The following is a 56,573-nucleotide window of genomic DNA, read 5'->3' as shown; positions in this document are numbered from 1 at the left end:
GCTAAAGTGTAAGCCAATTCAATATCAGCAGTGGCTCCCGCTTCCTGCATGTGATATCCCGAAATAGAAATCGAGTTGAATTTCGGCATTTTTTTGCTGGTAAATTCAAAAATATCAGCAATGATTTTCATCGAAGGAGTTGGCGGATAAATATACGTGTTACGCACCATAAATTCTTTCAAAATGTCATTTTGTATTGTTCCGGAAAGTAATTCGGGTTTTACGCCTTGTTCTTCGGCGGCAACAATGTAGAAAGCCATAATAGGTAAAACAGCGCCATTCATAGTCATGGAAACGGACATTTCGTCTAACGGAATTTGGTCGAATAAAACTTTCATGTCTTCCACGGAATCAATCGCAACTCCTGCTTTTCCTACGTCACCTACTACACGTTCATGATCCGAATCATAACCACGGTGCGTAGGTAAATCAAAAGCTATGGAAAGTCCTTTTTGACCCGCAGCCAGATTTCGTCTGTAAAAAGCATTGCTTTCTTCGGCGGTCGAAAATCCGGCGTATTGTCTCACTGTCCAAGGTCGGCGAACATACATTGTTGCATAAGGTCCGCGTAAATTTGGGGCAAATCCAGCTCCAAAATCAAGATGAGTAAGATTCTCAATATCTTGTTCCGAATACGTTTGTTTTAGTTCGATTCCCTCTGCGGTAAGAAATGCATCAGTCGAAGAATTTTCATTCTTCACGTTCAGCGTTGTACTTTCTAATTGTATATGTTGTAAATCTTTTCTTTTCATTTGTTTAGTACAAAGATTATAGTTTTTGAAATTTTAATTACTTTCAATCCATATTTCAGTATTTCTTGAAGTATGAAAAATAGCTTTAATGACAATTATGTTATCGTAGCAGTTGAAATGAATTAAGTATGGGAAATTTTCAATTAAAGCCACTCTGGTCTTGTCATATCTTATTTGAAAAAGTAGCGGATTTAATTTAATTATTTTTAAACTTTCCTTGAAAGAATTGGAGAACTTATCGCCCAATTTAGGTTGAATGCTTTTGTACCAATCTAAAGCTGTTTTGAAATCAAGTTTAGCTTCCTCTACAATTACAGTCTTATAACTCACCATCAATATCTTTTAGAAAATCATCAATATCTTGAGCTGAAGAAGGATTCTTAACATATTTCTCAGTTCTTTCTCTAACTTGGTCCATTTGCCATTGAGGGATTTCTACATTATTCGACTTTGGAAGAATAATCACTTCAACTTCATCAGCGTTAAAATTATCCGGAAGTGTGATGCTTATTTTGTGATTTTTTACCTTAACGATTTGTCTTATGGCTTCCATTATTTTGTTTTTTTAGTAAAGTAAATATACTCTTTTCCAATGGTATTAAATTAAATAACAGAGTCGGGCTTACTATTCAAGATCCAATCGCTCTTGCTCTATTCTTTCTGCCAAACGTTTTTCTATTATTGGAGTGATCAATGTTTTTCTTGGTTTAACTTTTACAAAAGGGAACAGTTCTAAATCATGTTTCATTTTATCCTGTTTGTTGGGATGTTTGTTTGCTCCTAATAAAATTTCGTTCCCAGAATCAAATAATTGCTGAGCCGTATCTGCACTTTCCTGAATTTTCCTTTTTATAATTCCATCGTTAAGTTGTTTCAAGAAACCGCCATTAGCCTCAATATCTTTGAATAAAGCTAATGATTTTTCAGCTAATTGATTGGTAAGATTTTCTATGTAATAACAGCCATCAGCTGGGTTATTAACTTTGTCAAAATAACTTTCTTTTTTAAGAATCAACAATTGATTTCTGGCGATTCGATCGCCAAATTCATTGTCTTTGTGGTACAATGCATCGTATGGTAAATTAGCAATAGCATTCGCTCCGCCAATAATTGCACTCATACATTCGGTTGTGGTTCGCAACATGTTTACATTATAATCGTATAATGTTTTGTTTCGTTTAGTAGGTGAAACAATGATATTGCAATCAAGTTTGTGATCGTATTCCTCCGCAATCAGCTTAAAAAGTAATCGTAACGCACGCAGTTTTGCAATTTCAAAAAAGTAATTTGTCCCAACGGCAACTTCAAAAACAATGGGTTTATTAATAGCTTCAATTTTATTGAAATATTCATTGGCTTGTCCTAAACTATAGGCAATTTGCTGCACCATGTTGGCTCCAGCATTTTGATATAAAGCGGAATTAATACTGATTAAAGATACAGATGTTGTTGATGCCGAAAGTATATTCAGCGTGTCAAAATTACTTTTTTCTTTGGTTGTAAACCAGTTTCCGTCTTTGGCTAATTGTCCAATTGGGTCCAGATTGCAGAAAATGGTGGTATTATTTTTCTTTGCAAAAGCATCTATTTTTTTAACGAAATCGATTGAAATAAATCCAAGATTAAAATAAACGGGAACTTTTTCTAATGGTAATTGCTCCAAAAAATTGGTAATATCAATTGATTCGTTTTCTATTGTAAACCTAAGGCTTTCTGCACCACGATTCAATGTGTCCAGCGCTCTTTCTATTGATTTTTGAATATCATAGACAAATATATTTTGACAAATTTTAAATTCAGTCGCTTTAGTGGAAACAGGAAAAGCTTTAGTAAATTCATCTTTGTGATAAAAAGGTTTTACCTGAATGTCTTCGGGAGAATTCCAAACTAAGGTTTCATTATAATCCGCTCCATTGAGTTCAAACTGAATTTTTTGTTTCCATTGTTTGGAGGAAATGGGATTGAAATCATCGAAAAGATTTGTTGTCATTTTTTGGTTGATTAAATTGTGGTTTTGAATAATTAATATTTTAATTATTTATTTTTTTTCAATCGTGTCACCTTCGAATTCAATGATATAAATATCTTCACTATCTTTTTTCATATAGTATTTTTCGCGGGCGTATTTTTCTATTTGTTCTGAATTTTTTAATTGCTTGATGTTCTGCTGATCTTTTTTTATTTCTTCTTTGTAATAGGTGGCATTATCCTCTAAATCTTCGATTTGTTGATCCAAAATACGATGACCGAAGTAGGAATAATTATCCAAAAAAATCATCCAAACGCAAAAAAACAATAAGACCCAAACGTATTTGTTACTCAAGAATTTAAACCAAGATTTGTCTTTATACGGATTTGTCATTTTATTTTTTTTAGCCCCGATTACAGTGGAAATCCTTTTAGTAGGTGATGATGACGAAGGAAGATTCATCTACTAAAAGATTGCAACGGAAAGCGGGAAATAGCTCCTAATAATTATTCCACTAAAATTATAACTAAATTACAGAATTTTTTGATTTATTACTGCGCGAACCACATCAATGGCTACGGTGTTGTATTTGTCGTTTGGTATAATGATGTCAGCAAATGCTTTGGTTGGTTCGATGAACTGTTCGTGCATTGGTTTCAAAGTGGTTTGGTACCTGTTGATTACTTCATTCATGTCTCGGCCACGTTCCGTAATATCACGTTTCATCCGTCGGATTAATCGCTCGTCAGAATCGGCGTGAACGTATATTTTTACATCAAATAGCTCTCTTAATTCTGGATTTGCTAAGATTAAAATCCCCTCTACAATCATAACTTTTCGAGGATGTGTAAAAACGGTATCGTCCGTTCTGTTATGTGTTACAAATGAATAAACAGGTTGGTGAATGTTATTTCCTTCTTTTAATTCCTTGAGATGAGCCACTAATAACTCGAAATCAATGGCACGCGGATGGTCAAAATTAATCAATGCTCTTTCATCAAATGAAAGTCCGTGGTTTTCTTTATAATAAGAGTCTTGAGAAATAATACCTACTTCAGTTTGCGGTAATTCGTTCATAATCTGATGTACAACGGTTGTTTTTCCGCTTCCAGTACCGCCTGCAATTCCTATAATGAGCATAATTTTTTTGTTATGTTTTTATCTGAACAAAAATAGGAATTTTATCGGGAGCAGTTTTTCTTTTTTTAAGAAATATTGCTAATTTAATATATATATTTAGTGGTTGTTATTTAACATTTTTTCTATCTTTATTTTCTAAATTTTAAAACATTGTATTCCCAAATTAATAAAAATATTAGCCGCTATGTCACTTTTGACGCAGATGAATTAGAAATTTTCGATTCATTATTGCAATACAAAGCCGTTCCAAAAAAAACGATAATGCTTCAGATTGACGAGATGTGCAGTTTTGAAGCTTTTGTTATCAAAGGTTGTGTGCGGAAATATTATATTGATGCCAATGGTTTTGAAGTTATACTACAATTCGCGATTGAAAATGCTTGGATTAGCGATATTTCTTTTAGTAATTACGAAGATAAACCAAGTCGGGTATATATCGAAACATTAGAAGATTGCAAATTTTTTATGTTTAGTCCGGAAACTAAAGAGGAATTATTCAGTAAAGCACCAAAGTTTGAACGCGCTTTCCGAATCCTGGTGCAACGGAGCTTGGCTGTTACACAAGACCGTTTATTTAATACTATTTCTAAAACTGCTACCGAGAAATATTTAGAGTTTCTCGAACATTATCCCACACTTTCACAGCGCGTTGCCCAGCATTATATTGCTTCTTATCTAGGTATTTCAGCCGAATTTTTAAGTAAAGTAAGGACAAAAATCGCTAAACTTTAAATTCTTGTTATTTTTCATTTCTTGTCCTAGTTCAATGCCAGCGCTTTTATTTTGACGCAACTTTGCATCATACTATTAAAGATCATGACAATGGAAAAAACAGATAAAATTACAGACGAGACAATTAAACAACATGTTTTACACAAGGCACATACGCGCGGTCATGCCAATCATGGTTGGTTAGAATCGTATCATACGTTTAGTTTTGCGAATTACCAAAACCGAGAGCGAATGAATTTTGGAGTATTGCGCGTTCTCAATGATGACAGGGTTAGTCAGGGAATGGGTTTTGGGAAACATCCGCATGACAATATGGAAATTATTTCCATTCCCCTTGAAGGTGATTTAGAACACCAAGACAGTATGGGAAATACTACCATAATTAAAGAAGGGGATATTCAAGCGATGAGCGCCGGTACCGGAATTTTTCACAGCGAATACAATAAGAACAAAGACCAGTTGGTTAAGTTTTTACAGATTTGGATTTACCCAAATAAAAAAAATGTAGCGCCCCGTTATGATCAAGTTACTTTGGACTTGAAGGATCGTCACAATAAATTACAGCAAATTTTATCGCCAAATCCAGAAGATGAAGGAGTTTGGATTCATCAGGATGCTTGGTTTCATATTGGGAAGTTTGATAACGATTTTTCTGCTTCGTATGAGTTGAAAAAACCGGGAAACGGAATATATGCTTTTATTTTAAAAGGGGATTTCACGATAGGAAACATCGAGTTAAATGAACGTGACGGATTAGGGATTAGGGATACTAATTTGATTGAAATCACTGCTAATTCAGCTAATGCCGAAATCTTATTAATGGAAATACCAATGCAATTGTAAATGAATAAATAAATAATAGAAATAACCAAATAAATAGTACTACTATGTCAACAACAAAATGGGTAACTGACCCAACACATTCAGAAATTGGGTTTAAAGTGAAACACATGATGTTCACTAATGTTTCAGGTAAATTTTCAAAATTTGATGCAACGATTGAATCAGAAAATAACGATTTTGAAAACTCAAAAATAGAATTTACTGGCGCAATCGATTCTATTACAACAGGAAATGCAGACAGAGATACGCATTTATTGAGTCCAGATTTTTTTGATGCTGCACAGTTTCCAGAAATTAAATTCAGTGCTACTTCTTTCACCAAAATTAATGAAGGTGAATATGAATTAGTTGGGGATTTAACCTTACACGGTGTTACTAAATCAATAAATTTAGCGGCAGAATATGGCGGATTAATGAAAGATCCATGGGGAAATACTAAAATGGCATTTTCATTAGAAGGAAAAATCAACAGAAAAGATTGGGGATTAAATTGGAATTCCGCTCTTGAAACTGGCGGTGTTTTAGTAAGCGAAGAAGTACGTTTGAATATCGAATTGCAGTTTTTGCAACAATAATTTAAAGTAAACAAACACAAATCTCAAAATACTATTCTTTTTGAGGTTTGTGTTTTTCAAAAATGGAATGATGAAAACCATAAATATTTTATACATAGGAGGACATTTTGAAATTCTAGAAACTGTAATTCGATTAATAAATGCAAATGAAAATTGGAATGGAGTAGGCGTTATGAAAGATGAAGAAGCGAAGGAAGTTTTTCGGAATAAAAATTTTTCAATTGTATTATTGGGTTCCGGAATTCAGGAAGAAAGCGAAGTTGAATTATGCGATTTTTTTAAAAAACAAAATCCAAATATAGTTATTGTTCAGCATTATGGCGGTGGAAGCGGCTTGCTGAAAAGTGAAATTTTACTAGCTTTGGAAAATAATAAAAATTAAACCATTAAGAAATAAAGGTTTATTAAGCGTCAATTCTTAATTTTTCTTTATTTCTTAATGGTTTATTTTATATCAACTATTATTTGTTTTTCTTTGCTTTGATCATCATTTCCAACTGATCCCAAAGTTCTTCGGGAATTGCTTCCAGAATATTAAATTGTCCGGCTCCTTTCAGCCATTCGCCTCCATCAATAACAACCACTTCACCGTTTACATAAGCTGAAAAATCAGAAACTAAATACGCCGCTAAATTTGCTAATTCCTGATGATCTCCTACGCGTTTTAATGGCACTTTTTTTGCCATATCAAATTTTTCTGCCAAATCACCTGGTAATAATCTGTCCCATGCGCCTTTAGTAGGGAATGGTCCCGGAGCAATTGCATTAGAACGAATTCCGTATTTTGCCCATTCTACCGCAAGACTTCGTGTCATGGCCAAAACTCCAGCTTTTGCAGTTGCGCTAGGCACTACATAAGCAGAACCTGTCCAAGCGTAAGTCGTAACGATATTTAAGATGGTAGATGATTTTTGTTTAGTGTCAATCCAATGTTTTCCAAAAGCAAGGGTGCAGTTTTTGGTCCCTTTTAAAACTATATCAATTACTGTATCAAAAGCATTCGCAGATAATCTTTCAGTTGGAGAAATGAAATTTCCGGCAGCATTATTCAGTAAAACATCTACTTTGCCAAAGGCTTTCAAAACTTCTTGTAACATATTTTCAACCTCTTCGTAATGACGCACATCACATTGAATTGGAAGACAAGTTCCGCCTGTTTCCGTTTCCAGTTCTGCAGCGGTATTTTTTAGTTTTTCTAAATCTCTGGAAGTGATGGCAACTTGCGCACCCAATTCCAGGAAATATTTAGTCATCGCTTTTCCTAAACCGCTTCCGCCTCCGGTTACAACAATTACTTTGCCTTTTAAAGCGTCGTCGCGTAACATTTTATCTGTGTAACTCATATTTTTGATATTTTTTTATTGTAAATATAATAAATTAAATAGTATGCATGCATAATAAAAATAAATTTCATAAACGATTTTAAATCGCACACAATCTTTTAGCGGCTTCTTCCAGCGTTGCATTGTCTTTGGCAAAACAGAAACGAATTAGTTTTAGGTCTTTTCCATCGGCATAAAAAGTAGAAATAGGAATAGCAGCAACTCCATGTTCTACAATAAGGCGCTTACAAAAATCAACATCGTTCTCATTTGAAATAGCTACATACGAAACCACCTGAAAATAAGTTCCCTCGCAAGGCATAAGTTTAAAGCTACTGTCTTTTAACAATTGTCTAAAGTAATCCCTTTTTTCCTGATATAATTTTCCGATTTCAACTATCGAAACAATATCTAAATACTCACTAATAGCAATTTGACAAATGCTATTTACACTAAAAACTAAAAACTGATGTACTTTTTTGATTTCTTTCATCAAATATTCCGGCGCTGCTAAATAACCAATTTTCCAACCTGTAACATGAAATGATTTTCCAAAAGAGGAAACCATTACACAACGATTTAATAGCTTCTTCCGCGTATGAGCTGAAATATGTTTTTCTTCAAAAGTGATATATTCATACACTTCATCAGAAAGAAGTATAATATCAGGATATTTTTCCAACAGGATTTCCAATGATTCAAAATCTGATTCCGTTAAAATTTTCCCCGTTGGATTGTGCGGATTATTAATGATAATCATTTTGGTTTTTGACGTACACGCTTTTTCGATGATTTCCCAATTTGGAGTATAATCATCGTTCAGCGCCACTCGAACCGGATTTGCGTTGCATAATAATACGGGCGCTTCATAGCAATCATAACTTGGATCTAAGATAATCACTTCGTCACTGTTTTTTACCAAAGCTGTTATGGTAGTGAAAATGGCTTGTGTCGCTCCGGCGGTAACTAGCAATTCCGTTTCAGGCTGAACAGTTCTTCCATAGGAAGTATTGATTAATGCTGCTATTTTTAATAATAACGATGGATAGCCTGACATTGGTGTATATTGATGCACGATTTCTTTTGCCAGTTTAGCAACAATATCAGTTAATCTTTCGTCAACGGGAAAGTTTGGAAAACCTTGCGAAAGATTGATCGCATTATATTGAGCTGCCATTTTAGACATAACCGTAAAAATACTCGTGCTGATATTTGGAAGTTTACTCATAAAAAATATTCATTAAATCTATTATAAAAATAGCTTTTTATAATTGGATTTAATGAATATTAGTGTAGTTTTTAGCCAGTTACTTGAGATTAGTAGCGCGTTTTTTATAAAAAAACTAATGATTAAGTTTTTTTATTCTTCAATTGAAATTACTTTTAATGGTAAACAGAATTGTAATTGTTCAGAATACTAAACTAACGTGTTAGTGGTATGCTATAATTTTTAATCGGATAAAAAAGTGTTTTTTTCTTCTTTTAGTTTAAAACAACTTTTTGAATGGAAATTATTATTCAGCGCGATAGCCTGCATTCCAGCCGCTAATTATATCTTTTTTAATTTGTTTCCAATCATAGATGGATTGGAATATAAAAAGGCTGAAAATTCCCAGTGCAAATATTTTAAGGTCTCTTTTATTTACTTTCATTTTAATTGGTTTAATTGCTTGGCTAATTTGATAAAGTAAATATATTAAATTAATTTAAATGTAGTTATAAAATTACATTTTATGGATAATAAAAATGGTTGGGCGTTTGTGTAAATCGATTGTCTCTTTTTTCCAAGCCGCAATTTTTTTTGTTTTGATATATTCTGTTGGCAAAGTGATATCCGTAGCAATGCATAAATGTGTTTCAGGATGCAGCGTTTGTACCAAATCTTCCAGTAATTTGTTATTGCGGTACGGCGTTTCAATAAAAATCTGAGACTGATTTTTTTCAAAAGAGACTCTTTCTAAGGTTTTAAAACTGGCTTTCTTTTCGTCTTTTTCGATAGGTAAATAACCGTGAAAGGTAAAACTTTGACCATTCATTCCTGATGCCATCATGGCCAAAAGGATGGAGGAAGGGCCTACCAAAGGAATAACCTGAATTCCTTTTTCGTGAGCTAATTTTACAATTACTGCTCCGGGATCCGCAACGCCGGGACATCCAGCTTCGCTCATTAAACCCATGTTGTGGCCTTCCAGTAAAGGTTTTATGAAGTCTAAATGTTCTTTAGTTTCAGTGTGCTTGTTCAAAACAAAAAGTTTTAACTCGGATTGTTTCTTCTCAGGATTTACTTCTTTGATGGATTTACGAGCTGTTTTGTCGTTTTCAACAATATAATAATCAATGAGATCAATACTTCTTTTTATTGTTTGCGGCAAAACATCCATAGGGTCGCAATCGCCCATTGTGGTAGGGATTAGATAGAGTTTTCCTAAAACAGAGTTTGATTCCATAAGTGTGATTTATGTTTCTAAAATGAAGTATTCGTATGGGTTTTTATTGTTAAGTAGGTGCGTAATTTATCAATGAGCTTACTGTATTTTTCACAGAAAAAATTACTGGTGTTTCTCTAGTAGCTTTTTAGCAATTTCATCACACACTTCATCGAGCATTTTGTAAACAATTTCGAATCCATTTGGTAAACCAAAATAAGGATCTGGAACATCTACATTTTCATTTGGAAACAATTCATTCAAAATTAGCTGGACTTTTTCTACTTGATTCTGGTTTTGGGCAAGTGCAGTTACATTTTTGTAATTGGAATTATCCATCACGTAGATGTAATCAAAGGCATCAAAATCAGTTGCGCTGAATTGTCGTCCTTTTTGATGAGAAATGTTTACTTTATTTTTTTTTGCAACAGCAATAGAGCGATCGTCTGGCGTATGGCCAATGTGCCAAGAGCCGGTTCCTGCAGAATCAACTGTAAATTTATCTTTAGGAAGCTTTGCAGCCAAAATCCCTTCGGCCAGTGGGGAACGGCAAATATTTCCTAAACAAACCATTAAAATTTTTACGGACATGATGCGTTTACAACGTTAATTTTTTATTGATATCTTCCACAAATTTTTTGAATTGTTTGTCGGTAGCCACTAAATTGTCAACGGTTTTACAAGCGTGTAACACAGTTGCGTGATCGCGATCTCCAATTTGGGAACCAATATTCGCTAAAGAAGCTTTCGTAAATTTCTTGGCGAAAAACATGGCTAATTGTCTGGCTTGAACCACGTGTCTTTTTCTTGTTTTGGATTGCAAGGTTTCTAAGTCTAATTGGAAATAATCCGAAACGATTTTTTGAATGTAATCAATCGAAATTTCTCTTTTTACATTTTTTACAAATTTTTCAACAACACTTTTCGCAAGCTCTAGCGTAACTTCTTTTTTATTGAAAGATGATTGTGCAATTAAGGAAATGATAGCTCCTTCTAATTCTCTAACATTCGATTTTATATTGCGGGCAACATATTCGATGATTTCTTCAGGAATTTCTACACCGTCTCTATACAATATGTTTTTCAGGATTGAAATTCTGGTTTCATAATCCGGTTGGTGCAATTCCGCAGATAATCCCCATTTGAAACGGGAAAGTAAACGTTGCTCAATATCTTGCATGTCAACAGGCGCCTTATCCGAAGTCAAGATCACTTGTTTGCCGTTTTGATGTAAGTAATTAAATATATGGAAAAATACATCCTGAGTTCCTGATTTACCGGAAAGGAACTGTACATCATCAATAATTAAAACATCAATTAATTGATAGAAATGGATGAAATCATTTCGGTTGTTTTTCTTGACCGAGTCGATATATTGTTGTGTAAAAATTTCTGCTGAAATGTATAAAACAGTTTTTTCAGGGTATTTGTCTTTTATTTCTACACCAATAGCATGTGCCAAGTGTGTTTTTCCAAGACCAACTCCTCCAAAAATCAACAAAGGATTAAATGAGGTTCCACCCGGTTTATTGGCAACAGCCATACCTGCAGAACGTGCTAATCTATTGGAATCTCCTTCCAAAAAATTATCAAAACTGTAATTTGCATTTAGTTGGGATTCGATTTTTAAATTTCGAATGCCGGGGATTACAAATGGATTTTTTAATTCCGGGTTTAAGTTTTTAAATGGAGCATCAACTTCTTGTGGCTTCATAGGAACTCTGTTCGCGCTTGGCAACTGCTCCGTAAACGGTTGTTTATTGCCATAAGTGTTCTCCATTCTGATTTTATAAAGTAACTTTGCGTTTTTTCCAAGTTCTTTGGTCAGGGCCACTTTTAGTAATTTTACATAGTGCTCTTCTAACCATTCATAGAAAAATTTGCTAGGAACTTGAATATATAATGCGTTATCGGTAAGTTCAACTGATTTGATTGGTTCGAACCAAGTTTTGTACGCTTGGTCTTGAATGTTGTCTTTTATGAAAGACAAACAGTTTTCCCATACTGATTGAGCAGTTTTGTTCATATATTCTGTTAAATTGTTTTTAATTGGTAATTGTTATCTTACTAAAAAAAAGGTGTTTTGTAATTGATTATCGGGATAACAAATATGTGAACAAATTTTTGTAAAAAAAAATATATAGGGTAATAATTTCACGAATTATTGTTGTAAGGCGTTGTTTAAAATTTAAATTTTTAATACATAATAAATGAAAGATCATCAAATAGAAGTTAGGGTTCGTTACTCAGAAACCGACCAAATGGGGGTTGTGTACCATGGGAATTATATTCCATATTTTGAAATAGGAAGGGTTGAATGGCTTAGAAACAAAGGGATCTCGTATAAAAGTATGGAAGAAAGTGGTATAGCGCTACCCATCGTTTCGATGAATATAAATTATAAAAAATCAGCTCGGTATGATGAGTTGTTAAAGGTTCATACGGTTTTCAAAAGTCAGAGTTCGGTGAAGATAGAATTTGATTGTGCTATTTACAATGAATCTGGTGAGTTATTAACAACTGCCCAGTTTATTTTGGTTTTTGTATCCCTAAAAACAGGTCGTCCAACAGCTCCGCCGGATTATATTTTAAAATTGTTAAAAACAATGGAATAAATTACAAAAGAAGCAATTTCATAGCGAAATTATAGTCGATTTATTTTAATTTCAAACATCGAATTAAAAATGTCGAATATCATTTCGGCATTTTTTTTTCGTGTTTTTAGTTCAATTTTTCCAATAGGAAGCGTGGTGATTTCATTTATCTCCATTTTTTGGGATACCATTTCCAACTTTTTTTCCTTAATTACCCGCATTACTTTGTTCATGTTTTGGTAATCAAAAGTGATGCTAAAATGGATATCTATGGTTTTTTCAACAATTTCGCAGCTTTCAAGAACCATCTGCGCCGTGGTTTTGTAGGCAGAAATCAATCCACCAACGCCTAATTTTACGCCTCCAAAAACCCTAACTACAACTAGTAAAACATTTGTTACTGAAAAGGATTGGATTTGTCCGTAAATCGGCATTCCGGCACTGTTACTGGGTTCTCCGTCATCATTTGCACGATACGAAAAAGCATCAGTTCCTATTTGATAGGCATAACAAAAATGGCCTGCATTGGGATGTTGTTTTCGCAAAATATCGATGAGCGGTTTTACTTCTTCCTCCGACTCAATAGGATAAGCATTACCGAAGAATTTACTGTTTTTTTCTTTGAACAGCAGTTCGTTTGGGGCAATCTCAATAGTATTGTAAGTATCTTTCAAATTGAATTAGAAAAGGGAGTTAAAATGTTATTGTCGTTTGGTCGTTGAGTTGCTGCTGTCAAATTATTTTTTTGTCCAATAAATGAATGACATCTTCTTTCCCGACTTCTAAATTCCAAACTTCAAATCCCAAAGCGAATGCGGCATCTGTATTTTCTTTTTTGTCATCTATAAATAACGTTCGTTTTGGAGCTAATTCATGGTTGCTTATCAAATGATTGAAAATTTCAGGGTTTGGTTTTCTCAGACCGAGCTCAAATGAGAAATAAACTTTTTCGAAACATTGATAAAAATCTCTGTAAAATGAAACACCGCTCGCTTGTTCAAAAGTTTCAATATGAATGGCGTCTGTATTGGATAAAAGAAACAAGCGGTATTTTTGGGAAAGCATCTGCAAGAATTCCAAACGATATAGCGGGAAGTCAAGCAAAGTGGCATTCCATGCTGCCAAAATATCTTCTATGCTGGCATTAGGAATATGTTTTTGAATGCCAAAAAGAAAATTTTCACGGGAAATTCTACCTGTTTCAAACTGTGCATTCAGTTGGTCTAAATCGTCATTCCATTCCTTTAAGCCTAATTTTTCAAAAGAAGTAATAGTGGATTGCTTATCTAAATTGATAAAAATATCGCCAAAATCAAAAATGATAGTATTAATCATGGTTTCTAAAAATTATGAGTTCGTCTGTGCCTATGCAATGTTTCTCACATTGTTTTTTAGCAAGAATGGGCGCTTTGATTCCATTTTTAAATTGCATGTTTCCAACAAATATTCTTGTTTCATCCCAAAGATTGGCATCGATAAAAGTTTGTAGAGTTTGTCTTCCGCCTTCAATAATAACGGATTGAATTTGATTTTGATACAATGATTGAACGATTTGTTCTATAATGTTTTTTTTAAAATCGATTATCTCAAATATACTATTTTCTTTTTCAAGAGACGTTTTAAATCCGGAAAATAAAATAGTTTTAACTTGATTATCAAGAATATGACTATTTTTTGGAATTCGATTATTTTGGTCTACTACCACCCGAATCGGATTGTTTCCATACCAATCGCGTGCATTTAGTTTGGGATTGTCGTCAATGACTGTTTGTGTTCCCACTAGAATAGCTTGCTCTTCAGTGCGCCATTTGTGAACTAATTGCCTTGAATACGCATTGGTAATCCAAACGGGTTTCTTTTCTGATTTTTCAATAGGCGCAATAAAACCATCTTGGCTTTCAGCCCATTTCAAGATGATATAGGGTCTTTGCTTTTCGTGTAATGTAAAGAATCTTTTGTTAAGTTCGTTGCATTCCGCTTCAAGTATACCAACCGTGACATGAATGCCAGCTTCTAAAAGTTTTTTTATTCCGCTTCCGGCTACTTTTATATTGGGATCCACAGTTCCAATAACCACATTTGGAATTTTATTTTTGATAATTAAATCGCAACAAGGTGGCGTTTTGCCAAAATGACTGCACGGTTCCAGACTAACGTAAATTGTCGCTTTTTTCAGCAAAGATTTATCTTTGACGGAATGTACAGCGTTTACTTCTGCGTGCGGCTCTCCTGCTTTTTGATGCCATCCTTCGCCAATAATCTTGCCTTCATGCACAATAACACTGCCTACTAACGGATTTGGATACGTTGTTCCTAAGCCATTTTTGGCTAATTCAATGCATCGTTTTATGTATTTTTCATGTATTTTCACCATACAAAAGTAGTAATTTTGGGAATAGTCCCGAAACCTCGAGATTTGTTTTAAAACTTTTCAAAATAATAGCAAACAATTTCTATTTTTGCAGGTATAACAAGATTTTTAAAAAATGGAAAATTATAGCATCAGAAAAATAAATAAAGAAGACAATCAAGAAGTTGCACAATTGATACGTGCAGTTTTTGATGAAATGGATATTCCAAAAGTTGGGACGGCTTATGAGGACCTGTATTTGGACTTCATGTATGAAGAGTACAATAAACCAAAATCAGTATATTACGTGGTCGAGAACAATGGTAAGATTGTTGGTGCTGCAGGAATTGCTCCACTTGCAAATGAAGCGGAGACCATTTGCGAACTCCAAAAAATGTATTTTCTGCCTGAAACGCGAGGAATAGGAATTGGAACTGAAATGATGGAAGTTTGCTTGCAAAGCGCTAAGAATTTTGGTTTCGAAAAATGCTATTTGGAAACCATGCCATTTATGCTAAACGCACAAAAATTATACAAAAAAACAGGTTTTGAAAATATTGCTGCACCGATGGGAACCACTGGTCACGTTAGTTGTCCGGTTTGGATGTTGAAAGATTTGTAAGTTTTGAATAATGAGTTGCGAGTGTTAATTCTTTAGAATCGATTGACGGATAAAATGAAAATAAAAGAATATAGAACTCAATTTATTGACGCGCTTACTCCACTGTATGATGCGGTAGAAGCCGAGAGTTTTTTCTATTTGATTTTAGAAGAAAAAAATCAATTGAAAAGAATCGACCTAGCGTTGCGTTCTGATTTGGTTTTTTTGGAAGCGGAAACTGTTGTTTGGAATTCTATTTTGGAACAATTAAAAAAGGAAATTCCGATACAATATCTTTTAGGAAAAACCAGTTTTTATGGATTGGATTTTGAAGTCAATGAAAACGTTTTGATTCCAAGACCCGAAACGGAAGAATTGGTTGAATGGATTATTGGAAGTCAAAAATCAAAAGGCGAAAGTCAAAAAATCAGTATCTTAGATATTGGAACGGGAAGTGGTTGCATCGCTATTTCATTGGCAAAAAATATTTTAAATGCTCACGTTTTTGCCATCGATGTTTCTGAAAAAGCTCTGGCTACAGCCAAAAAAAACGCAGAAAATAATTCCGTTAACGTTACTTTTTTCAATCAAAACATTCTCGAAACGGAAGATTTACAGCGACAATTTGATATTATCGTATCTAATCCGCCTTATGTTCGTAATTTAGAAAAGGAGGAAATCAAGAAAAATGTTTTGGATAATGAACCGCATTTGGCACTTTTTGTAGAAGATGATGACGCGTTGATTTTTTATAAAAAAATAGCCGAATTGTCCCAGAAAAACCTATCCGAAAATGGCCAGGTATACTTTGAAATTAATCAGTATTTAGGCAAGGAAATGATTGATTTACTTGAAAGAATGAAGTTCAAAAACATCGAATTACGAAAAGATATTTACGGAAATGACAGGATGATCAGTTGTAACTTCTAGGAACGAAATCGCATGTAACATTGGATGTTTTATGCAAAAGTTCTGGTTTTACGTGGTTTGCGTGAGGGGTAGGAGCAAGTTACCTTGTAACGCGGATGACCCGACCGTACTAAGAAAAGGGGCAATTAACTCGTATGATTAGTCAGCCCCTTTTTTTAATACGGTCACGCCCAAATTCTTTTTAGGAAAATACCGCTTGTGACTGTTTCGTCCCCACGATGAAGTTTACCGCTGATTACTATTCGTATCGCAACGCTTCAATAGGATCCAGTACAGCGGCTTTGATAGCGGGATATAATCCTGAAGCGATGGCTACAATGAAACTGGTGATGAAAGCTGCCATAATAGCGCCCCACGGAATTACGAATGCAAAATCCATTGCAGTTGCAATACCATATCCAATTAGGATTCCAAAAATGATTCCCACTAATCCGCCAAACTGACCAATCAGCATTGTTTCTATAAAAAACTGAATCGCAATGGTTGTTTTTTTCGCTCCCAATGCTTTTCTGACCCCAATTTCTCTGGTACGTTCTGTAACCGAAACAATCATAATATTCATCAAAGCAATAGAAGAACCCAGAACGGTGATAATTCCTATCAGCCACGATGCTAAACCCAAATATTGTGTAATTCCTAAAATTCTATTAATCAAGTCATCGCTGCGGACTATTCCAAAATTATTGTCTTCCACGGGACTTAATTTGCGAACTCTGCGCATCGTGCTGTTTGCATTGTCAATGGCTTGATCCAGTAATTCTTTTTTGCTGACCATGACGCTCACCGTATAGTTGATATTTGGCGCTGTAAATATGGAACGGGCTAATTGAATTGGAATCAAAACTCGTAAATCCTGACTGTTTCCAAAAGTTGATCCTTTCTCTTTTAATACTCCAATAACCCTAAACTTAGCGCCTCTAATTGAAATTATCTTATCAATAGGATTCACGTCTTTTAGTAGTCCTTTCTCAAAATCAGAACCTACAACACACACATACGCATTGTTATCAATGTCAAATCCTGTAAAATTACGGCCGGCACTCGTTTCCAGTCCGGAGTTGGTCATGAAAAATTCGTCGACACCCACGATTGAGTTTTCTGGATCTGTTTTTGAAGATTCGAATTTTACTTCCGCAGCTGATGTTGCCGTAAAAGAAAGAGAGGTTTCCGTAAATGGATAGCTGTATTTATTCTTGAAAGCCACGGCTTCAGGATACGAAATAATAGGATTGATTATTTCTCGTTCGTCTCTTCCCTGTCTTCTTGTAGTGTTTTCATACTGTTTTAGGTTGAAGGTATTGGCTCCCATCGATGCAAAATCGGCGGAAATTGTGTTTTCCAGCGCTGAAACAACCGTAAGAATACTAACTAATGCCGTGATTCCAATAGCGATAATCATCACTGTAAGAACCGTTCGTAACAATTGCGTTCTGATAGAACCGAATGCAATCCGAATATTTTCTTTGAATAATTTTAACATCATGAAAGTTTGACACGAAAATACAATTTTTGTTACAAGTTTTCTTAAGCTAAAAATTAATTTAATTTGACCGTTTTGTTTTTGAAGCTTTTTCCAGCTTTCCGTTATAATCCTGCAGCAAAAATAATTTGTTTTCAATTGCCCAAAAGGAGCTTCCTGCGGTCGCTCTTACAGGCCAGAAAACAATATTATTTTTTGTTGCCGTATTTCCACTTTAATCTGGGCTAGGCATTGGGTAATAAAATGCCAAAATTTGTAAACAGAATAATTTTAAAAATAAGATATTTGCAAAGAATTAGAATTTGGAGTTTTTTCAACACTTCCGAAATCTTAAATTTAATATCCAATATTTATACCATGGCATCAAAACCGAGCATCCCAAAAGGAACCAGAGATTTTTCACCTACTGAAGTGGCAAAACGGCACTATATCATCCAAATTATAAAAAGTAATTTCGAGAAATTCGGATTCCAACCCATAGAAACCCCTTCATTTGAAAACTCCGAAACCTTAATGGGGAAATACGGAGAAGAAGGCGATCGCTTGATTTTCAAAATTTTGAATTCTGGAGAATATGTTTCTAAATTTAACGATACACTTGTTGAATTTATCCGCTTTTCTATATTATATCATAAAGATTATTTAAAAAAGAAAAATGAATCTTTTGATATGAAAGATTACGATTTTCTATATAAAAAGAATCTTTCGACATATTTAAAAAGTAAAAATTTATATATTTTTAAAGACGCAACAGTATCAGAGATAGAATTATTGGATGATGTTTTCTATTTTATATTAAAGCGTCTTAAAAAAGATGATTTGCTTTCAAAATCAGATTCTGAGCTTGATGATTTTGTTAAAATCATTTTTGCTGACTTTTATTATGAATTGAAGTATAAGTATTTGACTGGTTACATTTCTGAAAAAGCCTTGCGGTATGATTTAACCGTTCCGTTTGCGCGTTATGTGGTGCAACACCAAAATGATATCGAATTTCCATTTAAAAGATACCAAATTCAGCCGGTTTGGAGAGCGGATCGCCCGCAAAAAGGACGTTTCAGAGAGTTTTTTCAATGTGATGCGGATGTGGTAGGTTCTAAATCATTGTGGCAGGAAGTAGAATTAGTACAATTATATGATTCTGTTTTTTCAGCTTTGGGTTTAAAGGAAGTAACTATCAAAATCAATAACCGAAAAATATTATCCGGGATTGCTGAAGTGATTGGTGCATCCGATAAATTAATAGATTTCACGGTAGCGTTGGACAAACTCGACAAAATAGGCGAGGACGGCGTGAAGAAAGAAATGATGGAGAAAGGAATTTCGGAGGAAGCAATTGCCAAAGTACAACCGTTATTCCATTTCACGGGAACCATTTCGGAGAAAATAAACCAACTTTCGGTTTTGCTCGCTGAGTCTAACGAAGGAATGAAAGGGGTAGAGGAATTGCGTTTTATTTGTGATAATGTAACACAACTTGGTTTGTCAACCGCAATTCTGGACTTGGATGTAACCTTGGCCAGAGGTTTGAATTACTACACAGGAGCTATTTTTGAAGTGGCTCCTCCAAAATCTGTTTCAATGGGTTCCATCGGTGGTGGTGGAAGATATGATGATTTGACGGGAATTTTTGGATTGAAAAATATGAGCGGAGTGGGTATTTCTTTTGGATTAGACCGAATTTATTTGGTAGTCGAAGAATTGAATTTATTTCCGGACACTGTAACGGAAACTTCAAAAGCATTGTTTATCAATTATGGTGAAAGTGAAGCTTTTTATGCGATGAAAGCGATTAAAGACTTAAGAAATTCAGGCATAAAAGTTGAAATGTATCCGGATAATGCGAAAGTAGCGAAGCAGTTTCAGCACGCAGATAAAAGAGGAATTCCTTTTGCAGTAACAGCGGGAGAACAAGAAATGGCTTCTAATTCCTTTTTGCTTAAAAATTTAGCGAATGGCGAACAGACTTCTGTGGATTTTGAAGGTTTGAAAAACGCATTATTATAGTTTTATTTTACATGCATAAAAAAAGCTTCGTCTACTAAACGAAGCTTTTCATAATATAAAATAATGGTGAATTAATAATTTTAAGGGAATCTCTAATTTTTCGTTACAGAAAAATAACTGTAAATTATTAAAGCAAATTTATGTAAACTACTTCGAGATAGTCTTAAAATTGTATTAAAATTTCAAGTGAGTAAAAATTGTTGTAAAGAGTGTAGAATGGAATATGATTTATAAATTCAATAAAAAGATGACAATTTGACATTTTAAAACAATTGGCAGTACTTTTGCAATCCAAAAAAAAGAATAAAATGAAGTTTAAGAATATTTTTAAAAATACTAGTACTATGACTACTGAAAATACAGAAATCGATCAAGAATTAGATGAGACGACATTAGAAAATAATGCCAATGGGGAGCAAATGATTATTGAGGAATTAAGTGTAGAAGATCAATTGACGCAAGACTTAGCCAAAGAGAAAGATAAATATTTACGATTATTTGCTGAATTCGAAAATTACAAACGTAGAACTACTAAAGAGCGTATTGAGTTGTTCAAAACGGCTAATCAAGAGGTTTTATTAGCGATGTTACCAGTATTGGATGATTTTGACAGAGCTATGGTTGAAATAAACAAATCTGATGATGAATTGTTGACAAAAGGAGTGGAGCTCATTCATGAAAAATTAAAAAGCACTTTAGTTTCTAAGGGATTAGAGCAAGTTGAGGTAAAGGCTGGAGACGCTTTTGATGCTGATTTTGCTGAAGCAATTACTCAAATACCTGCACCATCAGACAAAATGAAAGGTAAAATTGTTGACGTTCTTGAAAAAGGATATAAATTAGGTGACAAGATTATTCGTTTTCCAAAAGTTGTATTAGGGCAGTAGTAGAGCCGAGATTTATCACGTCTTTACATTATGCGTAGCTGTGCACATTAGTGCGACTCAACAAAAGAAAAAATAAAAATGAAAAAAGATTTTTACGAAATATTAGGCATTTCAAAAAATGCTGATGCTGCAGAAATTAAAAAAGCATACCGAAAAAGCGCACTGCAATTTCATCCTGACAAAAATCCTGGAGACAAATCGGCAGAAGATAAATTTAAATTAGCTGCTGAAGCTTACGAAGTATTAAGCGATCCCCAGAAAAAAGCAAAGTACGATCAATATGGTCATCAAGCTTTTGATGGTTCTGGCGGTTTCGGCGGAGGTGGTCAGGGCGGAATGAATATGGATGACATTTTCAGTCAGTTTGGTGATATTTTCGGAGGCGGTTTTGGTGGTTTCGGAGGTGGCGGTGGCGGCGGAGTTCGTCGTGCTAAAGGAAGTAACCTACGTATCAAAGTAAAATTGACACTAGAAGAAATTGCCAATGGTGTAGAGAAAAAAGTAAAAGTAAAACGTAAAGTTCAAGCTCCTGGCGTTAGTTATAAAACATGTTCTACCTGCAATGGTCAAGGACAAGTAATGCGCGTTACGAATACAATTCTGGGTAGAATGCAGTCTGCTTCTACATGTCCAACATGTAGTGGTTCTGGTCAAATTTTAGATAAAAAACCAACAGAAGCAGATTCACAAGGAATGATTCTTGAGGATGAAACTGTTTCAATAAAAATACCCGCGGGTGTTGTGGACGGAATGCAATTGAAAGTTTCTAATAAAGGAAATGATGCCCCAGGAAACAGTATTCCCGGAGATTTAATTGTTGCTATTGAGGAATTGGAGCATGAGTTCTTAAAACGCGAAGGGGAGAATTTACACTATGATTTATACATCAGTTTTGCTGAAGCAGTACTTGGAATTTCTAAAGATATCGAAGCTATAAACGGAAAAGTGAGAATCAAACTGGAAGAAGGAATTCAATCTGGTAAAATCTTAAGATTAAAAGGAAAAGGAATTCCGAGCATCAATGGTTACGGAAACGGAGATTTATTGGTGCATGTAAATGTTTGGACTCCAAAAACATTGAATAAAGATCAAAAACAGTTTTTCGAAAAAAATCTTACCGACGAAAATTTTATTCCAAATCCTGAAAAATCAGACAAATCATTTTTTGAGAAAGTAAAAGACATGTTTTCATAAAAAAAGTTAGACTCGATTTATCGATTCGATTAAAAAACACATTACCCATCCTTGTTAAAATAAGGATGGGTTTTTTATGAAATCGCCACTAACAATTTGTTTGTTGCAAACAAACACCAATAAATATAAGGCGATAACATATACGATCACCAAAAATTAAATGCTACATATATGAAACTATTCTAAGTATTTCGGTACTAATTATTTACTTTTACACCAATTAAAAAATAAGCATGAGTAACATTCTTGAAGTGCATAAAGTTGTCAAGCAATACGGTGATTATGTGGCACTTAATGAGGTTTCATTAACTGTTCCAAAAGGAAGTATCTACGGACTTTTAGGTCCAAATGGAGCCGGTAAAACATCACTTATCCGAATTATAAATCAAATTACATTGCCTGACAGTGGTGAAATTATTTTAGATGGTGAAAAACTGCAACCCAAACACGTTCAATATATAGGCTATTTGCCGGAAGAAAGAGGATTGTACAACACGATGAAAGTGGGAGAACAATGCTTGTACTTGGCTCAAATGAAAGGACTTTCTAAGGCTGAAGCAAAAAAACAACTGGAGTACTGGTTCGAAAGATTAGAAATTCAAGGCTGGTGGGACAAGAAAATTCAAGAACTTTCTAAAGGAATGGCGCAGAAAATTCAGTTTGTGGTTTGCGTTTTGCACAAGCCAAAACTGTTGATTTTTGATGAACCTTTTTCTGGTTTTGACCCCGTAAATGCCAATATTATAAAAGATGAAATTCTAGCGTTGCGAGAAGAAGGAGCAACCATAATTTTCTCCACTCACCGCATGGAAAGTGTAGAAGAATTATGTGACCATATTGCGTTGATCCATAAATCCAATAAACTGATTGAAGGAAAACTGGATGATGTAAAAAGACAATTTAAAACTAACAGTTTTGAAGTGGGCATTTTATCTGAGAATGTAGAAGGTTTGATGTACGATATTACACAAAAATTCACTGTTGGTCCAGCTAATTTTAAATCATTGAACAACGAATTAAAACTGGAAATCCAACTCGGGAATGCGACGCCAAATGAATTATTAAATACTCTTACACAACGCGGTCAGGTAACGCATTTTGTAGAAAAAATTCCAAGTGTCAATGATATTTTTATTCAAACCGTAACACAATAGCTGGTTAGACTTCTTTAATTATTAGACTTTTTGCAGTCTTCTAATCGAATCGTTCTAAAAAAATTTAAGTAATCGAAAAATTTAAGCAGTCTAAAAAATGAGCATCATATCATTAATTATAAAAAGAGAGTTTATTGCCAAAGTGCGTAATAAATCTTTTATTGTTATGACTTTTTTAAGTCCGTTACTATTTGTGGGAATAGCCGTTTTTGTGGCCTATTTAAGTTCCATGAAAGCCGATACCAAACGAATCGCTATTCATAATGCATCCGGTATGTTTGTAAAGGAATTTACGTCGCAAAACAATAAAAATAAAGCGTACAAATACCTTGATTTGTCTATTATAGATTTAAAATTCCTAAAAGATAGTATTACAAATGAAAGCTATGAAGGATTATTGTATATCCCAAAAGCGAGTAATGCCAAGGATTTCGAAAGTAAAATCCAGTTTATTTCAAACAGCAGTCCAAGTATTTCATTCATTGAAAATGTTCAGGATGTAATTGCAAATAAGCTGACCAAAAACAATTTAGAAAAAGCGCATTTAGATACACTGGCTATTAAAAATGCTCAATCTAAAGTGAATATCAGCTTGACTAAAGCATCTGGTGAAGAAAGTGTCAAAGGACTTAACGAAATCAAAATCGGGATTGGCGGAGCATTTGGATATCTTATTATGATGTTCATAATCATCTACGGAAACATGGTGATGCGAAGCGTCATCGAGGAAAAAACCAGCCGAATAGTAGAAATCATAATTTCATCGGTTAAACCATTTCAATTGATGATGGGAAAAATAATAGGAACTTCATTAGCCGGATTGCTTCAATTCTTTATTTGGGCAATAATAGGAATGTCATTAATGTTTGCAGCCTCTATTTTTTTTGGAGTAAATGTTGGACCAACAGCCAGAATTTCTCCGGAGATGATGCAAACTGCGCAGCAGGAAATGACTGGAACTGCCCAAATGTATATTAAAGAATTATGGAATTTACCTATTGCAAGTATTTTAGGTGGCTTTGTGATTTATTTTATTGGCGGTTATTTTCTGTACAGCTCATTTTATGCGGCAATTGGCGCTGCAGTTGATAATCAAACGGATTCACAGCAATTTTTGTTGCCTATTATTATGCCACTTATATTGAGTGTTTACGTCGGATTTTTCACTGTAATAAATGATCCACACGGGACAATTGCAGTTGTTTTTTCAATGATTCCGCTCACCTCGCCAATCGTAATGCTGATGCGAATTCCGTTTGGCGTACCTTTGTGGCAAATCATAATATCAGTATCGTTATTATTCGGAAGCTTCTTTTTTGTAGTTTGGTTTGCCGCAAAAATATACCGAATAGGAATACTTATGTACGGAAAAAAACCTACTTGGGGCGAATTATATAAATGGTTGAAGTATTAAAAGAAGGTTAAATGTTTAATGGGTTATTTGATCAACCGATTAGACAATTAAACAATTAAACAAAAAAAATGAGTAAAATACTAATCATAGAAGACGAAGCTGCAATTCGAAGAGTACTCACAAAAATACTTTCTGAAGAAAACGATAGTTATCAAGTTGAAGAAGCCGAAGATGGTGCGATAGGTTATGAAAAAATAAAAAATAACGACTACGATCTCGTTTTGTGTGATATCAAAATGCCTAAAATGGATGGTGTTGAAGTTTTGGAAGCAGTCAAAAAAATTAAACCTGAAATTCCTATGGTGATGATTTCCGGTCATGGCGATATGGAAACAGCCATCAATACAATGCGGTTGGGTGCATTCGATTACATCTCAAAACCACCGGATTTAAACCGATTATTGAATACGGTTCGAAATGCTTTGGATAAAAAACAGCTTGTAGTGGAGAATAAAATTCTTAAGAAAAAAGTCAGCAAGAACTACGAAATGATTGGTGAAAGCGAAGCTATTAATCACATCAAAGTGATGATTGATAAAGTAGCACAAACCGAAGCCAGGGTTTTAATCACGGGACCAAACGGAACTGGAAAAGAGCTCGTAGCGCATCAATTACACGAAAAAAGTGAACGAGCTAATTTTCCTTTAATCGAAGTGAATTGCGCTGCTATTCCATCAGAATTAATAGAAAGCGAATTATTCGGTCACGTAAAAGGGGCGTTTACATCGGCAGTGAGAGACCGCGCAGGAAAATTTGAAGCCGCTGATAAAGGAACTATTTTCTTAGATGAAATTGGTGATATGAGTCTTTCGGCGCAAGCCAAAGTGTTGCGTGCTTTACAAGAAAGTATGATTACCAGAGTAGGAGCTGATAAGGATATTAAAGTAAATGTTCGTGTAATTGCAGCAACTAATAAAGATTTGAACAAAGAAATTGCCGAAGGTCGTTTCCGTGAGGATTTATACCATCGTTTGGCCGTTATTTTAATAAAAGTTCCTGCTTTGAATGAAAGGCGCGATGATATCCCGATGCTGATTTTGCATTTTGCTGATAAAATTGCTTCAGAGCAAGGGAATACAGTAAAAAAATTCTCTAAAGCAGCGATAAATTTATTGAAGGAATACGATTGGACTGGAAACATACGTGAATTACGAAATGTAGTGGAGCGCCTGATTATTCTTGGTGGAAGCGAAATTTCCGAGAATGATGTGAAGCTGTTTGCATCAAAATAAAATTAATTTAATGATTTGAAAATTTAATGATTTAAAGATTCGACACTAGTTTTAATCTTTTAATCTTTTAATTTTTAATCTTTCAATCATAAGAAATGAAACTAAAAAAAATAAACGAAGATTTACAGCAAGCCTTAATTGAAAACGGTTTGACCGAGGCCAATGCGATGCAAAAAGAAACATTTTCGACACTGAAAAGTGGTTCGGACTGTATTATTATTGCACCAAAAGGAAGTGGGAAATCAACAACCATTGTGTTGAATGTAATTCAGAGGTTGGCAGGCGTAACCGAAGAATCACCAAGAGCTTTGATTATTGTTGAGGACAAAACCAAAGTGTTGGAAATGGAATCACTTTTTGAAAAATATGGAAAGAATTCTAATTTAGAAATCTATGGTGTTCATGATAAAGGGGACATGGAATACGACAAAAATTATATTTCCAGCGGCGTTGATGTATTGATAGGAACTCCAAATAAATTAAGCGAAATGTTTACTACGGCTGGATTTAACGTAAACCGATTAAAAATGTTTATTTTGGATGATGCAGATCCGATTTTGAAATTGCGTCATGAAACCAAAATCATGCGTATTTCGAATAGTATTGTCAGAACCCAACGCATTATTTTTTCAGAACAATTCACGGAACGGATAGAAGTCCTTGCAGAAAAAATGTTAGAGGAACCTTTTGAATTCGATTTTGATGGAGATGAAGACGAGGAAACAGATGAAGATTTAGAGGAGGAGGGAGATTTCAAACCTGAAGCTGGAGATGACTTCGAAGAACAAGAATTCAATGAAGAAAACGGTAACAAATAATAATAAAAAATAAAGAAAAGATGGGATTAATGAAAGTGTTTTCGGGAAGTGAAATTCTAGCAATGGCTTTACAACAAAAAATCGAAGCGATTGGTGTAAATGTTGTTGTGAAAAACAATATACAATCAGCTCGATTGGGAGGTTTTGGGAATTCGGATTTAGCGGTTGAATTGTTCGTTCAGGAAACCGAGTTTTCAAAAGTAAATCCGGTTATCGAAGAATTCAGAATGAGTATTTAACACATTCGCAAAAAAAATTAAAATGAAATATAAAATGTTGGTTTTGGACATGGACGACACTTTGTTGACTGATGACCATACCATTTCAAACGAGAATAAAGAAATGTTGTTTAAGGCAAAAGAATTAGGTGTTCATATTGTTTTAGCATCAGGTAGGCCAACCCCCGCAATGACAGCGTATGCCAAAGAACTGCAATTGGATAATTCGTTCATGATATCGTATAATGGCGCTGTGATTACAGATTTGAAGACAGATAAAGTTATTTTTGAGCAAACATTAACCCAAGAGCAAATCCATGAATTGTACGATTACAGTTTAAAAAGTAATACCCATATTATTACTTATGTTGATGGGAAAATTGTGAGTGAAACGGATTCTGAATATATTGAAATTGAGAAAAATATTACCGGTTTGCTGCATAATAAAGTGGTAAGTTTTAAAGAGGAAGTTCAATCTTCAGCTGTGAAATGTATTTTATTAGAAGAGCCAACTTATTTAAAAGAAGTAGAAAAAGATTTGAAAGCGACGATGCCACATCTTAGTGTCAGCATGTCAAAGCCTTTCTTTCTTGAAGTAGCTCAAAATGGAATTGATAAGGGAGCTAGTATTAAATTTTTGGCGGAAAAACTAAATATACTTCAAAGTGAAATTATCGCCGTTGGAAACGCAGGAAATGATTTGACCATGATTCAATATGCTGGATTGGGTGTTTGGGTAGACAATGTTGATGCTGAATTGAGAGATAAAGGAGATGTTGTTGTAGCCTCTAACAATAATCATGGCGTTGCTGAGGTTGTGAGACGATTTATTTTGAATTAAGATTTCTTTTTAGGTGGTTTACAAGTTTTACAGAAATCAGAAAGTTCTTGAATTCTTATTAAAACATCATCGTTAAGTTTTATTAATATATCCTTTATTTGTCCCAGATTAGTTTTTTTAGAGGCTTCTCCGTGTTCTTCTACATATTCTTTTTGGATAGCATCATAAAGCGGTTGGAGAAAACTAATATCTGAAAAAGTGCCTTTGTTAACGTATAAGTCTTTTCTAAGTTTTCGAGCATAAAGTTCCGATAAATCAAATTCATATTGAGCAAATTTCACCATACGTTCAGCAGTAATAGTATCAGTTGCTATTATGGAAGCCGATTCTCGTTTGAATGTAGAACTTACTTTGGAATTGAAGTTTTTGGTAAACATGAATTCAACGTTACTCATTTGTATGCTAAAATTTAGTCCAGAAGCAGTTTGTATGCTATTACTACTCACATTGCCAATTTGAGTTGCTTTTGATTTAAAATCGGAAAGTTGGATTTGATATTTTCCATCCCATTCTATTGCGTTTTGAGCATTTATTTGTAACGCAATCATAAGAAATGTAATTGTAATTATTTTTTTCATTTTTTAAAGCCTAATTATTTGCTCACAAGATACTACTATATAGAAAATTATTGATTTCATTTTCCAGAATATTGTGCGTAAATTTGCGGACTTAAATTTTTTGACAACGATTTCATTAGTTTAAGTTGAATTATGGAAAATAGAAAAAAAGTTGCTTTTTATACGCTGGGTTGCAAACTGAATTTTTCAGAAACCTCTACGATTGCCCGTAATCTTCAAGATGAGGGTTTTGATCGGGTCGATTTTGAAGAAGTGGCTGATATGTATGTGATTAACACGTGTTCGGTGACGGAAAATGCAGATAAGCAGTTCAAGCAAGTGGTGCGAAAAGCAATGAAATTGAATGACAAAGCATTTGTTGCGGCGGTGGGTTGTTATGCGCAATTGAAGCCAGAAGAATTAGCGAGTGTGGATGGAGTAGATTTAGTTCTTGGTGCAACTGAAAAATTTAAATTGGCAGATTATATCAATGATTTGTCTAAAAATGATTTTGGTGAAGTACATTCCTGTGAAATTTCTGAAGCGGATTTTTACGTGGGAAGTTATTCGATAGGGGACAGAACCCGCGCTTTCTTGAAAGTTCAGGATGGTTGTGATTACAAATGTACCTATTGCACGATTCCTTTAGCAAGGGGAATTTCTAGAAGTGATGAACTGGAAAATGTATTGAAAAATGCAAAGGATATTTCAGAGCAAAACATAAAAGAAATTGTTCTTACCGGAGTAAATATAGGCGATTACGGAAAAGGGGAATTCGGAAATAAAAAACACGAACATACTTTCCTGGAATTAGTTCAGGAATTAGACAAAATAGAAGGTATTGAAAGATTGCGAATTTCATCTATTGAGCCTAATTTGTTGAAAAATGAAACAATTGAATTTGTATCGAAAAGCAGGACTTTTGTACCGCATTTTCATATTCCGTTACAATCTGGAAGCAATGATATTTTGAAATTAATGAAACGCCGATACCAGCGTGAAGTATATACAGAAAGAGTTAATAAAATTCGGGAAGTCATGCCACATGCCTGCATTGGTGTGGATGTAATTGTTGGATTTCCTGGCGAAACAGATGAACATTTCCTGGAAACCTATCATTTCTTGAATGAAATGAATATTTCGTATTTGCACGTTTTTACGTATTCGGAACGTGATAATACGGAAGCGGTTACAATGGAAGGTGTCGTTCCTGCTAATGTTCGCGCCAAACGAAGTAAAATGTTACGCGGATTATCCGTTAAAAAACGTCGCGCTTTTTATGAAAGTCAATTGGGTAGTAATAAAACTGTTTTATTCGAAAGTGAAAATAAAGAAGGTTATATTCACGGGTTTACCGAAAACTATGTCAAAGTAAAAACACCTTGGAATCCAGAATTAGTAAATACATTACATGCAATCAATTTGACAAAAATTGATGAAGACGGAAGTGTTCGAATGGATTTTGCAGCTTTTGCAGTGTAAAATAAAAAATAAAAACCATTAAGAGATTAAGAAAATTAAGCGCAAAACTTAATGAAACTTAATCTCTCAATGGTTTTTTATTAGATATTGGTTATTCGACTTTTAGACTTTTGATTTCCGGCTACTTTTACGGATTCGTAGACCAAATACTGCTATTTTTGACAAATACGCGTCGGTTTAATTTAAGCTGTGCGATAATTAATTCGGCCATATCTTCGGCTTGCATGACTGTTTCCGGATTTCCGTCTGTCAATTTTAATTCTTTCGCCATATCAGTGGCAACCGTACTTGGCGTTAATGCCGTTACGCGAATATTATGCTTACGCACTTCCTGCATCAAAGAATCGGTTAATCCTAAAACTGCAAATTTAGAAGCACTATAAGCGCTCGTTAATGCATTTCCGCTTAATCCTGATGTTGAAGAAATATTGATGATGTCACCCGTTTGTCTTTCAATCATATTTGGCAAAACGGCACGCGTTACATAATATGTCCCCATTAAATTTACCTGAATGATGCGTTCCCAATCAGTTGGTTCCAATTCTAAGAATTTTCCAAAAGCAGCTATTCCGGCATTGTTGATTAAAATATCAATGGTCCCAAATTCAGCCAATGCTTTTTCAACTGCACTATTTACCGAGTTGATATCAGCAACATCAGCGGTGATGGCTAAAGCTTTTACTCTCAACGAACGCACTTTTGCCGCGACACTGTCTATTTCATCCTGTGTTCTGGCGATCAAAATTACATTTACGCCTTCTTTGGCTAATGCCAAAGCAATCGCTTTTCCAATTCCTTTTCCTGCGCCTGTGATTAGGGCGTTTTTATTTTTTAAATCAGTCATCTTTTTAATTATTTAATGCCAATAAATGGCTTAGTTTACTGTAAAAATACCTCGTTTTAAATTTTAAATCTATTTTGGTTTTCTATTTAATCTAAATTTAACGTTATATTATTTTTGTCGAAAGAAACATCATTTTTTGTCCAAAGTCAATTTGTAAATGGCTGTTTCCAAAACTTCGGTGTCTTTGTCTTCACAAAGCAAGAACTCGATTTTCTCTTTTGAATTGGCGTATAAAGTCAATCCTTCGAATTTATGGGTGTTGCTTATTTTTTGAGTGAAATCGATTTTCATGGTTTTCAAGTTAATGCTCCCAATTAAACTTCCTAGAACTTCGCCATCATCATACGTAGATTCGGTATCTTCGGCTGTCGCCAAAAAATAAATGCTGTCATCGATTAAAATTCCGTCGGTAAAACTGCTGCGTACTCCTTTTATTTTAGGGAGTCTGTAGGTGTTCGAAAGAATAGTGAAATCGTTGTTCAGGTTTTTTCCTTCGATGGTGAAAAGGACATTTTTATTGGAACTTCCGTTACCGCGATTCAATAAAAACCAACTTTCGCCATTGTAGATGGCGCCTTCGATATTGAAATCTTCGGGTTTTATTTCCCCGAAATTTTGCATGACTGAATACAAATCGGCGAAGTGATTTGTGGCGATTATTTTTTTATCAGTAGAATTGACTTGTATCATTTTGTTCCTTTTTTCGGTGGAACCAGAGCCAAAAACATACAGACTATCTCCAAAAGCGGTTATGGCTTCAAAATCAGCTTTGTCTTTTTTGAGCATGTTCTCTACTGGATTTTCCAGTAAGGTATGGCGCTTTAAATCTTTGGAGTCCATTTGGTATTCGTAAAGAAAGCCGCTGTTGTCACCTATAATCAGTAGTGAATTGTCTTTATAAAGAAGTCCTGATGCAGAACCAATACCGACGATTTGAAACAGTAATTCGAGTGTAAATTTTTCCATTATTTTTTGTTTTGTAAACGAGTGCCTAGCCCAGATAGTAGTGGAAATCCTTTCTAGTCCTGAACTTGTTTCAGGATCCTGAAATAAGTTCAGGACTAGAAAGATTGCAACGAATAGCTGGAAAATGCTCCTGAAATTCATCAGGATTAATCTTTATAATTTGTTATATTTGAGTTTACAAAGATAAAATATTTCTTATGAAGTCTATAAATCCCGATGATTTTAAAGTGATTGGCAAAATTGAATTCGCCAAAATCCCTACTAATTTGTTCAATGGAGCCAGTGATGATGCCAAAGAGGAAAAACTGGATAAAGTTCAGGCGAAATTGAGCGAGTTGCAGGATGTGATGTACGCGCACAATCGATACGGGGTTTTAATTTGTTTGCAAGGAATGGATACTTCGGGCAAGGATAGTCTGATTCGGGAAGTTTTTAAGGAATTTAATCCGCGTGGTGTTGAGGTGAATAGTTTTAAAACTCCCAATTCAACCGAATTGGAACACGATTATTTGTGGCGACATTATTTGGCTTTGCCAGAAAAAGGAAAATTTGCAGTATTTAACAGAACGCATTATGAGAATGTTTTGGTTACACGCGTGCATCCGGAATATATTTTGAATGAAAATTTGCCACGAATTGAAAAGGTGGAAGACATTACGCCAAAGTTTTGGCAAAACCGTTTGGAGCAAATAAATAATTTTGAAAAGCACATCGCGCAAAACGGAACAATTGTTTTGAAATTTTATTTTCATTTGAGTAAAGAAGAGCAACGCAAACGCTTGCTGCGAAGATTAGAAGAAGTGGAGCACCATTGGAAATTTTCACCCGGAGATTTGAAAGAACGCGAACATTGGGATGAATACATGCAGTACTATGAGGAGACGATTAATAAAACGGCTACCGAATATGCACCTTGGTATATTATTCCTGCTGATGATAAAGAAATGGCGCGGTATATTGTTGCTAAAATAATTTTGGAAGAAATGCAAAAGCACACTGATATTCAAGAGCCACAAATGGATGAAAAAATTAGGGAAAATATTGAAATGTATAAAGAGATTTTGAAGAAGGAAGATTAATTTACAGTTGTATTCTAAAATAAAGTTATTGCAGGTTTTATGACCCGTTAAAATTTAAACAAAAAAAAATGCTCTGAACTCAGAGCATTTTTTATAACTAATTTAAAATAGTTTTACAGTTTGAAACCATAAGCTAATCTAACACCAACTTGTCCAACTCCTCTACCAAGAGAACCGTTACTGTTTAAACGATCAAAATGATTATAGTGTGTATAGTTCAAAGAAATATCTATGTATTTAGAAGCATAACCTATACTTGGAGATAACAATAAAGAAGTTTTGTCTCTGGTATTGTCTACATTACTTGCTGCAAATGCTGCACCAGCTTCTCCCATAACGTAAAATTGGTCTTCCCAAATAAAAGCTTTGAAACCCGCTTTGGCTGGGATGATACCTAAATCTTTTCCTTCTGTTTGACTATTAAACCCATCAGCTTTGCTTACAAATAAATTAGTGTAACCTGTAGTCAACGTTAAAGAGTATCTTTCTGATAAATCATATTGACCTCTAACATCAGCTCCTAGTGCCAATTTGTAAGGATCATTAACTGAATATCCTGCATTTGCACCAAATCCTAAACGGAATCCTTGATCGTAATTTGTTGCTTTGTTTGTTTCTTGAGCTTGTACATTGTTAGCAAACATCATTGAGATTGTAAGTGCTAATGCGAATTTAATTTTTCCTGCGATTTTCATAATTGTATTTTTTAATATTTTCGTTGTTTTTATAGGTTTTGTTTAGCTATAAACAACAGCGCAAAACTAAGTTTTCTAGTTTTTAAAAAGTTATAGAATTATGTCGATTTGTTATAGAATTCCTTGTTCTATTTACTAACAATTAAAAAAACAGTTGTTTAAAATGCAATAGTATCAACACAATTCAAAGCTTCTAATTATCTTTGTCCAAAAAAAGACAAAAAGTGAATTTATCTAAATACTTCAAAGAGTTTTCTTATAATATTACATTAGCTTATCCTGTAATTTTGGGAATGTTAGGGCATACGTTAATAGGTATTGTTGATAATTTCATGGTAGGAAAATTGGGTTCTACGGAGTTGGCGGCCGTTTCGCTGGGTAATAGCTTCATTTTTATTGCTTTGTCTTTAGGAATAGGGTTTTCTACCGCAATTACTCCTTTAGTTGCTGAGGCTGATGCCGAAAAAGACGATCAAAAAATCCGTACTACTTTTCACCATGGATTGCTTTTATGTACGGTTTTAGGAGTGGCATTGTTTATTTTGACGGTGCTTTCAAAACAGATTATGTATTTAATGCACCAACCCAAAGAAGTGGCTGAGATGGCCGCTCCATATATTGATTGGGTGGCGTTTTCATTGATTCCAGTGATTATCTATCAGGGATACAAACAATTTGCAGATGGTTTAGCCAAAACAAAATATTCGATGTATGCTATTTTTATGGCAAACGTGGTGCATATCTTCTTTAATTACGTACTGATTTACGGGATTTGGATTTTTCCAAAATTAGGAATTCTGGGAGCCGCATTAGGAACTGTTTTGTCCAGAATAATGATGGTAGTTTTCATGCATTATCTGATGAAACGAAACTCAGCTTTGAAAAAATATTTTAAAAACTTTAGTTTCAAAGAAATCCGAAAATCAATTTTGAAAAAAATCATTAATCTTGGTTTGCCGTCAGCGATGCAAATGCTGTTTGAAGTAACGTTATTTACCGCTGCCATTTGGCTTTCTGGTTCTTTGGGTAAAAATAGCCAGGCTGCCAATCAGATTGCACTTATTTTAGCTTCCTCCACTTTTATGGTAGCTATGGGATTAAGCGTAACCGCAATGATACGAGTGAGCCATACAAAAGGAATGAACGATTATAAAAAGTTGATTACTGTAGCGCGTTCTATTTTTTTATTGGCGATTATTCTAGAAACTTTCTTTGCAATAATATTTGTGGTATTTCATAATTTTTTACCGCATTTATTCTTGAATATGAATGATTCAGCTCAAATGCTGGATAACGAAGAAATTATCTTAATCGCGTCAAAATTGTTATTGATTGCGGCGATCTTCCAAATATTCGATGGAATTCAGGTCGTTGTTTTGGGAGCGTTACGTGGTTTGCAAGATGTAAAAATCCCCATGTACATAACTTTTGTGGCCTATTGGGTTATTGGTTTTCCTATTTCCTATTATTTAGGAAAATATACGGAATTGAAAGCCGTTGGAATCTGGATAGGACTTTTGGCGGGATTAACCGCTGCCGCTATATTTTTGTATATTCGCTTTGCGAGATTGACAAGAAAGTTGGTGGTACAAAACGAGAATAAATAAAAAAATAAATTACTTAAATATTAAATTAATGGAATTACCAAAATTTTTACTGGGCGATAATACTGATTTTCCCGAAGATATTTTCATCATACACCTTGATTACCCGAGATTTATCATCAATCTTAAAGATGATGAGGTAGAATTTATGGAAGAAGCAGAAGACCTTGACGAAGCAGAATTAAATGCTGAGATGGAAGGGTTAATTGTTCTTGCCAATGAGTTTTATGACAGAGAAATAAAACTTTACGAAGAGTAGCTGATTTCTTGTTTTAGTTAAATTGCTATTCCTATGTAAAATATATTTATGTAATCCCTGTTTGTTTTTGGCACATTACTCATAATTAAAGGGATTTTTGATTTTTTGCCTTTTGAAATTCGTGTAAATGAAAACTTTGATGATGCCTATAATTATGGACATGCTGCGGGTTATGTTATTGGTAAATTTGCTAAAATTGCCTTAGGGTTAATGATGATAAAATATGGTAAAGAAACCTATTTAGAGAGGAAGATGGTAAAGTAATATATTAGTCTTTTTTAAAATACTTTTCCAATAATTTTTGAGCGGCTGCAAAGGGTGAAATTTCATCATTTTGCACCGCTTTTTTAGTTGAATCCAATGATTTTTGAATTTCCGAATTATTGTAAAAATTGGTTTTCAATTGCTCGTTGATGGTTTCCAACATCCAATATTGGTTTTGTTCTTTCCGTTTTTCAAAGAAATAATTGTTGCCTTGTGTGAGTTCTAGGAATTTTTGAATGGTTTCCCAAACATCGGGTATTCCTTCATGTGTTATGGCGCTACAGGCAGCAGTTGTAGGAGTCCAACCTGATTTTTTGGCAGGAAAAAGATGCAAGGCCCTATTAAATTCCAGTTTGGCAAGATGCGCTCTTTTGACATTATCACCATCCGCTTTGTTGATGACAATAGCATCTGCCATTTCCATGATGCCGCGTTTGATGCCTTGCAATTCATCGCCGGCACCAGAAATTTTTAATAAAAGAAAAAAATCAACCATGCTGTGAACGGCGGTTTCACTTTGACCTACACCAACGGTTTCTATGATGATGGTGTCAAAACCGGCGGCCTCACAAAGCGTAATTGTTTCACGGGTTTTTCTAGCCACACCTCCTAATGTTTCCCCCGAAGCTGAGGGGCGTATAAAAGCATTCTTATCTTTCACCAGTTCTTCCATTCTGGTTTTGTCACCCAAAATACTTCCATGTGAAATCGTGCTGCTTGGATCAACGGCAAGTACGGCTACTTTTTTTCCTAAACTGGTCAAGTGTTTTCCAAAAGCTTCAATAAAGGTGCTTTTTCCAACGCCTGGGACACCTGTAATTCCTATTCGGACGGATTTTTTAGCATAAGGCAAACAGGCATTTATTACTTCATTGGCTTTAGCCAAATGACTTACATTCGTACTTTCGACTAAAGTAATCGCACGGCTAAGCGCAGTAATATTTTCGTCTAAAATTCCCTTAAAGAGTTCTTTTGCCGAAGGTTGTATTTTTCTAAATTGCTGAATATGCCCAACAGCAACAGCGCTGATAATTTCTGGAGCAGAAATTCCGGGTTTTTCGTTTAAGGCGCTTGGATTTTGTTTTTTATTTGGCAAAATTATTTTTTAGAATAGTAAAAATAATAAAAACTATCTTGAATAGACGGTCATTCTCTTAAAATGTCATTTCATTTTATTGGTTCCTCTTTCGTTGACGATATATCACAAATTTTATTTTTTTGAATTCATTTTATTTCTCATTAGTTAATATCTTTGCTGTATTATGTCCAACTTCATCCTAATTTTTGCTTTTTTATTCTTAGGCATTGTATTACAAAATGTAAAAGGGTTCCCAGTAACTATTTACAAGCTATTAAACAAGATTGTTATTTACATCTGTCTTCCAGCTCTCGCCTTGTATTATATTCCAAAAATAAAATGGAGTACGGAATTGTTATTCCCAATTGGAGTCGCCTGGATTGGATTTGTGGTATCCTATTTATTTTTTAGTTTTTTAGGCAGCAAATTCGGATGGTCTAAAAAACTCATTGGTTGTTTAATTTTAACAGCTGGTTTGGGTAATACTTCCTTTTTAGGTTTTCCAATAATTGAAGCGTTGTACGGAGAAGAAGGTTTGAAAACAGCTATTCTAGTTGATCAACCGGGTTCTTTTGTGGTGCTTTCCACATTAGGAATTCTAGTGGCAACATTATATTCTAGTGGCAACCCAAATGGTTTTCAAATCGCCAAGAAAATTCTTCTTTTTCCTCCATTTATAACTTTTTTGATTGCCTGTTTGATGAATGTTTTTAATTTCGATTTCCATGAATACGTTCAGTTCTTATTACAAAAACTGGGAAGTGGAGTGACACCTTTGGCATTGCTTTCTGTTGGTTTGCAACTGCGTTTTGACCGGAAAAGCCAGCATTGGAAGTTTTTAGCATTGGGACTTTTATATAAATTAATATTGACTCCGGCTCTCATTTACGTGTTGTATGTCGTAATTTTGCAACAGCATTCTAAAATCATTCAAGTTGCCATAATGGAGTCAGCGATGGCACCTATGATTACCGCTTGTATTTTAGCATCTTCCCACGGTTTAAAGCCCCGTTTAAGCAGCATGATGATTGGTTTCGGAATTCCATTATCGTTTATCACCTTATTATTCTGGTATTTTGTCGTTCAGTATGTTTGAATTGTATAGAACCAAACTGAACCAATAATTAGTAATATAGTTTTTTAAAAATATGAATTCATCTCTTGATACTGCATCAAAAATTGATACAACTCCTATTGCGCAGCAAACCGTTTACTCTATATTATTTTCGATTGCATTCGCCCATTTATTGAATGATTTATTACAGTCGGTTATTCCGGCTGCGTATCCTATTTTAAAAGAAAATTTCAATTTAACATTCACACAAATCGGATTAATTACTCTGGCGTATCAGTTGGCAGCTTCTATATTGCAGCCTTTGGTGGGTTTATATACGGACAAAAAACCTAAACCCTTTTCTCAAATTTTCGGAATGCTCTTTACCTTATCCGGAATTGTATGTTTATCGTATGCTTCCAGTTTTTCAATGATCATAATTTCGGTTATTTTGGTTGGGATAGGTTCTTCCATTTTTCATCCTGAAGCGTCCCGAATTTCTTTTTTGGCATCTGGTGGAAAGCGTGGTTTGGCACAATCCATTTTTCAGCTGGGAGGGAATGCCGGAACTGCAATCGGACCTTTGTTAGTCGCCTTGATTGTAGTTCCTAATTCACAATATTACATCATTTGGTTTGTGGTTGTTGCCATCATTGGATTGATTGTTTTGAGTAGAATTGCGCTGTGGTACCAAAATCATTTGAGTTTAAAAACTGCAAAAAAACCCGTAATCGATTTGCCTAATTTGTCCCAAAAAACCATTGTTATTTCAGTGGCAATTTTGTTGGTTTTGATATTTTCAAAATTCTTTTACATGGCAAGTATGTCCAGTTATTTTACGTTTTACTTAATCGAAAAATTTGGATTATCGGTACAGGAAGCGCAATTTCATTTGGTTTTATTCTTGGCGTCTTGTGCCATTGGAACTTTGATCGGAGGGCCGATAGGCGATAAATTCGGGAGGAAATATGTGATTTGGTGTTCGGTTTTGGGAGCCGCACCTTTTACTTTATTGTTGCCATATGTTGATTTGTTTTGGACAGGCGTTTTATCAATCTTAATTGGAATCATAATCTCCTCTGCATTTCCTGCAATCTTGGTATATGCACAAGAATTATTGCCTAAAAAACTCGGAATGGTTTCTGGTCTTTTCTATGGTTTTGCCTTTGGAATGGGCGGTTTGGGTTCTGCTTTATTGGGAAATCTTGCAGATTATACTAGTATAACTTACGTGTATTATCTTTGTGCGTATTTGCCTTTGATAGGGATTATAGCGCTCTTTCTGCCTAATTTAAAGAAAAAATAAGACTTCTTTTCAGGAGCTTTCTCCTGCTCTGCACTGTATCTTTTGTTTTTTAAAGAAAAAAACAAAAGGATGCCGTTACGATCAGGGCTAAGGCATTTTGTTTCCTGATTGCATTATTTTGGAAGTATTGCTTTCTGTTTTTAAAAAAAATTAATACAATTTTAAGATTAATTTTCTCCTTTATTGCTTTTATTTCAATAACTTACAGTGTTACTAATCAATAAATTAAATTACTATGGCAACATTACGATTAGGCGATATTGCTCCTGATTTTGAAGCAGAAACGTCACAAGGAAAAATAAATTTTCATGAATGGTTGGGAGATTCTTGGGGAGTTCTATTCTCCCATCCAGCTGATTTTACACCTGTTTGTACCACTGAATTAGGAACGGTTGCAAATTATTATCCCGAATTTGAAAAACGAAATGTAAAAGTAATCGCTTTGAGTGTCGATGGAGTTGAATCGCACATGGAGTGGATCAAAGACATCAATGAAACTCAAAATACAACTGTAAATTTCCCAATAATTGCTGACGAAGACAAGCATATTGCTGAATTGTATGATATGATTCATCTCAATGCAAGTGAGAGTCTCACCGTTCGTTCTGTTTTTATAATTGCACCAGATAAGAAAATAAAATTAACGCTGACGTATCCAGCTTCAACTGGTCGAAATTTCGATGAATTATTACGTGTAATTGATAGTTTGCAGTTGACAGCGAAATACAATGTAGCCACACCAGCAAACTGGAAAGATGGGGACAAGGTGGTAATCTCGACCTCGGTTAAAGACGAAGATATTGCCGCTAAATTTCCAAAAGGCTACGATAGGATAAAACCTTATTTAAGAATGACACCACAACCTAATAAATAGTAAATTTTTAGAACACTTTATAAATAGAAAAGCAGAATGAATTTATTTTTCATTCTGCTTTTTTTTTGCATGAAGCATTTGAAATTTAGGTATGTGCGTTTTTTAATGGAATAAATAACATCGTCAAATGTGCTCGTAACTTCTTAATCTCATTGTTGGAATTACCAATTAGTTCAGTACTAAAAAATACTGAATCGTTACTTCTTATTGGTAATTAATAACCCGGAAATAATGATTCCCATGCTAATGATTTGGGTTAGCAAAATGGCTTGATTTAGAAAAAAATACGCCAGAATCCCACTGAATACGGGAATCAAATAATAAATTAATGCGGTTTTTGATGTGCCAATTAATCGAATAGCTTCGTTCCATAAATAAAATGAAATTAAGGAAGCGCAAACGCCAACATAGCTGATTACCAAGGTTGTTTTAGTGTCAAAAATCACTTTTTGATAATATATATGTTCGTACATATAAAAAGGGAGCAGTAAAATTGTACCGATAACAAATACACTAAACAAAAATACTTTTGGTGTTAATTCATCTGGTTTTTGGCGGACTAGTATCGTGTAATATGCAAAAAAGAAGCAAGCCGCAAGCATTAGCAAATCCCCAATGGTAAAGTTGATATGGAGTAATGCTTGCAGGGAACCTTTGGAAATAAGCACCAGAACCCCTGTGATTATGGTTACAATTCCCACTATTTTTGTATTGGATACTTTCTCTTTAAAAATAATTCTGGAGAGGACAACAATAAATAAGGGAATCGAAATGGCAATTAAAGATAAATTGACTGCACTTGTTGTTTTTCCTGCAAAATAAATCAGCGTGTTAAAAATAGTGATGCCCAATACTGCGGTAAGCGTAAGATACCGAATGTGTTTTTTTACAATTTTGAAACTTTCAACAGTACTTTTTATGGCAAATAGAACCAGAACAATACAAGCAACTGTCCATCGCCAAAAAGCCAGTCCAATAGGAGGAATATGACCTTTTATACCACTGGCAATTACCATATTTGCAGACCAAAGCAAGGTTGCGAATAAGGCAAATAAAACTCCTTTAGTCGTATTGCTCATTAAACCAAGTTATGAATTTTGGCATGTTGTAATAACATAATCGTCTTTGCATCCTGCATTTGGCCGGATTCGATCATAGCATACGCTTCGTCAAAAGACATTTCCATCACATCTATATTTTCTTCTTCATGTGCTACTCCGCCACCGTCACTTACTTTCATGGATTCGTCGTATTCACCAACAAATAAATACAAAATTTCGGTTACTGCACCAGGAGACATATACGTTTCCATTACTTTTTTGACTTTAGAAATGCGATATCCTGTTTCTTCTTCTGTTTCCCGAATGATACATTGCTCTGGATTGTCTTGATCTAGAAGTCCGGCACAAACCTCAATCATCATTCCGGTTTCATTTCCGTTAAGGTAAGTAGGCAGGCGAAACTGTCTCGTTAGAATAACTGTTTTTTGTTGTAGGTTGTAAAGTAAAATGGCTGCGCCGTTTCCTCTATCGTAGACTTCTCTTTTTTGTGTAATCCAAGAATCATCTTTTTTTTGATAATCGAAAGTTACTTTGTTTAAGATATACCAATTGTCGGAGAGCAATTCGGTTTTTTGTATTTTGATAGTTGGATTTTTCATTCGCTTGGATTGGTTTTTAAACTAAAAAAAACGCTCTGAATTTTCAGAGCGTTTTGTAATCTTATTTTAAAATAGTTTGCTTTCTGTCTGGACCTACAGAAACTATTTTGATAGGAACTTCCACTTCTTTTTCAATAAATGCAATGTAATCTTTCAACTCTGTTGGTAATTCATCATAAGTTGTCATGCCTGTCAAATCTTGTTTCCATCCTTTGAAATCCTGATAAACTGGAGTTACATTTTCTGGCTCGATGTTGTAAGGAAAATGAGAAATATTCTCCCCTTTGTAATTATATTCGGTACATACTTTCAACGTTTCAAATCCAGAAAGAACATCCCCTTTCATCATCATTAATTGCGTTACACCATTGACTTGAACAGCATATTTAAGTGCTACTAAATCTAACCAGCCACAACGTCTTTGTCTTCCGGTTACTGATCCAAATTCATTCCCTACACGTGCCATAGTAGCGCCATCTTCGTCAAAAAGTTCTGTTGGGAACGGGCCACTTCCTACTCGTGTTACATACGCTTTAAAAATCCCGTAAACTTCCTTGATTTTATTTGGAGCAATCCCTAAACCGGTACAAGCACCAGCAGCAGTGGTGTTAGAGGATGTTACAAATGGATAGGTTCCAAAATCAACGTCCAATAGTGAGCCTTGAGCACCTTCGCATAATATTGATTTACCGGCTTTTTGAGCTTGGTGTAAATATTCTTCGCTGTCGATAAAATCTAATTTTTTTAGTTCTTCAATAGCTTCAAAAAATTCTTTTTCTAATTCCTCTAAATTATATTGGATTGCAACATCGTAAAATTTGATCATTGCTTCATGCTTGTCGGCCAAAGCTCTGTAACGATCTGCAAAATCTTCTAATTCAATATCACCCACACGGATTCCGTTTCTTCCGGTTTTGTCCATGTATGTTGGACCAATTCCTTTTAAAGTAGAACCTATTTTTGCTTTCCCTTTTGAAGCCTCAGAAGCGGCATCTAATAAACGGTGTGTTGGTAAAATTAAATGCGCTTTTCTGGAAATGATTAATTTGTTCTTAATATCTAAATTAAATTTCTCAAGACCTTCGATTTCTTTTTGAAAAACTACAGGATCAATTACAACTCCGTTTCCAATGATGTTTACAGCAGTTTTATGAAAAATACCGGAAGGAATAGTTCTAAGAACATGTTTTATTCCATCAAATTCTAAAGTATGTCCTGCGTTTGGACCTCCTTGAAAACGAGCAATAATATCATAATTTGAAGTTAGAACATCAACAATTTTTCCTTTTCCTTCATCTCCCCATTGTAATCCTAGTAATAAATCTACCGCCATTCTGAATGTTATTTGTAGTTAGTTTTTATGTTTATGGACGATCTTTTTCGTCCAAGTTGTTTTTTTGTTTCTTGATTCCATAGAGATACAACGAGTGGTTGGTAATTTCTATATCGAATATTTCTTCGATTGTTTTCTTGATACTTTGAATTCTAGGATCACAAAACTCAATTACTTCACCAGTATCCGTCATTATAATATGATCGTGCTGCTTGTCAAAATATGATTTTTCGTAATGAGCCTGATTTTGTCCAAATTGGTGTTTTCGCACCAAAGCACAGTCCAATAATAATTCGATAGTGTTGTAAAGAGTTGCTCTACTCACACGATAGTTTTTGTTTTTCATTTTAATATAAAGATTCTCTACATCAAAATGTTCTTCGCTGTCGTAAATTTCCTGAAGGATAGCATAGCGTTCAGGAGTCTTTCTATGTCCTTTTTTTTCAAGATACATTGTAAAAACATTTTTTACAATTTCTTGGTTTTTGGTGTTATCGGTGGAAATGAGTGTCATATCTGGCAAAGATAAATTTTTTAGTTTAAAGTTTAAAGTTTCCGGTTTGTTTAGTTTCAAGTTTGTTTGGATTCAAGTTGGAGAACCTATTTCTAACAGAGAAACTTGAAACTTTTCTAAGTTTTATAAACTCTGGTAACCTTATCAATTCCGTCAATTTTTTTGATATTATTAATCATTTTTTTCAAAATGGTATTGTTTTGAACAATCACGGCTACCTGACCATGAAAAATTCCTGCATCGGTACTCAAAGAAATACTTTGAATATTAACATGCATGTTATTCGAAATTACTTTTGTCAATTGGTTGGTAAGCCCTAAAACATCCATACCGGTAATGTTTATAATGGCTTTGAATTCTTCCTGGGAAGAATCAATCCATTTTGCTGACATGATGCGATATGCATAATTTGATTGCATTCCAATGGCGTTTGGACAATCTTTCTTATGCACTTTTATACCTTCATTAATAGTTACAAAACCAAAAACGTCATCACCCGGAATTGGGTTGCAGCACGGCGATAGTTTATAATCGAGTTTGTCATGTTCTTTACCAAAAACAAGCATATCATAACTGCTGCTTATTACTGGTTTATGAATGTCCTCATCAGAAGTGGTACTTGGCGAGCGTTTCATTTTATTTTTGAAAAAATTAATGAAAGTATTGCTCTTTTGCGCAGCGTAATCTTTGAGTTGTTGGTTTTCGATAGCGCCAATTCCCACTCTGTAAAATAAATCTAAGCTTGTTTTTAATTTGAAAAAGTTGACTAATTCGTTAATCACTTGTTCGCTCAACGTTATTTTTAAATGCTTTAATTTTCGAGTCAACAGCTCTTTTCCTTCTTCACCAATTTTTTTGGTGTTTTCGTTTAGAACATTTTTTATCTTCGTTTTCGCTCTCGAAGTCGTTACGTAATCCAGCCAGTTGACGGTCGGTTTTTGATGTTGAGAAGTAATAACTTCTATTTGATCGCCACTTTTTAACACGAAATTCAAAGGAACTAATTTCCCATTGACACGTGTTCCTCTGGTGCGAATTCCTATTTCGGAGTGAATGCTGAACGCAAAATCAAGCGAAGTGGCACCTTTAGGCAATGATTTTATTTCTCCTTTTGGGGTAAAAACAAAGATTTCTTTGGAATATAAATTCATTTTGAAATCTTCTACAAAATCTACCGCATTTGTTTCAGAATTTTCTAAAGCTTCTTTTAATAAATTTAACCAAACATCCAAACCACTTTCTTCGGTAGCTCCGTTTTTGTATTTGTAATGTGCGGCATATCCTTTTTCAGCAATTTCATCCATACGTTCGCTTCGAACCTGTACTTCAACCCATCGACCTTTTGGTCCCATAACGGTAATGTGCAAGGCTTCGTAACCGGTTGATTTTGGTGATGAAATCCAGTCGCGCAATCGGCTTGGACTCGGTCTGTAATGATCCGTTACGATTGAATATATTTTCCAAGCAACAAATTTTTCTTCATGTGGAGTTGATTTGTATACAATACGCAACGCAAATTTATCGTACACTTCATCAAAACTCACGTTTTGCGCCTGCATCTTTCTGCGAATAGAATAGATAGATTTTGGGCGTCCTTTTATGATGTAATCAACCCCTTCAGCGTCTAATGAACTTTTTAATACATCCGAAATATCTTTTATGTAGGCATCCTGTTCCTCTTTAGTTTCTTTTATTTTGCTGACAATTTCATTATATACGGCAGGTTCCGTGTATTTTAAACCTAAGTCTTCCAGTTTAGTTTTTATGTTGTACAAGCCCAGTCGATGTGCCAATGGAGCATAAATGTATAAGGTTTCCGACGCAATTTTTGTCTGCTTGTCTTCCTGCATCGATTCCATGGTTTGCATGTTGTGCAAACGATCGGCGAGTTTAATCAGGATAACGCGAACATCATCGTTCAGGGTCAATATCATTTTACGGAAATTCTCTGCTTGCATGGACACATTCAAATCTCTTTGCACCAATGATATTTTTGTCAATCCCTCAACGATTTGAGCCACTTTTGGATTAAACAAACGTTCGATATCCTGAACTGTAGTTGGCGTATCTTCTACAACATCGTGCAGTAAAGCAGCAGCAATGGATGTAGCACCCAAACCTATTTCCGAAGCAACAATTTTTGCCACAGCAATCGGATGGAAAATATAGGCTTCACCGGATTTTCGTCGTTGTTCTTTATGCGCTTCTACAGAAACATCAAATGCTTTTCGGATGAGTTTTTTATCATCATCACTTAATGTTTGGTAGCTTATACGAAGTAATTCTTTGTATTCTTGAGCAATTGCTTTATTTTCTTTTTCTATATCAATTTCTATCATAACGGCATGGTTCAATTTCTAAAAATAGAAATTAGTTGGGAGATGTGCAAGTAAAAAAGGGTTTCGAGGTGTAAATAACAAAATTGACATTCAACATGATTATTGCACTTTACTAAAATCTAAGTCCTGAAAATCATAACTAAAATCAGTTAGCTCAGAAATGGGTTTCATGGTTAATTTTACTGCTTTTCCAGTGGCATCACATTCAAAAAATAAATGAGCATCAGCATGGAAATAGGCATTATCCCATTTTACAACATAATTAGTGTCCTTATAGAAAAAAACTTCGCCAGTAAGTTGTGGAGAGCGTTTCGAAGCAAAATATAATTTTCCTTTTCTCTCTGAAAGTACTACTTCACCAAACCAATTGTCTTTGTATGTTCCTGCAAAGCTTTTGAAATCAATTTTGATTTTGTCTTTTTTATTCTTGGCTACGGTTGCCCAAACTTCATCGGTTACTTTATCGGCAGAGGCTTCATTTTCTTTTAAGCTCGCACTATAATTAGTCACATAATCCGCGGATTGAATTCCTAAATAACTGTCTTTTATAGTATTGGTAATTGCTCTGAATGCAGCACCTGATTGCTGATTGGTCAATACAATAATCCCCAGATTTAATTCTGGTATAAGGGTGACTTGCGTAACAATTCCCTCTAAACCGCCAGTGTGCGTTACTTGTTTGTATCCTTTTACATCACTCAGGAACCAGCCCAGTCCATACCCACTGAAATGAGTGTTGTAAGGAGGTCTTGTGGTTGCAGGAATTATGGTTTGTAATTGCCACATTTCGGCATGTTCTTTTTTAGAAAATAATTGCTTATCATCTGCACCATATTTCCCGTTGTTCATTTGCATAATCGTCCATTTACTTAAATCATTTACACTGGAGTAAATGCCCGCAGCCGCATCAAAAAGTTGGTTTTGGTAGCGTTTGATCACTTTTAGTTTACCATCAATAGGAACGTGAGGTGCAATGATGTTTGTTGTGTCTTTTAAACGTAAAAAAGAAGCGGCGCTCTGCTCCATTTTTAAGGGTTTCATCATGCGCTCTTCCACAAAATCACACCAGCTCAAACCGCTCGCTACGCGAATGACTTCTCCGGCAACTATATACAGTAAATTGTCATAATCGTATTGTGTTCTAAATGCCGAAACCGGTTTTAAATATTGTAAATTCTGGATGATATCTAGTGCCGTAAAGTTACTTCCGTCAGGCCAAATCATCAAATCACCCGCGCCAAGTCCGAGTCCACTGCGATGTGTCAATAAATCCCGAATCGTAAACTCATTAGTTACATACTCATTATACATCTTGAAATTAGGAAGGTATTTGATGACTTTGTCGTCCCATTTTACTTTTCCTTCATCTACTAACATTGCTAAAGCGGCACTTGTAAAGGCTTTACTGTTGGATGCAATTCCAAAAAGCGTATTTGCATCCACTTTTTCATTCGTTAAAATTGATTTTACACCGTATCCTTTGGCGTGAATAATCTTTCCGTCTTTGACTATTGCCACTGCAATTCCAGGAACATTAAATGTTTTTAAAGTACGGTTGACTAGTTCATCCACTTGAGTCGAACTAATTTGTGCGAATGAAAAAGTGGTTGAAATTAATGCTATTGCAACGAATAATTTATTTTTCATAGTATCTATAGTATTTTATAAAATGGGTATGTCTTTATTAGTATTTACTTTTAAATCTGCAATCTAAAATCGTTAATCTATAATCAAAAAACTAGAATCCTCTTTGTCTTTTGGCTTCAAAAATTAAGATGGCTGCTGCAACGGAAACATTCATAGAATCAATTTCGCCCTGCATTGGAATAATAATATTTTGGGTCGCTTCTTTTCGCCATTCTTCCGTCAATCCAGTTGCTTCAGTACCCACTACCAGCGCTGTTGGCTTAGTATAATCTTGGGTATGATACGAAGTTGAGTTTTGTAAAGTTGCACAATAAAAATTAATATTTCGTTCTTTCAAAAAAGCAATAATTTCAGATGTATTTCCGGTTGCGATTTGGTTGGTGAACAAACAGCCCACGCTGGAACGCACAATATTTGGATTGTATAAATCGCTTTTTGGATTAGCAATAATCACCGCATCAAGATTAGCAGCATCGGCAGTACGCAATAAAGCGCCAATATTTCCCGGTTTTTCGGGTGCTTCGGCAACAAGAATTAGAGGGTTTTCGGATAATTTCAAATCGGATAATTTCATCGATTTGGTTTTGGCTACTGCCAAAATTCCTTCAGTAGTATCTCTGTAAGCCAGTTTTTGATAGACTTCTTTGTTGATTTCAATCAGTTCCGCATTTTTTGATAATTCTCTAGCGTCAGTTTCCGAACAAATTTCAGGTAGAAACAATAGCGTCTCCATTTCGTAGCCACCTTTGACCGCAATCGAAATTTCGCGTTTTCCTTCCATTAAAAAAGTGCCGGATTGTTTGCGTGCTTTCGATTTTTCCTGCAATTGCACTAAAGATTTTATGTACGGATTTTGTATTGAAGTAATTTGTTTCAAGATTTTCAACTATTTAATTAAAAGCTACAAAGATACATAGAGAAAATTCAGTTTTCTAATCCGATCCGAATATTTATTTGGAAGCAACATATTGATTAATAGTAGGTATTTCGAGCTGTTTTCACGAGTATTTTCTTTATTTTTGTCAAAATTGCAATTCTAATGTTTCACTTACTTGACATCATCGGTACAATGGCTTTTGCCATGTCAGGCGCATTGACCGCCATGAGTAAAAAACTGGATCCTTTTGGGGTTTTTATTATTGCATTTGTAACTGCGGTTGGTGGCGGAACCCTGCGAGACATCATGATTGGCAGAACGCCAGTAGGATGGATGCTTGATTTGAAATATGTTTATGTAATCATTATTGGGTTTGTTTTGGCAATCCTTTTCAGAAAAAAATTCGACAGATTACGAACTTCCTTATTTTTATTTGACACGATTGGATTAGGTGTTTTTACTCTAATTGGTCTTGAAAAAGGAATTAATATTGGGCTTCATCCAGTTGTTTGTATTGCTTTAGGAACCATGACGGCCTGTTTTGGAGGCGTGATTCGTGATATTTTGTGCACCGAAATCCCGGTTATTTTTAGAAGAGAAATTTATGCCACGATTTGTATTTTGGGCGGGATTGTTTTTTTCCTGCTTCGAAAATTGAATTTAGATAATGATATTTTATACTTGACCACTTCAATTGTTATTATTTCGGTTCGTTTTATGGCCGTAAAATTCAAATGGTATTTGCCCACTTTAGAACATAAATAAAAATTGATTACTTTCACGGAGTCTAAAATTTAACAGTGAAAAATTATTCTGTCAAACCATATCGGGAAAGTGATTATGCAAACTGGAATGCCTTTATTGGTCAGGCCAAAAATGCTACTTTTTTATTTCACCGAGATTTTATGGAATACCACAAAGATCGATTCAAGGATTTTTCGTTACTGGTTTTTGAAAATAAAAAACTGGTTGCTGTTTTGCCTGCAAATAGAGTTGAAGACATCGTTTATTCCCATCAAGGCTTGACGTATGGCGGACTGGTTTATTCCACGAAATTAAACGGAGAAAAAGTAGAAAATATTTTGGATTCTCTTATGTCTTTTTTTAAAGAAAATGAGGTGCAATCGTTCTATTTTAAACCAATTCCTTTATTTTATACATTAAAAGGCAATGCTGAAATGGATTTTTTTATGCTAAAAAAAGGAGCTTTTTTGGATAAAAAAGAAATGAATTTGGGCATCAATTTGTCCATGCCTTTGACAATTTCAAAAAGTAAATTAAAGCATTTCAGAAAAATTGAAGAACTCGATTTAGAACTGGTGGAAGAAAAACAATTAGAATTATTTTGGAAATTGGTTTTAGAGCCAAGATTATTGGAAAAGTATGACGCAAAACCGGTACATACACTACAAGAAATAGCAGCATTAAAAGAAAAATTTCCGAATAATATCAAACAGTTTTCAGTGTATTTTGAGGACGTTATTATTGCAGGTATTACACTTTTTGAGACGGAAACCGTTGTGAAATCGCAATATGGAGCTACCACTAAAAAAGGGGAAGAATTGCGCGCATTGGATTTTTTATTCATTAATTTGATACGAAAATACAAGAGCGAAGGCAAACTTTTTTTTGATATGGGGATCGTAAATGAAGACAATGAAAAAGGGTATCATGCCGGACTTTTAAAACAAAAAGAAGAATTAGGTTGTTCGGTTTATAGTCAGGATTTTTATAAAATAAATTTAATATGATACCATTTCTTGATTTAAAAAAGATAAATGAACCGTATGTAACAGCTTTTCAGGAAAAATTGAAAGCAGTTTTAAGTAATGGTTGGTATATTTTAGGAAATGAAGTCAAGGAATTCGAAACCAATTTTGCTAAGTATTGCGGCACAAAGTACTGTGTAGGTGTGGGAAATGGTTTTGATGCTTTAGTTTTGATTTTCAAAGGTTATATTCAATTGGGAAAATTACAAAAAGGCGATGAAGTCATAGTTCCTGCCAACACTTACATTGCGAGTATTTTAGCTATTATACAAGCTGATTTAATTCCTGTTTTGGTCGAGCCAAAGTTGGAAACCTACAACATCAATCCCAATTTAATTGCTGATAAGATTACCTCAAAAACCAAAGTGATTCTTGTCGTTCATCTGTATGGACAATTGGCAGAAATGGATGCAATACATGAAATTGCTTTTGCAAATGATTTGCTGGTTGTTGAAGATGCCGCTCAGGCCCACGGCGCAATCAGAAATCAAGAATCAGCACCCGAGACCGCAGGTCGAACTGACGAAGTAATCAAAAATCAAAAATCAAGTGTAGCGTATAGTTTTTATCCGGGGAAAAATTTGGGAGCGTTAGGCGATGGTGGCGCAGTAACTACAAATGATTTGGAATTGGCTAAAGTCATTCAGTCGCTCAGGAATTATGGTTCGGAAACGAAGTATTATAATGATAATATGGGTGTAAATTCAAGGTTAGACGAATTACAAGCCGGTTTCCTTAATGTTAAATTACCCAAATTAGATGCTGAAAATGAAAAGCGGAGAATAATTGCTAAACGGTATTTATCGGAAATTAAGAATGATAAAATAATTTTGCCTTTTTGGAATTTATCTAAAAACCATGTCTTTCATTTGTTTGTCATTCGAACACAAAACAGACTAAATTTACAAGAATATTTACATCAGAATAGTATTCAAACTGTCATACATTATCCCATTCCGCCGCACAATCAAAAAGCGTTATCAGCGTGGAATCATTTGTCTTTTCCTATTTCCCAAAAAATCCATGATGAAGTATTGAGTTTGCCCATAAGTCCAGTTTTGACAATGGATGAAGTGAGTCATATTATTGCAATTTTAAATCAATATTAGATGGGAATAATCAGTAGAATAAAACAATTTTGCTTTGTTACTTTGCGAATCAAAAAGTATGAATTCCTTTCCGATTGCAAAAGAGTTTCGGGAAAACCAAAGCTTTTCCATCCATTGCTTTTGAAAGGAAATGGGAAAATTCGTTTCGGGAACAATGTGCAAATTGGAGTAGTTTCTTCCCCTTACTTTTTTTCTGGCTACACCTATATTGAAGCCAGAAATGTATGTAGCGAGATCAATATTGGAAACAACGTTGCTATCAATAATGCTTTTTCTATTGTTTGTTTTTCGAAAGTTACAATTAAAGACAATGTTTTAATAGGAGGAAACTGTTCTATAATAGATAATGATGGTCATGATTTGAATACTAATAAAAGAAACCAAGAAAATCCAAATTCATTTCCGGTGTGTATTGGTGAAAATGTGTTCATTGGATCAAATGTTTCTATTTTAAAAGGAGTCGAAATCGGGGATAATTCTATTATTGGAAATGGATCTGTAGTAACTAAAGATATTCCTAAGAATGTTGTCGCTGCAGGAAATCCCGCTAAAGTCATAAGAAATTTATAATGTTGAAATCCATAAAACAAAACGCACTATTAAAAGTGGTATCTTTTAATTCTGTTTCGGTAGCGGTGAGTTTTGTTTTGGGAATTATATCCACGAAGATCGTGTCCGTTTATTTAGGAACTTCCGGAATGGCATTGTTAGGGAGTTTCAGAAATTTCGCAGCGATGATGAAGTCCGTTGCTACATTAGGCATCAACAATTCCTTCGTAAAATTATTCGTTGAAAATAAAGACGATAAGAAAGAATTAGGCGTTATTTATGCTACTTTTTTCTGGTTTTTCCTCATCGTTTCTGCAGTTTTGGCTTTGTTTATTTTAGTATTTGCTAATAGTATTTCCGAATTTTTATTCTTCAAAAAATCGTTTGCTTACCACATTCGTTTTTTTGGATTGCTGCTGCCTTTAATTGTTATCAATACATTTTGGATGGCAATTTATAACGCTTTAGAAAAGTATAAAAAAATTGTTGTTCTCCAGATTATTTCGAATGTGCTGATTTTTGGTTTTACCACTTTTTTAATAGTGAACAAAGCGATAAATGGAGGATTACTGGCAGTGGTTTTAGGCGAATTACTTATGGTATTAGTGACATTTGTATTTGTTTTAAAAGACAAAAGCTATTATTTTAAATTCAGTTTCCAAAATTTTTTAAAAAAGAAATACTTAAATGTCATCAAGAAATTTTCTTCGATGGCATTGTTAAGTGCTGTAATTGCTCCTGCAACATTAATGATTATCCGGAATTTCATTATTGAAAAGCATTCCATTCAAGATGCTGGAATTTGGGATGCAACCAATAAATTTTCCAGTTTTTATATGTTGGTTTTTAGTTCTGGATTATCACTCTATTACATGCCTAAATTAGCTTCTTTGACTACAGATGAAGATTTTAAAATGGAATTGAAATCCTATTTTAAAGTTTTTGTTCCGCTGTTTTTGACGGTATTAGTAGCTGTTTTTTTGTTGAAAGGAATTATATTGGATCTCGCTTTTACGGTAGCATTTTCAAAAGTAAATGAGGTGTTGATTTGGCAACTTTTAGGCGATTTTTTAAGGATAATGACATTGGCTTTTGGCTATCAAATCGTTGTAAAAGCAAGTGTTAAAAAATATTTTATTCTTGAAATAGTTTTTAATGTATCGTATCTTTTATTGTCTTTTTATTTAGTGCCACTTTTTTCTATTGAAGGAGCTTTGCAGGCGTATTTTTGTGCAAATTTAATTCTGTTTATTTTAATTTTATGGATGTTTAGGAAATTGTTTTTAAATCCCAAGCTTCCAAATACTGACTTGCAATACTAATATATTCATGCTCTTTCTCGATAAATGCTCTGGCACGTTTTCCAATTGCGACAATGGATTCGGGATTTTCAATTAAAAAGGAAAGCTCGTTTACTAAAGAATCTACATTTGGCAGCGCATTTATATTAATCTGTTCCTTTAGATTATAATGATCCATGAATTTTTTTCCACCACCTGTAAAAACTACTTTTCCTTTTGCCATAGCTTCCAGCGCATTGTAGCCCTGATCATCAGCATAAATTTGGTCCAATACGATTTGTGCAGAGTTGTATAAATTTATATAATCGGTATAAGGGAGGTTTTCGGTGATAATTACAGCTAATTTTTCAGCATATTTTTCCTGAATAATTTTCAACGCTTTTTCAAAATAAGAAATTCCTTTTTTGATGTAACTGGAGCGATTTATACCAAGAAAAATAACGATTTTATCATTCATTTTTTGTTCTTGAAATTCAATCTTTCTTGTGTTCACGGGATTTGGAATGAAATGAACCGAATATCCCATTTTTTCCATCGGAATTTTATAATCTAAATCGGAAGCAATTAGGTTTTGACAGTTTTTGACCAACCAGTCAAAGGTTTTTCGATAATTTTTGGTGGTGTACTTTAATGGATATTCAAAATGTTTTTTTAATGAATCATCTTTAAAATAAGGAGTCAAAATGCTATAATCGGATTCTTTTTTTAGCAAATAATCAATAACCGGGGTTTCATCACCACAAATTAAAAGGCTCCGATTTTTAATTTTTTTGAATATTTTTTTATAAAGAAATCGAGACAAAAAAGGGAATGTTTCAATAGCATCAGAATTAATCAGCTGTACGTGATCAAAGTTGTTTAATTGAGGTAATAGAAGATAAAAACGCAGACCTCTTTCGAATTTTTCTAAATCGATTCCAATGAGTATATGAATGAGATTTTTCAACTTTCGAGGCAGCCAATAACTGGCTAAAAAGGAGGAATGAAACGAATAATCAGAATCGAATTTCTTGAAATGGTCTCCTGATGACAATAAAATTACTTCATGCCCCAACACTACCAATCCTTCTTTTAAAGAATTATGCAATCGACTGTATTCGCCAATCAAAAGTATTTTCATTTACAAAGCTGAATTATTTATATTTGTGTAAATATAATAACAAATTGATAAAAGAATTTAAAAAAGGAGATCTGGAAATAGTATTGGCTACAATGAATAGGGATTCTTTGGATTTTTTGATTCCTATGTTTCCTTTCAGTCATTTTTCGGAATTTCTAATTTTAATTATCAATCAAACTGCAGAGAATACGCTTTTGGTTTCAGAATTTCCCTCCGTCAGAATTGTGAATTCATTTGAAAAAGGGTTGTCAAAAAGCAGGAATTTGGGTTTGCAAAATGCGCATGGAAAACTTGTTTTATTGGCCGATGACGATGAGGTTTTCAAGGAGGATTTTGAAAACACTATTCTGGAAGCGCACAACAATTATCCTGAGGCTGTCAGCATTTGTTTTGCAATTGAAGATTCAAATGGTTTATTGTTTAAAAAGTATCCTTCTCAGATAAAAATGCAAGTAAATAATCTGGATGTTTTTAGTGTTTTATCGATTGAAATAACTTTAAAAAGAACGATATTTAATCAATTCAACAATAATTTTGACACTGATTTTGGGCTTGGAAGTTCATTTATGATGGGAGAAGAAACTATTTTTTTATCCGATTTGAAAAAGAAAAAACAGAATATAATCATTGTGCCAAAGGTCATTGCCAGCCATCCGGCGGTTTCAACAGATGATAAATTAAATTTTGAACATCGATATTATATTCAAGGTGCTTTTTTGACCCGAGTTTTAAAGAATAATTATCGAAAGTGGATTTTCTTGAAACTTTTTTTTGATATTAAACAGAATAAAATAAAAATAGATCAAGTTTTTGCTGCATTGAAAAGTGCTAGTAAAGGAAAAAAAGCGTATCAACAAATTACTAAATGAAAACAACTCTTGATGCCATAAAGCTTCTAAAAATCCCCGTTGTAGAAGATACGCGAGGAAATTTAGCGTTCATTCAAAAGGATTTTTTGCCATTTGAGTTTAAGCGTGTGTATTATCTTTTTGATGTGCCAAGCAACGCTTATAGAGGCGGACATTCACATATCCTTCAACAAGAACTTTTAATTGCTTTGAGTGGAAGTTTTGAGGTTGTTCTTCAAGATGGTGCTGTAAAAAAGTCATTTTTATTGAACAAGCCAAATGTTGGATTACTGATACCAACAGGGATTTGGAGAGAATTAGAAAATTTTTCCTCAGGAGCAGTTTGTTTAGTTTTGGCATCTGATGTGTTCGATGAAGAAGATTATATTCGGGATTTTGATGAATTTTTGATTTCTAAAAAATGAAGCTTCTCTACATTATTCCCAATATAAATAACGAAGGCGGAGTTGCCAGAGTGCTTTCGGTGAAAACGAATTATCTAATAGAAAGATTAGGGTATGAAGTACATATTTTAACTCAAAACGAAGGCTTTTCTCCTTTGTTTTATTCGTTTAATTCTACTATTTTTTATCACGATTTGCTATTAAAAGGTAGCTTTTTTCAGTTTTTTAATTCTTTTTCAAAAGGGTTAAAAAGTAAAATTAAAACCATACAACCGGATGTTATCATTGTTTCTGATAACGGTTTAAAAGCCTATTTAATTCCTTTTATTTTAAACATAAACACGCCGATTATTTTTGAGTGCCACAGTTCTAAATATATTGAGGAAAGCAAAGTAACACAGTATTTTGCTTTGACAAAGATTAAAATACTTTTCAAACAATTAGCTGCTAGAAGGTTTACCAAGTTTGTCGCCTTGTCAAAGGAGAGTTTGAAAGAATGGAATGTGAAAAATGGTGTTGTAATTCCAAATCCTTTATGGTTTGAACCAACTACTTTTTCTGATTTAAAATCTAAGAAAGTAATTGCTGTTGGTCGGCATACTTACGAAAAAGGATTGGATAGAATGTTGCAAATTTGGCAAAAAGTCATTCAAAAACATTCAGATTGGATTCTTGAAATTTATGGAAAATCGACTGAAAACGGCAATTTAAGATTGTTGGCTGAGGATTTAAATATTTTGAATAATGTTATTTTTTATGAACCGGTTCAGAATATTAACGAAAAATATTTAGACGCTTCATTTTATTTAATGACGTCTCGATATGAAGGTTTCGGAATGGTCTTAATTGAGGCGATGGCTTCTGGATTACCTTGTGTAGCCTATGATTGTCCATGCGGACCAAGAGGAATAATTTCTCAAAACGAAGACGGCTTTTTGATCGAAGATGGCAATGAGTCAGATTTTGTAAAAGCGATTGCGACTTTAATCGAAAATACTACATTAAGAAGAGAACTGGGAAAAAACGCAAAATTAGCAAGTGAAAAATATCATATCGATGCTATTATGGCAACTTGGAACCACTTATTTATTGGAATCAAAAAGAATTAATTTTTCTGATTTATTGAGCATAAATAGCCAACTCGAAACCAATTAAAAAGAACTAAATCAGGATTGTTTCCAGTCAAATTTTGTACTAGATATTTTTCAAAAAGTGTATGTATTTTTGAAATGATAAAAGCGGATTTTATTCTTTTTAAAAAATGATACAGTTGAATTAGTCTTACGAATTCAATATCAATTTTTTCTTCTTCGTATAACAAAATCAAATTCTCTAAAGACTCTTTGGTTTTATTCAGATAAACTAAATTAGTATCAATATGTCCATGTTCAACTGGATTTTCAATATGATTTATTTTCACTTGTAATACACTCAATTGATACGAAAGTAGAGTGTCATCATGACCGTATTTTTTTGTGTCTTTATCAAATTTTACTTTGTTGAAACACTCTTTTTTAATTACGGTATTATTAAAAAGTAACGATTGATACGGTTGTTTCTTT

The 56,573-nt window shown here is 34.2% G+C and carries 62 protein-coding genes (2 of these 62 cut by a window edge); 32 read left to right on the top strand and 30 right to left on the bottom strand.

Annotation, left to right across the window (positions count from 1 at the left end; all coding sequences use genetic code 11):
* The 6 genes from scpA to udk all read right to left on the bottom strand — a co-directional run.
* Positions 1–752, bottom strand: the 5' portion of a protein-coding gene (gene scpA / locus BMZ76_RS06420) for a methylmalonyl-CoA mutase (protein WP_091204072.1). The gene continues 1,387 nt to the left of window position 1, outside the view; only the first 752 of its 2,139 coding nucleotides appear in the window; it begins with the start codon at positions 750–752; its stop codon lies off the left edge, out of view.
* Between the two features lie 33 nt (positions 753–785).
* On the bottom strand, positions 786–1,085 hold the full coding sequence (locus BMZ76_RS06415) for a hypothetical protein (protein ID WP_091204068.1): 300 nt from the start codon (positions 1,083–1,085) through the stop codon (positions 786–788).
* Positions 1,072–1,305, bottom strand: a complete 234-nt coding sequence (locus BMZ76_RS06410; protein ID WP_091204066.1) for a hypothetical protein — start codon at positions 1,303–1,305, stop codon at positions 1,072–1,074. Before BMZ76_RS06410 ends, BMZ76_RS06415 begins: the two co-directional genes overlap by 14 nt.
* Positions 1,306–1,377: 72 nt before the next feature.
* Positions 1,378–2,742 carry a methylmalonyl-CoA mutase subunit beta gene (locus tag BMZ76_RS06405; RefSeq protein ID WP_091204065.1) on the bottom strand — a complete coding sequence of 455 codons (1,365 nt, stop codon included), beginning with the start codon at positions 2,740–2,742 and terminating at the stop codon, positions 1,378–1,380.
* A 48-nt stretch (positions 2,743–2,790) separates the two neighbouring features.
* Positions 2,791–3,114, bottom strand: a complete 324-nt coding sequence (locus BMZ76_RS06400) for an FtsB family cell division protein (protein ID WP_091204140.1) — start codon at positions 3,112–3,114, stop codon at positions 2,791–2,793.
* Positions 3,115–3,252: 138 nt separating this feature from the next.
* Positions 3,253–3,861, bottom strand: a complete 609-nt coding sequence (gene udk, locus BMZ76_RS06395) for a uridine kinase (protein WP_091204063.1) — start codon at positions 3,859–3,861, stop codon at positions 3,253–3,255.
* Between the two features lie 150 nt (positions 3,862–4,011).
* Here udk and BMZ76_RS06390 point away from each other — a divergent pair, with 150 nt between their 5' ends.
* The 4 genes from BMZ76_RS06390 to BMZ76_RS06375 all read left to right on the top strand — a co-directional run bounded on the left by BMZ76_RS06390 (position 4,012) and on the right by BMZ76_RS06375 (position 6,393).
* Positions 4,012–4,593, top strand: a complete 582-nt coding sequence (locus tag BMZ76_RS06390) for a Crp/Fnr family transcriptional regulator (protein ID WP_091204061.1) — start codon at positions 4,012–4,014, stop codon at positions 4,591–4,593.
* Positions 4,594–4,683: 90 nt separating this feature from the next.
* Positions 4,684–5,436, top strand: a complete 753-nt coding sequence (locus BMZ76_RS06385) for a pirin family protein (protein ID WP_091204138.1) — start codon at positions 4,684–4,686, stop codon at positions 5,434–5,436.
* 44 nt (positions 5,437–5,480) lie between these two features.
* Positions 5,481–6,011 (top strand): YceI family protein, encoded by a 531-nt coding sequence (locus tag BMZ76_RS06380; protein ID WP_091204059.1) that lies wholly within the window; start codon positions 5,481–5,483, stop codon positions 6,009–6,011.
* Positions 6,012–6,078: 67 nt separating this feature from the next.
* Positions 6,079–6,393, top strand: a complete 315-nt coding sequence (locus BMZ76_RS06375) for a response regulator (protein WP_091204057.1) — start codon at positions 6,079–6,081, stop codon at positions 6,391–6,393.
* 79 nt (positions 6,394–6,472) lie between these two features.
* Here BMZ76_RS06375 and BMZ76_RS06370 read toward each other — a convergent pair whose 3' ends face one another.
* The 6 genes from BMZ76_RS06370 to dnaA form a co-directional block, all read right to left on the bottom strand.
* Entirely contained in the window at positions 6,473–7,354 is an 882-nt protein-coding gene (locus BMZ76_RS06370; protein ID WP_167547431.1) for an SDR family oxidoreductase, read from the bottom strand.
* A gap of 79 nt (positions 7,355–7,433) precedes the next feature.
* The gene (locus BMZ76_RS06365) at positions 7,434–8,561 is read right to left on the bottom strand and encodes a methionine aminotransferase (RefSeq protein ID WP_091204054.1); all 1,128 of its coding nucleotides are present in this window, start codon (positions 8,559–8,561) and stop codon (positions 7,434–7,436) included.
* A 286-nt stretch (positions 8,562–8,847) separates the two neighbouring features.
* Complete coding sequence (locus BMZ76_RS15885; protein ID WP_167547424.1) at positions 8,848–8,985, bottom strand: hypothetical protein; 138 nt, start codon at positions 8,983–8,985, stop codon at positions 8,848–8,850.
* 72 nt (positions 8,986–9,057) lie between these two features.
* Positions 9,058–9,780 (bottom strand): SAM-dependent methyltransferase, encoded by a 723-nt coding sequence (locus BMZ76_RS06360; protein WP_091204052.1) that lies wholly within the window; start codon positions 9,778–9,780, stop codon positions 9,058–9,060.
* A gap of 102 nt (positions 9,781–9,882) precedes the next feature.
* On the bottom strand, positions 9,883–10,350 hold the full coding sequence (locus BMZ76_RS06355) for a low molecular weight protein-tyrosine-phosphatase (RefSeq protein WP_091204050.1): 468 nt from the start codon (positions 10,348–10,350) through the stop codon (positions 9,883–9,885).
* Positions 10,351–10,357: 7 nt separating this feature from the next.
* Complete coding sequence (gene dnaA, locus BMZ76_RS06350; protein ID WP_035674283.1) at positions 10,358–11,785, bottom strand: chromosomal replication initiator protein DnaA; 1,428 nt, start codon at positions 11,783–11,785, stop codon at positions 10,358–10,360.
* Positions 11,786–11,969: 184 nt separating this feature from the next.
* On the opposite strand from dnaA, the gene BMZ76_RS06345 reads away from it, so the two are divergent.
* Positions 11,970–12,374, top strand: a complete 405-nt coding sequence (locus BMZ76_RS06345) for an acyl-CoA thioesterase (protein ID WP_091204047.1) — start codon at positions 11,970–11,972, stop codon at positions 12,372–12,374.
* 29 nt (positions 12,375–12,403) lie between these two features.
* Here the strand turns inward: BMZ76_RS06345 and BMZ76_RS06340 are convergent, their stop codons facing one another.
* From BMZ76_RS06340 to ribD, 3 genes are read right to left on the bottom strand one after another with little or no spacing between them, the layout of a single operon-like run.
* Complete coding sequence (locus BMZ76_RS06340; RefSeq protein ID WP_091204044.1) at positions 12,404–13,027, bottom strand: IMPACT family protein; 624 nt, start codon at positions 13,025–13,027, stop codon at positions 12,404–12,406.
* 58 nt (positions 13,028–13,085) lie between these two features.
* Complete coding sequence (locus tag BMZ76_RS06335) at positions 13,086–13,688, bottom strand: HAD family hydrolase (RefSeq protein ID WP_091204042.1); 603 nt, start codon at positions 13,686–13,688, stop codon at positions 13,086–13,088.
* On the bottom strand, positions 13,681–14,724 hold the full coding sequence (gene ribD, locus BMZ76_RS06330; protein WP_091204134.1) for a bifunctional diaminohydroxyphosphoribosylaminopyrimidine deaminase/5-amino-6-(5-phosphoribosylamino)uracil reductase RibD: 1,044 nt from the start codon (positions 14,722–14,724) through the stop codon (positions 13,681–13,683). Before ribD ends, BMZ76_RS06335 begins: the two co-directional genes overlap by 8 nt.
* Positions 14,725–14,839: 115 nt before the next feature.
* Between ribD and BMZ76_RS06325 the strand changes: the two genes are divergently transcribed.
* Both BMZ76_RS06325 and prmC read left to right on the top strand, forming a co-directional pair.
* Positions 14,840–15,325 (top strand): GNAT family N-acetyltransferase, encoded by a 486-nt coding sequence (locus tag BMZ76_RS06325; protein ID WP_091204039.1) that lies wholly within the window; start codon positions 14,840–14,842, stop codon positions 15,323–15,325.
* Positions 15,326–15,379: 54 nt separating this feature from the next.
* A complete protein-coding gene (prmC, locus tag BMZ76_RS06320) occupies positions 15,380–16,234 on the top strand; it encodes a peptide chain release factor N(5)-glutamine methyltransferase (protein ID WP_091204132.1) in 855 nt (284 codons plus the stop codon).
* Positions 16,235–16,472: 238 nt separating this feature from the next.
* Here the strand turns inward: prmC and BMZ76_RS06315 are convergent, their stop codons facing one another.
* Positions 16,473–17,717, bottom strand: a complete 1,245-nt coding sequence (locus tag BMZ76_RS06315; RefSeq protein ID WP_167547430.1) for an ABC transporter permease — start codon at positions 17,715–17,717, stop codon at positions 16,473–16,475.
* 354 nt (positions 17,718–18,071) lie between these two features.
* Between BMZ76_RS06315 and hisS the strand changes: the two genes are divergently transcribed.
* From hisS to BMZ76_RS06270, 9 genes are all read left to right on the top strand, one after another.
* The gene (hisS, locus tag BMZ76_RS06310) at positions 18,072–19,721 is read left to right on the top strand and encodes a histidine--tRNA ligase (RefSeq protein WP_091204130.1); all 1,650 of its coding nucleotides are present in this window, start codon (positions 18,072–18,074) and stop codon (positions 19,719–19,721) included.
* A 308-nt stretch (positions 19,722–20,029) separates the two neighbouring features.
* Entirely contained in the window at positions 20,030–20,608 is a 579-nt protein-coding gene (locus BMZ76_RS06305) for a nucleotide exchange factor GrpE (RefSeq protein WP_091204034.1), read from the top strand.
* A gap of 78 nt (positions 20,609–20,686) precedes the next feature.
* A complete protein-coding gene (gene dnaJ / locus BMZ76_RS06300; RefSeq protein WP_091204032.1) occupies positions 20,687–21,802 on the top strand; it encodes a molecular chaperone DnaJ in 1,116 nt (371 codons plus the stop codon).
* Positions 21,803–22,035: 233 nt separating this feature from the next.
* Positions 22,036–22,956: an ABC transporter ATP-binding protein gene (locus BMZ76_RS06295; RefSeq protein ID WP_091204030.1), complete on the top strand. Its 921-nt coding sequence runs from the start codon at positions 22,036–22,038 to the stop codon at positions 22,954–22,956.
* A gap of 97 nt (positions 22,957–23,053) precedes the next feature.
* The gene (locus tag BMZ76_RS06290; protein WP_091204027.1) at positions 23,054–24,370 is read left to right on the top strand and encodes an ABC transporter permease; all 1,317 of its coding nucleotides are present in this window, start codon (positions 23,054–23,056) and stop codon (positions 24,368–24,370) included.
* 68 nt (positions 24,371–24,438) lie between these two features.
* Positions 24,439–25,602 carry a sigma-54-dependent transcriptional regulator gene (locus BMZ76_RS06285; RefSeq protein WP_091204024.1) on the top strand — a complete coding sequence of 388 codons (1,164 nt, stop codon included), beginning with the start codon at positions 24,439–24,441 and terminating at the stop codon, positions 25,600–25,602.
* 95 nt (positions 25,603–25,697) lie between these two features.
* A complete protein-coding gene (locus BMZ76_RS06280; RefSeq protein ID WP_091204021.1) occupies positions 25,698–26,420 on the top strand; it encodes a DEAD/DEAH box helicase in 723 nt (240 codons plus the stop codon).
* Between the two features lie 20 nt (positions 26,421–26,440).
* Positions 26,441–26,659 (top strand): DUF2007 domain-containing protein, encoded by a 219-nt coding sequence (locus BMZ76_RS06275; protein ID WP_091204018.1) that lies wholly within the window; start codon positions 26,441–26,443, stop codon positions 26,657–26,659.
* A gap of 22 nt (positions 26,660–26,681) precedes the next feature.
* Entirely contained in the window at positions 26,682–27,479 is a 798-nt protein-coding gene (locus BMZ76_RS06270; protein WP_091204016.1) for a Cof-type HAD-IIB family hydrolase, read from the top strand.
* Here BMZ76_RS06270 and BMZ76_RS06265 read toward each other — a convergent pair.
* Positions 27,476–28,057, bottom strand: coding sequence for a hypothetical protein (locus tag BMZ76_RS06265; protein ID WP_091204014.1), 582 nt, complete (start codon positions 28,055–28,057; stop codon positions 27,476–27,478). The genes BMZ76_RS06270 and BMZ76_RS06265 overlap by 4 nt on opposite strands.
* 132 nt (positions 28,058–28,189) lie before the next feature.
* Here BMZ76_RS06265 and mtaB point away from each other — a divergent pair, with 132 nt between their 5' ends.
* Complete coding sequence (gene mtaB / locus BMZ76_RS06260) at positions 28,190–29,518, top strand: tRNA (N(6)-L-threonylcarbamoyladenosine(37)-C(2))-methylthiotransferase MtaB (RefSeq protein WP_091204012.1); 1,329 nt, start codon at positions 28,190–28,192, stop codon at positions 29,516–29,518.
* A 127-nt stretch (positions 29,519–29,645) separates the two neighbouring features.
* Here mtaB and BMZ76_RS06255 read toward each other — a convergent pair whose 3' ends face one another.
* Together BMZ76_RS06255 and BMZ76_RS06250 are read right to left on the bottom strand one after the other, a co-directional pair.
* Positions 29,646–30,362, bottom strand: a complete 717-nt coding sequence (locus BMZ76_RS06255; protein WP_091204009.1) for a 3-ketoacyl-ACP reductase — start codon at positions 30,360–30,362, stop codon at positions 29,646–29,648.
* A gap of 129 nt (positions 30,363–30,491) precedes the next feature.
* Complete coding sequence (locus BMZ76_RS06250; RefSeq protein WP_091204007.1) at positions 30,492–31,328, bottom strand: DUF6929 family protein; 837 nt, start codon at positions 31,326–31,328, stop codon at positions 30,492–30,494.
* A gap of 197 nt (positions 31,329–31,525) precedes the next feature.
* On the opposite strand from BMZ76_RS06250, the gene BMZ76_RS06245 reads away from it, so the two are divergent.
* Positions 31,526–32,407: a PPK2 family polyphosphate kinase gene (locus BMZ76_RS06245; RefSeq protein WP_091204004.1), complete on the top strand. Its 882-nt coding sequence runs from the start codon at positions 31,526–31,528 to the stop codon at positions 32,405–32,407.
* 113 nt (positions 32,408–32,520) lie between these two features.
* Here the strand turns inward: BMZ76_RS06245 and BMZ76_RS06240 are convergent, their stop codons facing one another.
* Positions 32,521–33,102, bottom strand: coding sequence for a hypothetical protein (locus BMZ76_RS06240; protein ID WP_091204002.1), 582 nt, complete (start codon positions 33,100–33,102; stop codon positions 32,521–32,523).
* A 224-nt stretch (positions 33,103–33,326) separates the two neighbouring features.
* Here BMZ76_RS06240 and BMZ76_RS06235 point away from each other — a divergent pair, with 224 nt between their 5' ends.
* The 3 genes from BMZ76_RS06235 to BMZ76_RS15880 all read left to right on the top strand — a co-directional run bounded on the left by BMZ76_RS06235 (position 33,327) and on the right by BMZ76_RS15880 (position 35,229).
* On the top strand, positions 33,327–34,709 hold the full coding sequence (locus BMZ76_RS06235) for an MATE family efflux transporter (RefSeq protein WP_091204127.1): 1,383 nt from the start codon (positions 33,327–33,329) through the stop codon (positions 34,707–34,709).
* A gap of 28 nt (positions 34,710–34,737) precedes the next feature.
* Positions 34,738–34,965, top strand: a complete 228-nt coding sequence (locus BMZ76_RS06230) for a hypothetical protein (RefSeq protein ID WP_091204000.1) — start codon at positions 34,738–34,740, stop codon at positions 34,963–34,965.
* Between the two features lie 105 nt (positions 34,966–35,070).
* Positions 35,071–35,229: a hypothetical protein gene (locus BMZ76_RS15880; RefSeq protein ID WP_167547429.1), complete on the top strand. Its 159-nt coding sequence runs from the start codon at positions 35,071–35,073 to the stop codon at positions 35,227–35,229.
* 4 nt (positions 35,230–35,233) lie between these two features.
* Here BMZ76_RS15880 and meaB read toward each other — a convergent pair whose 3' ends face one another.
* On the bottom strand, positions 35,234–36,325 hold the full coding sequence (gene meaB, locus BMZ76_RS06225) for a methylmalonyl Co-A mutase-associated GTPase MeaB (RefSeq protein ID WP_167547428.1): 1,092 nt from the start codon (positions 36,323–36,325) through the stop codon (positions 35,234–35,236).
* A gap of 166 nt (positions 36,326–36,491) precedes the next feature.
* Between meaB and BMZ76_RS06220 the strand changes: the two genes are divergently transcribed.
* The 3 genes from BMZ76_RS06220 to BMZ76_RS06210 all read left to right on the top strand — a co-directional run bounded on the left by BMZ76_RS06220 (position 36,492) and on the right by BMZ76_RS06210 (position 39,541).
* Positions 36,492–37,403, top strand: coding sequence for an AEC family transporter (locus BMZ76_RS06220; protein ID WP_091203995.1), 912 nt, complete (start codon positions 36,492–36,494; stop codon positions 37,401–37,403).
* A 52-nt stretch (positions 37,404–37,455) separates the two neighbouring features.
* A complete protein-coding gene (locus BMZ76_RS06215; protein WP_091203993.1) occupies positions 37,456–38,667 on the top strand; it encodes an MFS transporter in 1,212 nt (403 codons plus the stop codon).
* 235 nt (positions 38,668–38,902) lie between these two features.
* On the top strand, positions 38,903–39,541 hold the full coding sequence (locus BMZ76_RS06210; protein ID WP_091203989.1) for a peroxiredoxin: 639 nt from the start codon (positions 38,903–38,905) through the stop codon (positions 39,539–39,541).
* 197 nt (positions 39,542–39,738) lie between these two features.
* On the opposite strand, the gene BMZ76_RS06205 is transcribed toward BMZ76_RS06210, so the two are convergent.
* The 7 genes from BMZ76_RS06205 to BMZ76_RS06175 form a co-directional block, all read right to left on the bottom strand.
* Complete coding sequence (locus BMZ76_RS06205; RefSeq protein WP_091203986.1) at positions 39,739–40,620, bottom strand: DMT family transporter; 882 nt, start codon at positions 40,618–40,620, stop codon at positions 39,739–39,741.
* Entirely contained in the window at positions 40,620–41,201 is a 582-nt protein-coding gene (nudK, locus tag BMZ76_RS06200) for a GDP-mannose pyrophosphatase NudK (protein ID WP_091203983.1), read from the bottom strand. The genes BMZ76_RS06205 and nudK overlap by 1 nt, the downstream gene beginning before the upstream one ends.
* Positions 41,202–41,262: 61 nt before the next feature.
* Positions 41,263–42,534: an adenylosuccinate synthase gene (locus BMZ76_RS06195; protein ID WP_091203980.1), complete on the bottom strand. Its 1,272-nt coding sequence runs from the start codon at positions 42,532–42,534 to the stop codon at positions 41,263–41,265.
* Positions 42,535–42,565: 31 nt separating this feature from the next.
* Entirely contained in the window at positions 42,566–43,048 is a 483-nt protein-coding gene (locus BMZ76_RS06190) for a Fur family transcriptional regulator (protein WP_091203940.1), read from the bottom strand.
* A 116-nt stretch (positions 43,049–43,164) separates the two neighbouring features.
* Positions 43,165–45,387, bottom strand: a complete 2,223-nt coding sequence (locus BMZ76_RS06185; RefSeq protein ID WP_091203937.1) for a RelA/SpoT family protein — start codon at positions 45,385–45,387, stop codon at positions 43,165–43,167.
* A 99-nt stretch (positions 45,388–45,486) separates the two neighbouring features.
* The gene (locus tag BMZ76_RS06180) at positions 45,487–47,034 is read right to left on the bottom strand and encodes a serine hydrolase (protein ID WP_091203935.1); all 1,548 of its coding nucleotides are present in this window, start codon (positions 47,032–47,034) and stop codon (positions 45,487–45,489) included.
* 91 nt (positions 47,035–47,125) lie between these two features.
* On the bottom strand, positions 47,126–47,911 hold the full coding sequence (locus BMZ76_RS06175) for a TrmH family RNA methyltransferase (protein ID WP_091204125.1): 786 nt from the start codon (positions 47,909–47,911) through the stop codon (positions 47,126–47,128).
* A 162-nt stretch (positions 47,912–48,073) separates the two neighbouring features.
* On the opposite strand from BMZ76_RS06175, the gene BMZ76_RS06170 reads away from it, so the two are divergent.
* Genes BMZ76_RS06170 through BMZ76_RS06150 form a run of 5 tightly spaced genes read left to right on the top strand, consistent with a single transcriptional unit; the run spans position 48,074 to position 52,660 of the window.
* Positions 48,074–48,676 carry a trimeric intracellular cation channel family protein gene (locus BMZ76_RS06170; protein WP_091203933.1) on the top strand — a complete coding sequence of 201 codons (603 nt, stop codon included), beginning with the start codon at positions 48,074–48,076 and terminating at the stop codon, positions 48,674–48,676.
* A gap of 35 nt (positions 48,677–48,711) precedes the next feature.
* Positions 48,712–49,662, top strand: a complete 951-nt coding sequence (locus tag BMZ76_RS06165) for a GNAT family N-acetyltransferase (RefSeq protein WP_091203931.1) — start codon at positions 48,712–48,714, stop codon at positions 49,660–49,662.
* Positions 49,659–50,789, top strand: a complete 1,131-nt coding sequence (locus tag BMZ76_RS06160) for a DegT/DnrJ/EryC1/StrS family aminotransferase (protein ID WP_091203929.1) — start codon at positions 49,659–49,661, stop codon at positions 50,787–50,789. The genes BMZ76_RS06165 and BMZ76_RS06160 overlap by 4 nt, the downstream gene beginning before the upstream one ends.
* Positions 50,790–51,359, top strand: a complete 570-nt coding sequence (locus BMZ76_RS06155) for an acyltransferase (protein WP_091203927.1) — start codon at positions 50,790–50,792, stop codon at positions 51,357–51,359.
* On the top strand, positions 51,359–52,660 hold the full coding sequence (locus BMZ76_RS06150; RefSeq protein ID WP_091203926.1) for an O-antigen translocase: 1,302 nt from the start codon (positions 51,359–51,361) through the stop codon (positions 52,658–52,660). The genes BMZ76_RS06155 and BMZ76_RS06150 overlap by 1 nt, the downstream gene beginning before the upstream one ends.
* On the opposite strand, the gene BMZ76_RS06145 is transcribed toward BMZ76_RS06150, so the two are convergent.
* Entirely contained in the window at positions 52,608–53,759 is a 1,152-nt protein-coding gene (locus BMZ76_RS06145) for a glycosyltransferase family protein (protein WP_091203924.1), read from the bottom strand. The two genes, BMZ76_RS06150 and BMZ76_RS06145, sit on opposite strands and share 53 nt — an antisense overlap.
* Before the next feature lie 44 nt (positions 53,760–53,803).
* Here BMZ76_RS06145 and BMZ76_RS06140 point away from each other — a divergent pair, with 44 nt between their 5' ends.
* Genes BMZ76_RS06140 through BMZ76_RS06130 form a run of 3 tightly spaced genes read left to right on the top strand, consistent with a single transcriptional unit; the run spans position 53,804 to position 56,120 of the window.
* Positions 53,804–54,628: a glycosyltransferase family 2 protein gene (locus BMZ76_RS06140; protein WP_167547427.1), complete on the top strand. Its 825-nt coding sequence runs from the start codon at positions 53,804–53,806 to the stop codon at positions 54,626–54,628.
* On the top strand, positions 54,625–55,032 hold the full coding sequence (locus tag BMZ76_RS06135; RefSeq protein ID WP_091203920.1) for a sugar 3,4-ketoisomerase: 408 nt from the start codon (positions 54,625–54,627) through the stop codon (positions 55,030–55,032). Before BMZ76_RS06140 ends, BMZ76_RS06135 begins: the two co-directional genes overlap by 4 nt.
* Positions 55,029–56,120 carry a glycosyltransferase family 4 protein gene (locus BMZ76_RS06130; RefSeq protein WP_091203917.1) on the top strand — a complete coding sequence of 364 codons (1,092 nt, stop codon included), beginning with the start codon at positions 55,029–55,031 and terminating at the stop codon, positions 56,118–56,120. The genes BMZ76_RS06135 and BMZ76_RS06130 overlap by 4 nt, the downstream gene beginning before the upstream one ends.
* Here BMZ76_RS06130 and BMZ76_RS06125 read toward each other — a convergent pair.
* Positions 56,117–56,573 carry the 3' portion of a glycosyltransferase family 2 protein gene (locus BMZ76_RS06125; RefSeq protein WP_091203914.1) on the bottom strand. 434 nt of this gene lie beyond the right edge of the window, so the window shows 457 of its 891 coding nt (coding positions 435–891); the start codon falls outside the window, past its right edge — the gene reads right to left on this strand; its stop codon occupies positions 56,117–56,119. The genes BMZ76_RS06130 and BMZ76_RS06125 overlap by 4 nt on opposite strands.

Origin of the sequence: Flavobacterium xueshanense (genome assembly GCF_900112975.1) — a bacterium.
Classification (GTDB): domain Bacteria; phylum Bacteroidota; class Bacteroidia; order Flavobacteriales; family Flavobacteriaceae; genus Flavobacterium; species Flavobacterium xueshanense.
Note: the sequence above shows the minus strand (reverse complement) of the source record. Positions and strands in the feature narration are given on the sequence as shown.

What these genes read in the sequence shown, in the direction of transcription:
- BMZ76_RS06415 (WP_091204068.1), bottom strand. Translation starts at nt 1,085, where the DNA reads ATGGTGAGTTATAAGACTGTAATTGTAGAGGAAGCTAAACTTGATTTC.
- BMZ76_RS06410 (WP_091204066.1), bottom strand. Translation starts at nt 1,305, where the DNA reads ATGGAAGCCATAAGACAAATCGTTAAGGTAAAAAATCACAAAATAAGC.
- BMZ76_RS06405 (WP_091204065.1), bottom strand. Translation starts at nt 2,742, where the DNA reads ATGACAACAAATCTTTTCGATGATTTCAATCCCATTTCCTCCAAACAA.
- BMZ76_RS06400 (WP_091204140.1), bottom strand. Translation starts at nt 3,114, where the DNA reads ATGACAAATCCGTATAAAGACAAATCTTGGTTTAAATTCTTGAGTAAC.
- udk (WP_091204063.1), bottom strand. Translation starts at nt 3,861, where the DNA reads ATGCTCATTATAGGAATTGCAGGCGGTACTGGAAGCGGAAAAACAACC.
- BMZ76_RS06385 (WP_091204138.1), top strand. Translation starts at nt 4,684, where the DNA reads ATGGAAAAAACAGATAAAATTACAGACGAGACAATTAAACAACATGTT.
- BMZ76_RS06380 (WP_091204059.1), top strand. Translation starts at nt 5,481, where the DNA reads ATGTCAACAACAAAATGGGTAACTGACCCAACACATTCAGAAATTGGG.
- BMZ76_RS06375 (WP_091204057.1), top strand. Translation starts at nt 6,079, where the DNA reads ATGATGAAAACCATAAATATTTTATACATAGGAGGACATTTTGAAATT.
- BMZ76_RS06370 (WP_167547431.1), bottom strand. Translation starts at nt 7,354, where the DNA reads ATGAGTTACACAGATAAAATGTTACGCGACGACGCTTTAAAAGGCAAA.
- BMZ76_RS06365 (WP_091204054.1), bottom strand. Translation starts at nt 8,561, where the DNA reads ATGAGTAAACTTCCAAATATCAGCACGAGTATTTTTACGGTTATGTCT.
- BMZ76_RS15885 (WP_167547424.1), bottom strand. Translation starts at nt 8,985, where the DNA reads ATGAAAGTAAATAAAAGAGACCTTAAAATATTTGCACTGGGAATTTTC.
- BMZ76_RS06360 (WP_091204052.1), bottom strand. Translation starts at nt 9,780, where the DNA reads ATGGAATCAAACTCTGTTTTAGGAAAACTCTATCTAATCCCTACCACA.
- BMZ76_RS06355 (WP_091204050.1), bottom strand. Translation starts at nt 10,350, where the DNA reads ATGTCCGTAAAAATTTTAATGGTTTGTTTAGGAAATATTTGCCGTTCC.
- dnaA (WP_035674283.1), bottom strand. Translation starts at nt 11,785, where the DNA reads ATGAACAAAACTGCTCAATCAGTATGGGAAAACTGTTTGTCTTTCATA.
- BMZ76_RS06345 (WP_091204047.1), top strand. Translation starts at nt 11,970, where the DNA reads ATGAAAGATCATCAAATAGAAGTTAGGGTTCGTTACTCAGAAACCGAC.
- BMZ76_RS06335 (WP_091204042.1), bottom strand. Translation starts at nt 13,688, where the DNA reads ATGATTAATACTATCATTTTTGATTTTGGCGATATTTTTATCAATTTA.
- BMZ76_RS06325 (WP_091204039.1), top strand. Translation starts at nt 14,840, where the DNA reads ATGGAAAATTATAGCATCAGAAAAATAAATAAAGAAGACAATCAAGAA.
- prmC (WP_091204132.1), top strand. Translation starts at nt 15,380, where the DNA reads ATGAAAATAAAAGAATATAGAACTCAATTTATTGACGCGCTTACTCCA.
- BMZ76_RS06315 (WP_167547430.1), bottom strand. Translation starts at nt 17,717, where the DNA reads ATGATGTTAAAATTATTCAAAGAAAATATTCGGATTGCATTCGGTTCT.
- hisS (WP_091204130.1), top strand. Translation starts at nt 18,072, where the DNA reads ATGGCATCAAAACCGAGCATCCCAAAAGGAACCAGAGATTTTTCACCT.
- BMZ76_RS06305 (WP_091204034.1), top strand. Translation starts at nt 20,030, where the DNA reads ATGAAGTTTAAGAATATTTTTAAAAATACTAGTACTATGACTACTGAA.
- dnaJ (WP_091204032.1), top strand. Translation starts at nt 20,687, where the DNA reads ATGAAAAAAGATTTTTACGAAATATTAGGCATTTCAAAAAATGCTGAT.
- BMZ76_RS06295 (WP_091204030.1), top strand. Translation starts at nt 22,036, where the DNA reads ATGAGTAACATTCTTGAAGTGCATAAAGTTGTCAAGCAATACGGTGAT.
- BMZ76_RS06290 (WP_091204027.1), top strand. Translation starts at nt 23,054, where the DNA reads ATGAGCATCATATCATTAATTATAAAAAGAGAGTTTATTGCCAAAGTG.
- BMZ76_RS06285 (WP_091204024.1), top strand. Translation starts at nt 24,439, where the DNA reads ATGAGTAAAATACTAATCATAGAAGACGAAGCTGCAATTCGAAGAGTA.
- BMZ76_RS06280 (WP_091204021.1), top strand. Translation starts at nt 25,698, where the DNA reads ATGAAACTAAAAAAAATAAACGAAGATTTACAGCAAGCCTTAATTGAA.
- BMZ76_RS06275 (WP_091204018.1), top strand. Translation starts at nt 26,441, where the DNA reads ATGGGATTAATGAAAGTGTTTTCGGGAAGTGAAATTCTAGCAATGGCT.
- BMZ76_RS06270 (WP_091204016.1), top strand. Translation starts at nt 26,682, where the DNA reads ATGAAATATAAAATGTTGGTTTTGGACATGGACGACACTTTGTTGACT.
- BMZ76_RS06265 (WP_091204014.1), bottom strand. Translation starts at nt 28,057, where the DNA reads ATGAAAAAAATAATTACAATTACATTTCTTATGATTGCGTTACAAATA.
- mtaB (WP_091204012.1), top strand. Translation starts at nt 28,190, where the DNA reads ATGGAAAATAGAAAAAAAGTTGCTTTTTATACGCTGGGTTGCAAACTG.
- BMZ76_RS06255 (WP_091204009.1), bottom strand. Translation starts at nt 30,362, where the DNA reads ATGACTGATTTAAAAAATAAAAACGCCCTAATCACAGGCGCAGGAAAA.
- BMZ76_RS06250 (WP_091204007.1), bottom strand. Translation starts at nt 31,328, where the DNA reads ATGGAAAAATTTACACTCGAATTACTGTTTCAAATCGTCGGTATTGGT.
- BMZ76_RS06245 (WP_091204004.1), top strand. Translation starts at nt 31,526, where the DNA reads ATGAAGTCTATAAATCCCGATGATTTTAAAGTGATTGGCAAAATTGAA.
- BMZ76_RS06240 (WP_091204002.1), bottom strand. Translation starts at nt 33,102, where the DNA reads ATGAAAATCGCAGGAAAAATTAAATTCGCATTAGCACTTACAATCTCA.
- BMZ76_RS06230 (WP_091204000.1), top strand. Translation starts at nt 34,738, where the DNA reads ATGGAATTACCAAAATTTTTACTGGGCGATAATACTGATTTTCCCGAA.
- BMZ76_RS06220 (WP_091203995.1), top strand. Translation starts at nt 36,492, where the DNA reads ATGTCCAACTTCATCCTAATTTTTGCTTTTTTATTCTTAGGCATTGTA.
- BMZ76_RS06215 (WP_091203993.1), top strand. Translation starts at nt 37,456, where the DNA reads ATGAATTCATCTCTTGATACTGCATCAAAAATTGATACAACTCCTATT.
- BMZ76_RS06210 (WP_091203989.1), top strand. Translation starts at nt 38,903, where the DNA reads ATGGCAACATTACGATTAGGCGATATTGCTCCTGATTTTGAAGCAGAA.
- BMZ76_RS06205 (WP_091203986.1), bottom strand. Translation starts at nt 40,620, where the DNA reads ATGAGCAATACGACTAAAGGAGTTTTATTTGCCTTATTCGCAACCTTG.
- nudK (WP_091203983.1), bottom strand. Translation starts at nt 41,201, where the DNA reads ATGAAAAATCCAACTATCAAAATACAAAAAACCGAATTGCTCTCCGAC.
- BMZ76_RS06195 (WP_091203980.1), bottom strand. Translation starts at nt 42,534, where the DNA reads ATGGCGGTAGATTTATTACTAGGATTACAATGGGGAGATGAAGGAAAA.
- BMZ76_RS06190 (WP_091203940.1), bottom strand. Translation starts at nt 43,048, where the DNA reads ATGACACTCATTTCCACCGATAACACCAAAAACCAAGAAATTGTAAAA.
- BMZ76_RS06185 (WP_091203937.1), bottom strand. Translation starts at nt 45,387, where the DNA reads ATGATAGAAATTGATATAGAAAAAGAAAATAAAGCAATTGCTCAAGAA.
- BMZ76_RS06180 (WP_091203935.1), bottom strand. Translation starts at nt 47,034, where the DNA reads ATGAAAAATAAATTATTCGTTGCAATAGCATTAATTTCAACCACTTTT.
- BMZ76_RS06170 (WP_091203933.1), top strand. Translation starts at nt 48,074, where the DNA reads ATGTTTCACTTACTTGACATCATCGGTACAATGGCTTTTGCCATGTCA.
- BMZ76_RS06160 (WP_091203929.1), top strand. Translation starts at nt 49,659, where the DNA reads ATGATACCATTTCTTGATTTAAAAAAGATAAATGAACCGTATGTAACA.
- BMZ76_RS06155 (WP_091203927.1), top strand. Translation starts at nt 50,790, where the DNA reads ATGGGAATAATCAGTAGAATAAAACAATTTTGCTTTGTTACTTTGCGA.
- BMZ76_RS06150 (WP_091203926.1), top strand. Translation starts at nt 51,359, where the DNA reads ATGTTGAAATCCATAAAACAAAACGCACTATTAAAAGTGGTATCTTTT.
- BMZ76_RS06145 (WP_091203924.1), bottom strand. Translation starts at nt 53,759, where the DNA reads ATGAAAATACTTTTGATTGGCGAATACAGTCGATTGCATAATTCTTTA.
- BMZ76_RS06135 (WP_091203920.1), top strand. Translation starts at nt 54,625, where the DNA reads ATGAAAACAACTCTTGATGCCATAAAGCTTCTAAAAATCCCCGTTGTA.
- BMZ76_RS06130 (WP_091203917.1), top strand. Translation starts at nt 55,029, where the DNA reads ATGAAGCTTCTCTACATTATTCCCAATATAAATAACGAAGGCGGAGTT.